Annotated in this window: 25 protein-coding genes and 2 tRNA genes (1 of these 27 cut by a window edge); 17 read left to right on the top strand and 10 right to left on the bottom strand. The window is 23.5% G+C overall.

The window, feature by feature from the left end:
- Nucleotides 1-53: 53 nt before the first annotated feature.
- Nucleotides 54-992: a bifunctional riboflavin kinase/FAD synthetase gene (ribF, locus tag K0T98_RS00500; protein ID WP_225639654.1), complete on the bottom strand. Its 939-nt coding sequence runs from the start codon at nucleotides 990-992 to the stop codon at nucleotides 54-56.
- 1,368 nt (nucleotides 993-2,360) lie between these two features.
- Between ribF and K0T98_RS00495 the strand changes: the two genes are divergently transcribed.
- Nucleotides 2,361-3,656 (top strand): adenylosuccinate synthase, encoded by a 1,296-nt coding sequence (locus K0T98_RS00495; RefSeq protein ID WP_225639467.1) that lies wholly within the window; start codon nucleotides 2,361-2,363, stop codon nucleotides 3,654-3,656.
- Between the two features lie 2,192 nt (nucleotides 3,657-5,848).
- Here K0T98_RS00495 and K0T98_RS00490 read toward each other — a convergent pair.
- The 3 genes from K0T98_RS00490 to lolB form a co-directional block, all read right to left on the bottom strand.
- A complete protein-coding gene (locus K0T98_RS00490) occupies nucleotides 5,849-6,796 on the bottom strand; it encodes a ribose-phosphate pyrophosphokinase (RefSeq protein WP_225639466.1) in 948 nt (315 codons plus the stop codon).
- 1,030 nt (nucleotides 6,797-7,826) lie between these two features.
- On the bottom strand, nucleotides 7,827-8,693 hold the full coding sequence (ispE, locus tag K0T98_RS00485; RefSeq protein ID WP_225639465.1) for a 4-(cytidine 5'-diphospho)-2-C-methyl-D-erythritol kinase: 867 nt from the start codon (nucleotides 8,691-8,693) through the stop codon (nucleotides 7,827-7,829).
- Nucleotides 8,694-8,696: 3 nt separating this feature from the next.
- Nucleotides 8,697-9,335 (bottom strand): lipoprotein insertase outer membrane protein LolB, encoded by a 639-nt coding sequence (lolB, locus tag K0T98_RS00480; protein WP_225639464.1) that lies wholly within the window; start codon nucleotides 9,333-9,335, stop codon nucleotides 8,697-8,699.
- A gap of 1,565 nt (nucleotides 9,336-10,900) precedes the next feature.
- On the opposite strand from lolB, the gene prfA reads away from it, so the two are divergent.
- The 15 genes from prfA (at nucleotide 10,901) to K0T98_RS00405 (ending at nucleotide 33,837) form a co-directional block, all read left to right on the top strand.
- A complete protein-coding gene (prfA, locus tag K0T98_RS00475; RefSeq protein ID WP_225639463.1) occupies nucleotides 10,901-11,992 on the top strand; it encodes a peptide chain release factor 1 in 1,092 nt (363 codons plus the stop codon).
- A complete protein-coding gene (gene prmC, locus K0T98_RS00470) occupies nucleotides 11,982-12,833 on the top strand; it encodes a peptide chain release factor N(5)-glutamine methyltransferase (protein WP_225639462.1) in 852 nt (283 codons plus the stop codon). Before prfA ends, prmC begins: the two co-directional genes overlap by 11 nt.
- Nucleotides 12,834-15,905: 3,072 nt before the next feature.
- Nucleotides 15,906-16,604 (top strand): envelope stress response regulator transcription factor CpxR, encoded by a 699-nt coding sequence (gene cpxR, locus K0T98_RS00465; RefSeq protein WP_225639461.1) that lies wholly within the window; start codon nucleotides 15,906-15,908, stop codon nucleotides 16,602-16,604.
- Complete coding sequence (gene cpxA, locus K0T98_RS00460) at nucleotides 16,604-17,974, top strand: envelope stress sensor histidine kinase CpxA (protein WP_225639460.1); 1,371 nt, start codon at nucleotides 16,604-16,606, stop codon at nucleotides 17,972-17,974. The genes cpxR and cpxA overlap by 1 nt, the downstream gene beginning before the upstream one ends.
- A 1,580-nt stretch (nucleotides 17,975-19,554) precedes the next feature.
- On the top strand, nucleotides 19,555-20,241 hold the full coding sequence (gene queC / locus K0T98_RS00455; protein WP_225639653.1) for a 7-cyano-7-deazaguanine synthase QueC: 687 nt from the start codon (nucleotides 19,555-19,557) through the stop codon (nucleotides 20,239-20,241).
- A 2,747-nt stretch (nucleotides 20,242-22,988) separates the two neighbouring features.
- Nucleotides 22,989-24,620: an NAD+ synthase gene (locus K0T98_RS00450; protein ID WP_225639459.1), complete on the top strand. Its 1,632-nt coding sequence runs from the start codon at nucleotides 22,989-22,991 to the stop codon at nucleotides 24,618-24,620.
- A 1,217-nt stretch (nucleotides 24,621-25,837) separates the two neighbouring features.
- A complete protein-coding gene (atpB, locus tag K0T98_RS00445) occupies nucleotides 25,838-26,617 on the top strand; it encodes a F0F1 ATP synthase subunit A (RefSeq protein WP_225639458.1) in 780 nt (259 codons plus the stop codon).
- A 48-nt stretch (nucleotides 26,618-26,665) separates the two neighbouring features.
- Nucleotides 26,666-26,905, top strand: coding sequence for a F0F1 ATP synthase subunit C (gene atpE / locus K0T98_RS00440; RefSeq protein WP_225639457.1), 240 nt, complete (start codon nucleotides 26,666-26,668; stop codon nucleotides 26,903-26,905).
- 65 nt (nucleotides 26,906-26,970) lie between these two features.
- Entirely contained in the window at nucleotides 26,971-27,441 is a 471-nt protein-coding gene (gene atpF / locus K0T98_RS00435) for a F0F1 ATP synthase subunit B (RefSeq protein WP_225639456.1), read from the top strand.
- Nucleotides 27,442-27,455: 14 nt separating this feature from the next.
- Nucleotides 27,456-27,989 (top strand): F0F1 ATP synthase subunit delta, encoded by a 534-nt coding sequence (locus K0T98_RS00430; RefSeq protein ID WP_225639455.1) that lies wholly within the window; start codon nucleotides 27,456-27,458, stop codon nucleotides 27,987-27,989.
- A 15-nt stretch (nucleotides 27,990-28,004) separates the two neighbouring features.
- Nucleotides 28,005-29,546 (top strand): F0F1 ATP synthase subunit alpha, encoded by a 1,542-nt coding sequence (gene atpA, locus K0T98_RS00425; RefSeq protein ID WP_225639454.1) that lies wholly within the window; start codon nucleotides 28,005-28,007, stop codon nucleotides 29,544-29,546.
- Between the two features lie 63 nt (nucleotides 29,547-29,609).
- Complete coding sequence (gene atpG / locus K0T98_RS00420) at nucleotides 29,610-30,473, top strand: F0F1 ATP synthase subunit gamma (RefSeq protein ID WP_225639453.1); 864 nt, start codon at nucleotides 29,610-29,612, stop codon at nucleotides 30,471-30,473.
- A gap of 35 nt (nucleotides 30,474-30,508) precedes the next feature.
- The gene (atpD, locus tag K0T98_RS00415; protein WP_225639452.1) at nucleotides 30,509-31,888 is read left to right on the top strand and encodes a F0F1 ATP synthase subunit beta; all 1,380 of its coding nucleotides are present in this window, start codon (nucleotides 30,509-30,511) and stop codon (nucleotides 31,886-31,888) included.
- Nucleotides 31,889-31,906: 18 nt separating this feature from the next.
- Nucleotides 31,907-32,326 carry a F0F1 ATP synthase subunit epsilon gene (locus K0T98_RS00410; protein ID WP_225639451.1) on the top strand — a complete coding sequence of 140 codons (420 nt, stop codon included), beginning with the start codon at nucleotides 31,907-31,909 and terminating at the stop codon, nucleotides 32,324-32,326.
- A gap of 1,422 nt (nucleotides 32,327-33,748) precedes the next feature.
- Nucleotides 33,749-33,837: transfer RNA gene (locus K0T98_RS00405), tRNA-Ser, on the top strand.
- Nucleotides 33,838-36,525: 2,688 nt separating this feature from the next.
- On the opposite strand, the gene pitA is transcribed toward K0T98_RS00405, so the two are convergent.
- Nucleotides 36,526-38,022 (bottom strand): inorganic phosphate transporter PitA, encoded by a 1,497-nt coding sequence (gene pitA / locus K0T98_RS00400; protein WP_225639450.1) that lies wholly within the window; start codon nucleotides 38,020-38,022, stop codon nucleotides 36,526-36,528.
- Between the two features lie 5,006 nt (nucleotides 38,023-43,028).
- On the opposite strand from pitA, the gene polA reads away from it, so the two are divergent.
- Nucleotides 43,029-45,824: a DNA polymerase I gene (gene polA / locus K0T98_RS00395; protein ID WP_225639449.1), complete on the top strand. Its 2,796-nt coding sequence runs from the start codon at nucleotides 43,029-43,031 to the stop codon at nucleotides 45,822-45,824.
- Between the two features lie 3,360 nt (nucleotides 45,825-49,184).
- On the opposite strand, the gene iscU is transcribed toward polA, so the two are convergent.
- The 5 genes from iscU to trkH form a co-directional block, all read right to left on the bottom strand.
- Nucleotides 49,185-49,580: a Fe-S cluster assembly scaffold IscU gene (iscU, locus tag K0T98_RS00390; RefSeq protein WP_225639448.1), complete on the bottom strand. Its 396-nt coding sequence runs from the start codon at nucleotides 49,578-49,580 to the stop codon at nucleotides 49,185-49,187.
- A gap of 31 nt (nucleotides 49,581-49,611) precedes the next feature.
- Nucleotides 49,612-50,826 carry an IscS subfamily cysteine desulfurase gene (locus K0T98_RS00385; protein WP_225639447.1) on the bottom strand — a complete coding sequence of 405 codons (1,215 nt, stop codon included), beginning with the start codon at nucleotides 50,824-50,826 and terminating at the stop codon, nucleotides 49,612-49,614.
- A gap of 2,815 nt (nucleotides 50,827-53,641) precedes the next feature.
- Nucleotides 53,642-54,691 (bottom strand): 16S rRNA (guanine(1207)-N(2))-methyltransferase RsmC, encoded by a 1,050-nt coding sequence (rsmC, locus tag K0T98_RS00380; protein ID WP_225639446.1) that lies wholly within the window; start codon nucleotides 54,689-54,691, stop codon nucleotides 53,642-53,644.
- A gap of 511 nt (nucleotides 54,692-55,202) precedes the next feature.
- Nucleotides 55,203-55,278: transfer RNA gene (locus tag K0T98_RS00375), tRNA-Glu, on the bottom strand.
- A gap of 2,218 nt (nucleotides 55,279-57,496) precedes the next feature.
- Nucleotides 57,497-57,671: the 3' portion of a Trk system potassium transporter TrkH gene (gene trkH / locus K0T98_RS00370; protein WP_225639445.1), read on the bottom strand. It continues 1,277 nt past the right edge of the window; 175 of the gene's 1,452 nt are visible here — the last part of the coding sequence; its start codon lies beyond the right edge, outside the window; it ends in the stop codon at nucleotides 57,497-57,499.

Below are 57,671 nucleotides of genomic sequence, written 5' to 3'. Positions count from 1 at the left end.
TTAACAAAGAGTAAACTAAAAATATTATTTTATTTTACTTGGGTATATAAATATTAAATAGGTATATCTAGTCTAAAAAATTCACGTGTCATTAAAAGATCATGAAATATCTGTTGCTTTAATTCGTCAAGAGAAGCAAAATACCGTTCATTACGCAACTTTGCGCGCAGAACAACATGGACGTGTCGTCCATAAAGATTCATTGTAGTATCTAATAAATGTACCTCTAATTGTTGGCGTATTCCAGCAAATGTTGGGCGAGTGCCAATATTTGCAACACCTGGTAATGGTCCTGAGGCTAATCCATAAACATCTACTACATAAACACCGTGTACTGGTGCTATAATACATCTTAATGGTAGATTAGCAGTTGGAAAACCAATTGTCCTTCCAATTTTATCACCATGTATAATACGTCCGGAAATGCTGTATGGATGCCCTAACATGCTTTCAGCTAGATCTAATCTATCTTCCCGTAACGCCTGTCTAATAGATGTACTACTAATACGTTTATTATCCTCACAAAAACTCTCAGAATTATTAACAGTAAAACCAAACTTAGATCCTGCCTGCTGTAGTAACTGATAATCACCCTGACGTCCTGCACCAAAACGAAAATCATCACCTATAATGAGGTATTTGACACTAATTTTTTCAACTAGTAAATACTTAAGAAAATATTCTGCTGAATAAGCTGCAAAATTAAGATTAAAGCGCACGCATAAAAGATAATCTACCCCTTCACTTGCAAGGTAATGGTATTTATCGCGCAACTGAGTCAGCCTGGCTGGCACTTGATTTACACCAAAAACTTCTAATGTTTGAGGTTCAAAACTCATAACCATAACTGGTAGTCCTAAAATTTTTCCCTGTTGTTTTAAACGACCCAGTAAAACCTGATGACCTCGATGTACTCCATCGAAATTACCAATAGTTAGAATACAGTTATGATGACGAGGTCTTAGATTATGAATGCCACGAATTAACTCCATATCACGCTCAAAATTTTTAATCATCTTCTTGATGACTTTTTTATCTATATATTGATATTTAACAGTAATATGACTACTTAAAAGTAATATAGTAAAAATTAAGTAAAATAGGTTTTATTTTTAATATAATATTGAAAGTATTTTACTGTTTTTTTTAAATTATCTCTATTCCTTTTAAAAATACTTACAATATAAATGATATTTAATGAATGATATTTATGATGTATTTGCTAAATAATAATTAAAGTCGCAATTACTATTTACTAGTATAAAATAAAAAAATAAATTACACTATAATCTCCTATAGGAGGATAAATACACTTGTAATAAAAACTATGAATTACTTTTATTAATATTTAGATGAAATCTATAATTTTATAAGTTTTTAGATAAATATACATACTAATCTTACATTTTATAATTTTCAAAAATTAAAATATAAATATTTATTTTAAATAAGTATATTTTTAAATAAATTTGAGATACTAAATATTAGTAAAATTTATATTTTTATAAAAAATCATATAATATTGTATGATGTTATATGATTTTTTATAAATCTAGCAGTTTTATAATATACTTGTCGTATATTACTAGCAATTAAAATTAATAGGTTTATTTTTTAATATGTTTTGATGTTATTTGAATAGTGCTAAGGTTAAGCTAACTCTATAAAATATTTAAATTTTAGATATTAAGATGAATAGGTGAAATTAAGAGATGAAAATAATGTGGCGATGATATTTATATAGCTAAAACTAATAAGTTACAAGTTAACTCAAGTCTAGATAAAGGTAGTACTAAATATAGAATAATATTTTTTTAATGAGATAGATATCAATATATTTAAGTTTATATGTATTTATTATCTTTATTTTAATTTATTACGATTCGATTACTTAATGTTCTATTTATCATAATCTTAATAACAAGAGGAAGTATAAATATTACTATATAAATATCAATAAACATATAGAAATGATTTTAATATCACAATAATATTTTAAAATAATATTAAGTTAATATATCCTAAAATATCATTAATTTTAAGATATATTAGAAATTATTTAAATATTTTAAGGATTATTTTTATTATTATTTATAATATATCTTTTTATTTTTTTAATTATATATTACTAGATATATTATCTTTCTATAAGAATAGTATAGGAGGATTTTATTAAAAATAAAAATATTACTCATCAATTTATATGTATGATTTTAAAAAATTATTAACTATATTTTTATCTTAAGTAAAATATGATGTAATTAAATAATTAAAATTTTTTTTTAAATTGTATACTAAAATAGTAAAGCCATAAAAATTAATATAGCAAAATGTGTTTTAAATAACTTAATGAGAATATAATGGGTAAGAATATCATTGTACTAGGAACCCAATGGGGTGATGAAGGTAAAGGAAAAATTGTAGACCTATTAACAGAAAAAGCTCAGTATGTTGTGAGATATCAGGGCGGTCATAACGCAGGCCATACACTAGTAATTAATGGTACAAAAACTATTCTTCATTTAATTCCATCAGGTATTTTACATGAAAATGTCATCAATATTATTGCAAGTGGTGTGGTATTATCACCTAATGCATTAATAAATGAACTTACCGAATTAGAAATGCACAATATTCCTGTACGCGAACGCCTATTAGTATCCGCAGCCTGTCCTTTAATACTGCCATATCATGTATCTTTAGATAAAGCGCGTGAAAAATCTCTTGGTAAAGCAGCCATAGGTACAACAGGTCTAGGTATTGGTCCTGCGTACGAGGATAAAATAGCACGTCGGGGTCTACGCGTTGGTGATCTTTTTAATAAAAAGATTTTTGCAAGTAAATTAAAAAAAAATATAGACTATTATAATTTTCAACTAGTGCATTATTATAAAGTTAACTCAATCATCTATAAAGATGTACTTAATGAAATTCTCTCTGTGACTGATATTATAACCGCGATGACAGTTGATGTTGCTGGCTTACTTTATAAAGCAAATAAACGAGGTGACTTCATTATATTTGAAGGTGCACAAGGTACTCTACTAGATATTGATCATGGTACTTACCCATATGTCACCTCTTCTAATACTATTGCAGGTGGTGTAGCTACAGGATGTGGAGTAGGACCACTCTCTATTAATTATATACTGGGTATTACTAAGGCGTATTCTACTCGTGTAGGTGCGGGTCCTTTTCCAACTGAACTATATGATGAAGTAGGGGAATTTTTATTTACTAAGGGTCATGAATTAGGTTCAACTACTGGTCGTCATCGTCGTACTGGATGGTTAGACACTGTTGCTCTTCGACGCGCTGTAAAACTAAACTCTTTATCTGGCCTGTGTATTACTAAATTAGATGTTTTAGATGATTTAGATGAAATAAAGATCTGTGTAGGATATCGTATGCCTGATAGTAGTGAAATTAATACCATTCCAATAGATCCTACAAGTTGGGATGATATTGAACCAATCTATAAAATAATGCCCGGATGGGTAGAACCTACCTTTGGTGTAAGAAAATATAACAAATTACCACTTGATGCGATAAAGTATATTAAATATATAGAAAAAATAGTAGGTATACCTGTTCATCTAATTTCTACTGGACCTGATCGTAAAGATACTATAATTTTATATGATCCATTTAACTAGTTAATGAGTTATTATGCTGTATCTTTTATAAGATAAGTTAAAATAACTAAAAATTATTATTATATAACTCTAAACCCATAGTAACATATCTGTTAAAGTTATGTTTATATAGTAATTAGAATTACACTTCTAAGTACAAAATTATAATACTCCATGTTATACTACGACTAAAAAAATAAAATAAAGAAAAAATGTTTATATATTATTAGTGGTTCATTTAACTATATTATAAGTATTTATCATCAAGTTGATTAATATTTTACTTATAAAGTATAATTACAGAATATCTATAAATAATAAACTAGGTTAGTAATATAAAGCATATCTTTATCTTATAATATATCTTCTACTCAACTTATAAAATAATTCCTTTAAATATTGATAGGTGAATACTACTTAATACACAATATTAATAGTTTTTTATAATAAAAGGTGCTGTATTATTTAAAGTTTATTATCTAGATCGTATCATATAATATGATAAAAATAAAAAAATAATATAAAGCCACTATAAATATTTTATGAATTATCAGTAATGTTTATAGCTTTTATGTTAGAAGTATAAAATAAATTTAAAAAATTTAATTACTTATTATATTCTTTACCTAACACATAAAAACAAAGTATTTTGATAAAATCACAATAATACAAATTATATGAAAGTATTTTAGTATATAAAAGATTAAAAATATATTTTAAAAATATAAAGCTTTATTATTATGATGATAAGTGCTTTTTAATAAAAAGGTAAAAATATAAGATATATAGTGTGTTAATTAATATTTATTAAATTTTATTTATCTATAGATAGCAATATTATTGAATGTAGTGTATTGCTATATAAAAAATTATACAGAGGTAAGTATATTTTAGATGAAATATTATAGCTTTATTTAAGTAATATTATATTTTGTATTTAAAATGTTATAATAAAATTTATAGGTATTCTCTCAGTAAAGTATAAAATAATAAATAAAAAAATTTTAATTAAATGAATATAAAATAAAATAGTATAAACACATGAAGTGACTAGATAGTTATAAAATAAAGTAATAATCAAAAAAATTACTCAATAGAGATTAAAATATATCTATATAATTAACTATTTTAATAATTGATTATATAGATATATACAAATAATTATTTGATATTAATATAGTAACAATTTACTCATTAAGTACAATTAAAATATAAAAAGTTTTTTTAGTATCTTAAGATATATAAAATTCTTTAATGTATAATAATAGTATTTTACATATTTATCTAAAAATACTCGATATGGTTCATCAGGGCTATATATGGTAATGTCTTAATACTTTATTAAAGTACATATATTATATAGTAATATTGTTACTTGATAAAGTAAAGTATTTATTTTATTGTATTTTACAAAAGTTTTTTTATCAAAAAAAATATATACTCTAAGAATGATCAGTACTATTGAGATAAAATTAACATATATTTTATAGAAGGTATTAAACGTCAAATAAAACAATCTATTTTAATTAGTATTGATACTTATTTGTAAGTGTGTTAAGCCAAGCGATTAATATTATTAGTTAGGGCTTTATATGAATAACAATAAACATCTTCAGATAATAATAAGATTATTATCTTATATAATATATTGGTAGTATTATTTTCCCCTAATAAAAAAATAATAGTTTTAATCAGTTGTAATTAAACATAAAAAAATTATACAAGATACTTCTATATTTAAAAATAAAATTGAATAAATTATTAAAATAATTATTTTAATAATAAATATCTCTTAGCAAAATAAGATAGATCAACCCATAAAAATTAATATAGGGTTATATATAAATATACTACTTAATATAATTTAATTGTATATATAGTTATTTTTATAATATAGTAAGAAATTTTAAAATCTTAAGGTTTTATATAGAAAATATTATATTTTAAATATATATAAAAAATATAAATAAAAAACTTTATTAAAAATAATTATATTATTTTATATTAAATAAATTTATTATAAAGTTTTTAACTCATTTCTGATGAAAATAAAGTTACAAGTCTTTATCACTATTAATTAATAATTATTACATTAATATTTATTAATAATTAGTTAAGCTGCTTAATATATTTATTTTTTATAAAATAATTAACAATGTAAATAAAATTTATTGATTATTTATCTAATCCTTACAGAGTTATTAATTTATTATTTAATGTTCAAACATTGCAGAAATAGATTCTTCATTGCTTATACGGCGTATTGCTTCAGCCAACATACCAGACAAGGTAAGAGTATGTACTTTATCTAGAGATTTCATTTCTTCAGATAAAGGAATGGTATCGCAGACAATAATTTTATCTATAACAGATTTTTTGATATTACTAATCGCATCACCAGAAAAAATTGGATGAGTTGCATAAGCGAGTACACTTTTGGCACCACTTGCTTTTAATGCCTCAGCGGCTTTACATAAAGTACCACCAGTATCTATCATATCATCAACAATCACACAGTCACGACCAGTTACATCACCGATAATATTCATAACCTGAGATATATTAGCTCTCGGTCTACGTTTATCAATTATAGCCATATCAGTATCGTTTAATAGTTTAGCTATGGCGCGAGCACGCACTACACCACCTATATCCGGAGAAACTACCATCGGGTTTTTGAGATTCTGTCGTAACATATCCTCCAGGAGAATAGGACTACCGAATACATTATCTACCGGTACATCAAAAAAACCTTGAATCTGTTCCGCATGCAAATCTACGGTAAGTACGCGATCAACACCTACATTTGATAAAAAATCAGCTACAATTTTAGCAGTAATTGGTACACGAGCAGAACGTACACGACGATCTTGACGAGCATAACCAAAATAAGGAATTACTGCAGTAATACGTCCTGCAGAAGCACGGCGTAATGCATCAACCATAACTACTAGCTCAATTAGATTGTCATTGGTTGGCGCACATGTAGATTGGATAATAAAAATATCGCCACCACGTACATTCTCGTTAACTTGTACACTAACTTCTCCATCACTAAATCTCCCAACAGCAACATCACCTAGATTTGTATATAAACGATTAGCAATACGTCGTGCTAATGCAGGGGTAGCATTACCAGTAAAAAGCTTTATATTAGGCATAATAATACTTCTAGGTTTATATATAAAAAATAGTAGATACCCCTTTTATTAAAGATTAAGAGGGTAATAAATCATAATTCTATCTAATTAGTAGAAGTTTATAATTCAAATAATTATATCAATTATATAAGAAATAAATTTTATATCTTTAAGTAATATATTATAGTGAAAATTTATAAAATATAGTTATTAGATATTTATAACAAATTTTATAAAATTAAGACCCTATATACTATTATATTATTTTTTTACCACTTTAAAAATAAATAAGATTTCAAAATATTTAAGGGAAGTTTACTATATAAAACAAAATACTACATCTATCAAATTCATACAATAATCATATATTATATTTTAAAATTAATAATTTTTATATATATTATTAATAAATATTCATAAATTTATTCTTATTTTAATTAAGTAATATATATATTTTTAATGATAAATATAATGATATTTGCGCATTATCATAGTTTTAATTAACCAAAATATAAGTCACATACACACTATATAGTGATCATTAAAAATATTTTTTAAATTTTATAAAATTTTATTAAATAAGATAAATTGATGTATTATAGACAAATAAGTATAGAGGTAGATAAATATATCTTATAGATTTTATCTATATACTTGGAGTTTTAATAAAATTACATTTTATATTTTATCTATATATATTTAGTAAATTTAATTTTTTCATAATAATCTATTTGATAAAAATATTTTTTTTATCTTAGATATCTTATATTACTAATAATATTATAGTTAATATAATATTTTCTTATATACTACAAAAATAATATTTATTAGTATAGGAAATTATTTCATTCTTATAAAGCGTTACTTTTACACAAACAGTTTAATTTACTTGCGATCTTAATGAACATCAAAATAGTACTAATAAATTAGTATGGTTATAATATAAAAATTAAATCATATAAGACTGCTTTGTAGATAATTTGATTAACTTAAAAAGAGAAATACCTTCAAATGATATTTTGTAACTCTTATTTTATAAGAAACAATATTGTTATTTATAAAAATATTTTTGAGAAAAAATTTGTAACGGTGATACATTAATACCCCGCGCAACAAAAGCTTTAATCCCAATAGGTGCTTGTTTAAGTACCTGTTGGGCCGATTTTTTTGTATCAAATTCAGCAAAAACACACGCACCTGTACCGGTTAAACGTGATGTTGCGTATTGTGATAACCATAAAATGACTTTATCAACTTTACGAAACAATCTCCTTACAGTAATTTCACAATCATTTGAATACGGTATACGCAAAAGTTCCCGTAAAGAACGTACCGGAGAGTCTCTTTTTAAATCTGGATCTCTAAAAATTAAAGCGGTAGAGATATTAATATTTGGATTTACAATAAGATACCATCGTTCTACAGGATATACAGGATACTTTAATCTTCCCACTCCTTCTGAAAAATATGCATGACCATTAATAAAAAAGGGTACATCTGCACCTAACAGTGCACCTAACTTAATTAATACATCATGACTCAAATTAGCTTGCCATAATTTATTTAGAGCAACAAGTATGGTAGCTGCATCTGAAGAACCTCCACCTAGACCTGAACCAATTGGAATATTTTTTTTAAGTAAAAGATCTGCACCATGGTAGGAAAAATAATTAGGTAATTGATCACGCAGTAATTTAGCAGCACGAATAATTAAGTTCTCATTATTAGGTATACCTATGATAGGTGTTAGTAAATTTATTTGACCATCAATACGTGGAGTAATCATCAGTTGATCGCCGTATTCTAAAAACTGGAATATAGTTTGTAGATTATGATAACCATTAGTACGACGGCTATTTATATAAAGAAAAAGATTTATCTTAGCCGGTGCAGGCCAAATACTACTGGTAAAAATCATTTTTTATAAGATCCAATTATTTATTTTCAGTTTAAAAATTTGCTCTCCTTCTTTAATTTCTAACTGTACTGGTAAGGATGGATGAGCATGTGTACCATATCTAAGATAATTTACTCTCCAAGTGATACCGTCTTGGTTATAAATACAGTGCTGCAATCGATATTGATCATCAAGTATGCAATTAGTGGCATCACCTGAAAGTCCTAGCATCCATAAACGTAATTTTTTTAGTGGTATTTTTATACCTGTTAGTTTTTGTATATTTTTATCTATGTTATTTTTGATATAATATTTTTTTTGATTATTAGTAATTTGCATTCTACCAGAAGAAAAATTTAGTTCAATTGTATTACTGCATAATTGATTAATAAAAATTAAATAATAATTATCTGGTTTAATCTGTTCCCAAAAAAAATTACTATATACTACTTGCTTACCAGCTACTAGGTAAGTAAAGGTACCACGTATTTGATACTTAGTTATTTTTAATAATTGTGCTTCATGGTTTTTCCACTGCTGTATTTTCTTAGAATTACCAGTAAGATTGGTTTGTTGTAAAGCACTACAAGATATTAGTAATAAATAACTTAATATTAAGGGGGTTAAAAAAAATATTTTTTTGTATTGATGTCTAATGTTCATATTTAAAATAACGAGAATACTCATGATGAGTTACAGGAGAAATCCTATCTACCACTATTGATTGATCATGTATACTCATTCTAAAATAGTGAGTATATTCTTGTATAAGATATTATTATGTCTTATCTATTATATTTTCTTTATTCAAATTATATTTCATAGTAAAAATACATAAATCATTACAATATATACTCACAATTATAAATAATATTTATATATATTTCCTAGAAAAAGCAATGATAATATATATCAACATATAAATAATAATTTTCTATAACACTAATATTTTTTTATACATCAAATATATTATTTTAGATAAATTATTATTTTGTTATCTTGCTTGTACTTAAAATATACTAAAATATTACTTAAGTAACTCTTAATTAAAAGGATTATATGTTTTCTATTAAAATCTGAATGTAAATGTTACTTAGAATGTATGTTACTTATTATTAATACAAGAGATTATTTTATGTTATTTAACTGTGAGTATATTTTTATATTTTAAAATATAAAAAATTAATATATAAAATTAACTAGTTATGTATGACTTAGTGATTATATATTTTAATGAAAATTAAAATCTTCTAAATAAAATAAATGTTAGTAGATTTACTATAGTCATATAAAATATTTTATAAAAATATACTATAAAGATCAGTATAAATGGCACATATTATCTAGTTATTAATTTAATTAAAACCTTTTCTAAAAGAATATTTTAAATATACCTTGTAACTAATAATCTATACACTAAGTAGTAATTTACTAAATATACACTAACTAAATCAATATCATGAGATTTATAATGTTAAATAAGTAATAAACAGTTAAAATATATCATAATAATGACTCGTTGTATGAATATGTATAAATTATAATATATAAGATAAATAACTTATTCTATACTGACTTAAACAAACTAAAATATGAAAAGATATGTTTAATAATTAAGTATTATAAATATACTAAATTACTTATCTAGTAATAGAAATAAGTTAAATTATTTATGCACTCTGTAGACGAGTATATCACTAAAATAAGTAATCATAATAATATTTCAAAAGTAAGAATTTACCCTGTAAAGGTATACAATAATTTTTCTTGCTTTTTTATATATAGCGCTAAAATAGGCAAATCATAAATTATTTATCTAATATTTCTATTGATATTTCATAAGAAAATTTCATAAAATAATTTGCAAATCTTGACAAGAATCCATACTCGAGCTAATATTTTATTAAAGATATTTAATGATATAAAAATATTTATTTCTATAATATTAATCTTAACAATATAACAATAGAAATTGTATTTGAATAAATAATTTTTAGCATACTAAGTTATAACGTTTATATTTTTTAGGGCACTAAAATAACATACATATTTAACCATTCACTACTTAAATAATTAAAATATAACTAATGCATTCATCAATATTTCTAATAAAATTAATAAGTTATAATAGTATTTATAATAAATATAAGTATACAAGAATTTCTTAAAATAATCAAATTCACTCACTATAAATTATTTAATATAAGTTAAGGTTAGTATACTCATACATGAAGCCCGTTATAATTGCAAAACTTGAAAGTTTACAGGAACGTTATACTGAAGTAAAGGTATACTTAGAAGATTCTAATATTATTAATAACCAGAGCTATTTTCGCAAGCTATCTTGCGAATATGCATATTTAAACCAAATTATAAATTTTTTTCAAATTTGGAAACAAATAAAAAAAGATATTTATGCTGCAGAAATAATGCTTAATGAGCCTGACATTAAAGAAATGGCACAGGAAGAGATTATCAAAGGAAAAAAATATATTCTAGAATTAGAACAGCAAATACATAGTTTACTTTTACCTAATGATCCTAATGATAAACGAAACTGCTATTTAGAGATCCGCGCTGGAACAGGAGGTGATGAAGCAGCATTATTTGCAGGTAATATGTTTCGCATGTATAGCCGTTACGCAGAATCTCATAACTGGACAATAGAAGTGCTTAATACAATTCCAGGTGATCATGGAGGCTTTAAAGAGATTATTACTAAAGTAATTGGTAATAATGTTTATGGATATTTAAAGTTTGAATCAGGCGGGCACCGTGTACAACGTATACCTGCAACTGAAACTCAGGGAAGAATTCATACCTCAACCTGTACGGTTGCTGTAATGCCTGAAATTCCGATAACAGAATTGCCAGATATTAATCCAGAGGATTTACGTATTGATACTTTTCGTTCATCAGGAGCAGGTGGACAACATGTGAATACAACAGACTCAGCAATTCGTATTACCCATATACCGACCCGTATTGTAGTTGAATGTCAAGATGAACGTTCACAACATAAAAATAAAGCAAAAGCCTTATCTATATTAGGTGCACGTATACGTAAAGCAGAAATAACAAGACTAGAACAAGAAAAAGCATCAACACGTCGTAATCTATTAGGTAGTGGAGAACGTTCAGATCGTAATCGTACTTATAATTTTCAGCAGGGGCGCATAACAGACCATCGTATAAACTTAACAATTTATTGTCTAGATGAAGTAATGGAAGGTAAATTAGACATACTAATTGAATCTATTCTTAAAGAACATAAAAATGATCAATTAATTTCAATTTACGAAAATACTAATGCAATTTAATCAGTGGTTAAAACAGGCTATCGCAAGACTTAAAATGAGTAAAAATCCAAGACGAGATGCTTATATCCTACTATGTTTTATTACTGGTAAAAGCTATAGTTACGTTTTAGCATTTAGTGAAATAGTACTAACGTTAAAACAAGAATATCAGCTAGAACAGCTTTTAATAAGACGTATAAATAATGAACCAATAGCTTATCTAATCGGTGAGTGTGAATTCTGGTCTTTGTTACTCAAGATTTCTCCAGTAACGATAATACCGCGCATTGATACTGAATGCCTAGTAGAGAGAGCTTTGGAGTTACTACCAATAAGTGCATGTAGAGTACTTGATTTAGGCACCGGTACTGGAGCTATTGCTTTAGCACTTGCTAGCGAACGTCCTGATTGCTATTTTTTTGGTATAGATTGTTCTGCAGATGCTATATTTTTAGCATTAAGTAACGCTGTAAATTTGCATATCTCTAATGTATCATTTTTAACTGGAAGTTGGTTTAAACCGGTATTAAGACAAAAATTTAATTTGATTGTAAGTAACCCCCCTTATATTGATCAATCCGATCCTCATCTATTACAAAGTGATATTATGTATGAACCTTATAGAGCGCTAGTTGCACCAGAACATGGAATTGCATATTTACGCCATATAATAAAATTTGCTCCCTATTATCTTATTAATAATAGTTGGTTAGTTATAGAACATGGTTGGCAACAAGGAAAAAGGGTTCGTCAATTGATGTGTGAGCGAGGATTTACTCAAGTTTCTACAAAAAAAGATTATAGCAATCATGAACGCATAACATCAGGAAGGTTTGTTTTATTTTTAGCTAAAATATCTTAAAATATACTTTTAACCTAAAATTGTATTATTAATTTTATTAAGAAATATATGAAAGTTATAAAAGAAAAAATAATTTACAATATGAATGTGATAATATTATTATATTATTGATAAATTTTTAAAATACAAAAATTATTTTATTAGATTATACATTGGTTTTATTAAATTACTAATATATGGTACAATATATATTTAATAATATCTTATACTATATTATAGTTCTACTACTTATTACCACGATGTTATAATTTATCCATATTTAATACTTGCATACATCTTCTAATTTATAAGATAAAAATAAAATATATTTCATAAATAAAAGAATAATAAAGGTAACTTAAATATATTATATTTAATAATATTAATTATTGAATACTTTTGTGCTATAAGATTTTTCCTATAGGGGAGATATATGAATTATTATATACTCAATAAAAATATTTTATCTTAAGATAAAATATATATAAAATAATATAATAACTAATTCATAATAACTTAAAATCATGAATTAAGTAACAATGTTTATTATGATCTGAATCATAATAAATATTCCCGTATATATTAAAAATATACATATATAATTAAACTTAAAAAAATAGATATAATACTATTGGTATATAAGTAAAACTAATGCATTATATTATATAATAAACATTAATAATTAATAACTAACAAAATAATAAATACTTATTATTACTAATAAACCCTTAAAAGGGATATATTATAGTAAATATACTTTTTATTATATTTTTATATATACAATACAATAATACCTATTATAGGATATACTAGATAAATAAAATTTAGTCTATTTAATAAATACAATTGCCAAATCAGTCTAATAATTTATAATTATTCAGTATATAGATTATTTATACTAGCTATATTGAATTTTTTGCAACATTCTAATAAGTTAATTATTATTTTTACTACCTAATAACTATATAATGAAAAGTACACTAACATAGTTACGCAATTAAAATTTTTTATAATTTTATAATAAAATATAACTTATAATTATATATTATATTTTATAGTTCTACTCTTTCATGTAATTATAGTCTTATTTATAATCTTAACTATTACTAGTAATTTAATGATATTAATATTACTAAAATATAAATATAGATGCTATCATATAAAATGATAAATAATCATGGTATATAATATCCGAGAAATATATAATTGTTTGATTACAATGATAATATTTTATCTTACTCTCTTAATAAGATTAAATAAGTTATTTTATTATCTATTTTAGATATCTTGTTAATTAACTAAATGAATAAAATATGTATTAATATATATTATAATAATATTATTATTAATAATTTTATTATTGATACTTAACAGCTTTTTATTATAAATAATATTATATTATTAGAACGGATGTATATTTCTAATATTAGATATTAATCAGTGATTCTTACTACTAATTTATTAAGTAAAGTATTTTAATAATCACAAAATAATAAAATATAAAACAGTATTTAAATTATATACTACCTTCACTTTTTATTAGTAATTTATATAAATTATATAATATTAAAATAAAATAAAAAATTTAGTAAAATACATATACCTTATAATATATTCATTATCAATAAATATCTTAATGCTATAATTTTAATTATTATTGTTATTAATATAAATTAGTATACCATATAGTAATTCAAAAATATTACACCATAAAGACAAGATAAAAAATAGTATTTGCATAAACCATAATATATATATATTTAAAATAAGTTACTATCTAATTATATTTATACAGAAGAGTTAAAATACTAATTAGTAGTACTGTACATAATAAAACACATGGATCTGTAATGTACATTACAAGTAACTAAGCAAGATTATTCTAAATTATTAGATAATTATATCTTCATAAGAATTACATAAAAACTATACATAATAATTTTGTGTTAACAAAATCATAAATAAACTAGAATAATGATTATTAAATTCATAATTATTACTTCATTAACCATCTTATTATTTTATATATCTATAAATTATTAGTATAATAATAAAAATCATCAATTATATAACTAGTTAAATTCTAGAAGATATTGTTAATATCTAACATTATAGCTTATAGCGTAGATTTATTCATAACTTTTCTATTATTAATTTTATTATTATATTATTTAGTTTGATTACTATTTATAGGTGGTATATTTAATACTACTCGTATATGTAATAAAAATATATTTTTAGAAAAACCAGCGTAAATATTGTTTAGTATATAGATAAATTCGCGTATCTATGTATACTTTCAATATATGTAAGTAAATTAAAATAATACATGAAGTTATTAGTTATTAAATAATATAATAAGGTTAATAACCTATTTTATATAATACTTTACAAATTTATATAGCAGTATCCCCAATAAGAAATACATAAATTATAAAATAGTAAAAAATATGCCAAAATTACCACAATTATGGTAATAAAAACTATTTTTACTAAGAAATAACCTGCAGTAAAAATAAAATTTATTGACATATATATATTTCTAACAATCTTAGAGGTTGTAATACAAGATTAATAATCTTATTAAAGATATATAAAATAATTTAAATAATATTTAATAATTAATATTTAGTACAAAACAATTTATTTACTACTATCACTAATAAGAAATTATCTAATATTAAGAGAAATTAAAAAACAAATACAATATTAAAAATAATACATAACCTTTATTCATATATATCAAATTTATGCATCAAATACAGATCATATAATATCTACTTATAGAATATTCAATAATATATTTCTGTATAACTATTTGGTAAGCTATTAAATAAATATTATAAAACACAAAAACATTATATATTTTAAGATATTTGTAAGTAGGATGATTAGCTTATTATGTTATTTTTAACATCAGACTAGAATTATAATATACTAAATCAATTTAATATTAAAATCCTAGTAAAACTATATTTAGTTTAATAAGAATATTCTAAGTACTTAAAATAATAATTTTAAATTTTTAAATAAAATAAGCCTAAGGAATAATCTGATTTGTTATGATATTTGATACTAGGAGATCAATAATATATGAAAAAAATTTTACTAATTGATGATGATCACGAACTTATAGAGCTATTAAAAGAAATACTACACTTAGAAGGTTTTAATGTAGTTATTGCGTATGATGGTGACCAGGCTATAAAGATTTTAGATCCTAGTATAGATTTATTATTATTAGATATAATGATGCCAAAAAAAAACGGCATAGATACATTAAAAGCAATACGTCAGCATTATCAAACCCCAATAATAATGCTAACTATACGTAGTGATGAACTAGATCGCATTCTAGGACTAGAACTTGGAGCTGATGATTATTTACCTAAACCTTTTAATGATCGTGAGCTTCTTGCACGTATTCATGCAATCTTACGCCGTGCAAATTGGAAAGAATCTAAACAAAATAGTAAAAGCAACTTACAAACATTAGAAATAGGTTATCTATTTATGAATCCAGGAAAACAAGAAGCTTGTTTTGCTGGAAAAATATTAGAATTAACAGGAACTGAGTTCACCTTACTTTATCTACTAGCTCAGCATATAGGGCATGTTGTTTCACGAGCATATCTAAGTGAAAAAGTATTAGGTAAACGTCTTACTCCATTTGATCGTGCAATAGATATGCACATCTCTAATTTACGTCATAAACTCCCTGAACGTAAGGATGGTCAACCTTGGTTTAAAACTCTACGCGGCCGTGGCTATCAAATGGTTTCTATTTTCTAATGAATAACCTTAAAGTGCGTATTTTTACTATTTTCTGGTTAATGTTAATATTAGTACTCATGGTAATATTATTACTATTAAAATTAGATGAAAATCAGTTAAATGATTTAATAGATAGTCAAATAAAGCAAGAAGTAATAATAGAAAAAAAAATAAAAAATAGACTGACAATAGATATAACAAATGATTTGGTTTGGTGGAAAATCTTACTACACAATATTGATCAATGGTTATTTTCTAATCCAGCAATTATACTAGTAACAAAAGAGGGGTATATTATTAAAAATCAACGTATATTAATACAAAACATGCGTACCTTCATTAACACATCTGATAACAGAGATATATTAAAAAAAAATAAATATAGCCCACTTGAAAAATTAGGTCCTCTTTTTCCTAAAAATAACCAAGATCAATATCAGTTTTATTTAGTACGCCAGGATAACAACTCTCAAGATACATTTATTAATTTAATATTTAACCGACCCATTTTTTTATTACTAATCACTATATTTAGTAGTACACCTTTATTGATTTTCATAACATATAATCTTGTTAGACGTGCACTTAAACCTAAAAATACTATTGATAACATTAAAATTGATAGTCTTAATCAGCAACCAGAATTAGAATTTAGGCTGCAAGAATTTTTAGCTACAGATAATAGTTTAAATCAAATAGTAATTACACTGCAAAAGATAGTCAACACACAACAAATCTTAATATCTAATATCTCTCATGAGTTAAGATCTCCTCTGACACGTTTACAGCTTACTATTGCACTTATGCGTCGTCGTTATAAAGAATATAATGAATTATCACGTATCGAAATGGAAATAGATCGTATAGATAACATGATTAATGACTTAATATTACTTTCGCATAATGTATATCAAACTACATTAGAGAAAAAATACTTGAAAGCTAATGAACTTTGGTACAAAGTATTAAAAAACGCTAAATTTGAAGCTAGTGAGGTAGGTAAAATACTAGAAATTATAAATCCTCTTGGTCCTTGGCCAATTTTGGGTAACTATAATGCACTTAATAGTGCACTTGAAAATAGCATACGTAATGCTATATACTACTCATATAATAAAATCATAATCACTTTTAATTGTGATAGCCGGGGTATTATAATTAAAATAGACGATGACGGCTTTGGTGTAACTCAAGAAGAACATGAGCAGATTTTTCACCCATTCTATCGAACTAATGAGGCACGTAACAGTCATATTAATGGTACTGGTTTAGGATTAGCTATAGTCCGCATGGTTGTAGAACAACATCATGGTTGGGTTAAGGTTAAAAATAGCATCCTACTAGGTGGTCTATGTCTTAAAATTTGGTTACCACTTTATATAAAGTAAATTTTAAAAGATAATTTTTATTATCTATAATGTTAGTATAGGTAAATTCACCTTCTTAATATTGGTCATTAGTTAATAGAAATATTAATAGAAGTTGTACTAGAAAATTTCCAGATATTATATCTGCATAAAATTATGAATTTTCAATACATATAAACTTGCAAAAATATTTATAAAAAATTTCTATAATTTTATATGTCCTTATATAATATAGTATAATTTTAAATTTACTCAGTTAAATATCTAATAATAAAAATTATAGGAAGTAATGTGACTATATAAATAAATGTATGCATCAATCTTAAAATATTAAAAATATAAAAGATACTTTTTTAAAATGTTAGTTACCTAAGTTAGTATACCAATATATGATTGTTTATATAAGACATATAATAAAAAAAATACATGTAACTGTTTATTATAAAAACACTCTAGGTATTTATTAAATATAATTAAGATATATTTTAATGTTTACTCAATATCAATCTATAATATAAATTCCATTAAATAGTAGGGTAGTAAATATAAATTAAATATACAGGTAGATGATACTATTATGTATTTCTCAATACTAACTGTAAATTTATTTTTAAATAACATAGTCTTTACATAACTCTTTGATCTATATACTTAATATACATTATGTAATTTTTTATTTTACATCTATCAGTATATAAAAGCTATAGCACATAAAATTGTACATATTACACTAATTTTCTATAACTCAAATATAATAATTTATTAAATTTTTATATTTATATAACATATAAAATATACTTATAAAATAAAGAACTATACTAAAAATATAAACTATAGTTTACTACTAGTTTTAAATAAATTTAGTAATATACTATAAACAAGAAAACTTAACTAACAATGCTTAATAAATAAATGTAAAATACATTACTACTCAGGGCAAATAAATAAGACATAAATAAATAGCTATAAATATATTAACTTTATTATCTATATAAAATATTAGGAAATAAAATGATAATTTTTAAGATAAGGATAAGATCTAATCTTCTTAAGTAAAATAGTAAGTTGAAACATACATATCTTAAGATGCTATATTTATATTTATTTATTAATGAAATAAGATAGCCGACCTTAAGATAATTAATAATATAGAATAGTGGTAATTAGATTAACTATAATATCTAAAACAAAATTATACTATAATATATTGTATTGCATTTAATATGCAATACTGTAATTGCTAAAAAGCAAAGAGCATTTATTTGTCATCTAAATAATAAAATTTAATTAATAATAATTATATGATACATTATCCATTTTAATAGTTTGTTATACTAACACTACATTAGTATAGTTATTATATATAAATGTAATGATTCATTATATTTAAAAGAAATATATACTCTATATTATTTATAATAATACAATACAGTATTTTTACTTATTAAGCTTACTACCTTATAGTAAGAGACATATTATCTATGTCTAATTCATTAGATATTAAACTAATCACATGTTAATATAAAAATATAATAAATAGAAGTTTAATGGTAGACAAACATTCGTCTGCCTCTATATTCAATTATAGTATAGGTCAGACTATGAAGCGCGCGATAGTATTATTTAGTGGCGGTCAAGATTCAACAACCTGCCTAGTTCACGCATTAAATCAATATAATGAAATACACTGCATAACATTTAATTATAACCAACGTCATAGTACTGAAATAAACATTGCCCGTAATTTAGCCCTTAAGTTAGGAGTTTATATACATACAGTATTAGAGATACCATTACTTAATGAGTTAGCTGTCAGTAGCTTAACTCGCCCTAATATTTCTGTACCAACTGAAAAAATAGATACTATTCCCAATACTTTTGTTCCAGGTCGAAATATTATATTTCTAACTATAGCTGCTATTTACGCTTATCAAGTGCAGGCTAATATTGTTATTAGTGGTATATGTGAAACTGATTTTTCCGGCTATCCAGACTGTCGTAATGAATTTGTGCAGGCTCTTAATAGAGCAGTAATCATAGGTATAGGACAAAATATACATTTTAAAACTCCATTAATGTGGCTAAATAAAGCTGAAATTTGGGCTTTGGCGGACTATTATCATAAATTAGAGCTTATAAATCAAGAAACCATGACATGTTATAATGGTATTAAAGGAGTAGGGTGTGGTAATTGTCAATCCTGTTATTTACGTTCTCATGGGTTAAATAATTATCTAACTAATCGCACATTAGTTAGAACTAACATGAAAGAAAAAATAGGCTTATAAAAGCTCATTTATAATTTATAAAGTATCTACTCTCTTTCTCGTTATTGAGTTATTTCTAATATCTTCACAATTAATTGTGATAAAAAATAATTATATTAGGAGAGAAATTGATACCTTAACATTAATATATATTTTATATGTATAAGTTTATTAATCTTTAAAAAAGTGGATACACTCTAATAATTTATAAAAATATTATTACAATATAATAAATTATATTATTATCTGAAAATAACGATGTTTTTAGATTTAAAATATATTATGTACACTATAAAGATAATATTTTTAATACTAAATATACTTACTAATATATAGAATAATAAATAATAAAATAAATTCAATAAAAATAATAAAGATCACCTAAAAACTTAATAATTATTAAAAGATACCTTTTCTATATAAATATATATTATAGTATTTTCTAGTAAAAAAGTTAAAAATAGAGATTTTAATTATTTAAAGAAGATATATAAAATAGTAGTGAGAGAGAAATAAAACCTTAAATTTATGACGTATATAAAATAATAAATTAATTATTTCATTTATCATAGTCTTGGAAACTATAAAGTTTATATTACAAAATAGTTAGATATTTGATCTAATATACTATTATAAATTATTTAATATATAAATATTAATTACTATTATATAGTATAATACTCATAAAAAATTTATTTCTAATATTTAATTCAAATATTATTTTATGGGAGGTAGATATAATGATATTATCTATATAAGAACATTAATATAAATTAAACTTTATATACATGACACTTAATTAATCATACAAAATATCCTTAATATAAGCAATTAGTAAGACTTATAGTAACCCACTATAAGATAGTATATCTTGACAATATATTAGAAAGATACTATGTTAATTGAACATTAATTAGTATATATACAAGAAAAAAGTAATTTATTACTTAAGTAGGTTACTCTCTATAAGCCGGTGAAAAAAAATTTTATGTATACTTTTAATATAATATCGATAATATACCTTGTATATTAGTTAGTTGTTTTTCCTAAAAACAAATGAAAATAGATATAATATTATTAAAAAATAAATTGAGATATCCTACTATAGGATAGTATCCAATCCTTATTTTTATAAATAATAAAATTACACACTGTAGTTTTTATCCACAACTAAAATATTTATATAAATACACATTGATAGGTAATATTATTACATAATCTATCTAATATTTATTAAATAAATTATAAAAAGTTTTTTTAAAAAAATATCTTCTATCTACTTAAATATTTTAATTATTAAAAAATAATAATTATACACTTTTACTATACTTAGAATATTATACCGCTAGTGAAAACTATCTATTAGAATTTTATAATAAATAATATAAAATATTTTAGATGATTTATCTATCTTATGATATGCTACTTTAGCAGGTAAAACTAATAATTAATTCTGATAAGGTAAATTCATAACCTTTGAATAAATAATAAGCACAATATTAAATGGTTATTAATAAACAACATATGAGGGAATGCTAATATATTAAGATACTATAGAGAGTATAAATTTAATAATAAAACATTTTTTATTATTAAATATTTTCTAAAATAATATTTTTATTTCTTATAAATAAAATCAAAATAATGTTATAAACTACTCAAGCTAAGAACTTGACCATCAATACACTTTCTATCGTAAAATAATTTATAGATATATAAAAGTAATACAGTATCTTATTAAAGATAAAATATATTATAATTAAATATTATTTATTATAAAGTGCTTTTATAGAATAATATTAATTTCCCAGAATAATTTATAATTACACAAAAATATAATTTATGTATCTAGTAATGATTTTAATATAATTTTATATTATTATTTAATGTTCTATTTATAAGTATTTTGTAATAAAAACTATTAAAATAGTTACTAGTATTAGATGGGTTTTATCATTGAATTAATAGGATATATTTATAATCTTTAGATTACTGATATCTAAAATACTTATATATTATAATTGCATAAGAACAGCTAATTTTATAAGTATCACCATTTACTACTAAATTTATTTAAAATATTACCATTATATACTATATAACCATTATACTTGTTATATATCTAATAAAATTTATATCCTTATAATTTTTTATCCGAGTGCGTCAATTGATTAGTAGGTTGTACAATTAGATGATAACATCTACATGTATTAACGGCTTCATTTTAGCAAAAAGAATTTATTTAGTAGAGATTATCAATATTAACCAGATATTCTGATATATATTTAATGTAATAATACTATTTAAGATAAGTTAAATACATTACTTATAATATATTAACAAATATAATAAATATATTAATATAGTTAATTCAATGCAAATTTATATAAATATAAGACATTTTATCTTTTATACATAAATACACCAAAATAATACATGATATAATTTAAAAAATCAGTTAATTAAGGATTCTCCATACTTATGTTATTTAGCAATTTATTTTATTCAACAGATACTTTAATATAAATTTATAAAATCATTATATATACTTATATAAATATAGATTTAAAAATATAAAATATATTTATGACTTATAAGTCATAATAATTTTAATAACTTATTATTTATTATTGATAACAATTAATAAATAATAATGATATTATATAGTAATTTATATAAATTAATTTATTTTTATATAAACTCTAGTAGTTTATATAAAAATATTTTTATTAAAAAATTATATTTATAACTAAAAGTCACTGAAAATTATGGATAGATCTCTTTCTATTGCACTTGCGCAGCTTAATTGGCTGGTGGGTGATATCGAAGGTAATACTAAACGTATGATAACTACTTTGCAAGAACAGCGCAATATAGGTGCTGATTTAGTCATGTTTTCTGAGCTGGCTCTTTCAGGTTATCCACCTGAAGATTTACTCTATCGTAAAGATTTTTATCTACGCTGTTATCAACAACTAAATTATTTACAACAGGCATCAATTGGTATAGCTATTATAGTTGGTCACCCGTGGCGTCAAGATAACGTTTTGTATAATGCTTTATCCATGTTTTCTGAAGGTAAGGTGATTGCACGTTACTTTAAGCAGAAATTACCAAACTATGGCGTATTTGATGAAAAACGTTATTTTTCAGTAGGAAAGGATACCTGTATCGTTAAGTTTAAAGATTATTATTTAGGTTTGCTTATTTGTGAGGATTTATGGTTTTATGATCCAGTTAATAATGCGGCTACTGCTGGAGCTGAAATATTACTTTCAATTCATGCCTCACCTTATCACAGAAAAAAACCTTACATTCGTAGGGAATTATTAATAAATCAATGCAAATGTACTGGATTACCCTTAGTATATCTAAACCAAGTGGGTGGTCAAGATGAACTTATTTTTGATGGTGGGTCGAAAGGGTTAGATGCCTCGGGTAATGTAACACATAGTTTAGCAAGTTTTACTGAACATACAGTATTATTTAATCTGCACAATATGCAAGTAAAACCCATGATTACACCTATATCTTACCAGTCAGAGATAGCACAAATCTATGAAGCTCTAGTTTTAGCAGTACGTGATTATGTTATAAAAAATGGTTTTGAAGGTGTACTTCTTGGACTATCTGGAGGTATTGATTCTGCATTAACTCTAGCTATTGCTGTTGATGCACTGGGTAGGGATAAAGTACTAGCAATAATGATGCCATTTCTCTATACTACTAGTATAAGTATTGCTTATGCTAAAGAAGAAGCTAAAATTTTGGGTGTTGACTTTAAAATAGTATCTATTCAGCCTATATTCGAGGCTTGTATGTCGCAAGTAATGCCTATATTTAACGGTAACAAAAAAAATAATACTGAAGAAAATTTACAAGCACGCTGTCGTGGCTTATTACTTATGGCTATATCTAATAATTTACATCGTATAGTTTTGACAACTAATAATAAGAGTGAGATGGCAGTGGGATATACTACACTCTACGGAGATATGGTAGGTGGTTTTGCTGTTTTAAAAGATGTGACTAAAACTCTTGTATTCCAGCTATCTAAATATCGCAATACAATATCATATGTCATTCCAATAGGAGTAATAGAACGTTCACCATCAGCAGAGCTAGCACCTAATCAGATAGATCAGGATAGCTTACCTCCATACAATATACTAGATGCAATTCTAGAAGGTTATATTGAGCAAGATCAATCCATAGAGGATCTTATCACTGCTGGTTTTACAGAAGAGGTCGTACGTAAAATTATTAGATTAGTAGATATTAATGAATATAAACGCCGTCAATCTGCTATTGGGCCACGTATAACAACCCGTAACTTTGGCAAAGATAGAAGATATCCTATTACGTCATTTTTTAATCATAAAAATTTACAAAAAAATTAGTAGTTATCTGGTAAATAATAAATTTTATATCTAAAATTTCACTAATTATTTCATTAATACTTGATATTCAGTAATATTTCTGCAAATATATCTAATTAAATAAAAATTAATTTATCTTCATATAATATTATATTATATAAGCTTTTATAACAAAATTATTATTAGTAATTAATATAGAAGTAATGAATCATCTAATACTAGAATATGTCTTTAAGTGATTACTTTATTTTTGTAGTAATTTATATTATTAGTGTTAATGTAATATTTTTAATATAAAAATATTTAACTTCTTATATAGTGTAATAATACATATTCACTAAATTAAAATTATGTTAAGTTATTATTTAAATAGTTAATGATAACACCACAAGGAAAAAAGAATTTATAGGAGGTCTTCTTATTTATATCTTTATCTGAAAGTTATTAATATAAAAATACTTATATATTTTGACTGTATGTATCCACGGCCATACTAGTAAATAGTAAATAGTAAATACTAAAAAAAATAAACAACTAAAATATTAAAAATATTAATAAGTAGTCTTCTAAATAAAAGAAAAAATTTAGACAAAACCAGTAATAGATATTTTTAAATATTTAAGAAATTAAACTATGCGTAATATATAATATTTTTAAGAAAAATAAATAAAAATATTATAAATAATATAACCTAGGCGATATTTAGGAAATAAAAAATATTTTGAGATATTAGATAACATTAATCTCTCAAACTATAATCAGCTTAAATAAGCTATCTAATTAATATAAATTTTATTAACAAAGTATTGTTAATTACTTAATTTTTTAGTAAAACTACATGATAATATAAAACGCATCATATTAAATATTTAATATTCTACTCTAATATATTAAGGATAACCTTTATTTTGTTAAATAACTAGCCATTAAAAGTGATACGAAAAATATTTTTTTATATCGATAATTACAATTGATAGTTAGTAAGATTTGCAATAATCAGTAATATCTAAATATATTTCTATATTCTAATAAAATAATTTTCATTAAAAAATGTAGAATATTTAGTAATCTATCAATTTTCCTAAAATAAATTAATTTTACATAGTTATTGCTATCTATGCAATAAATATGTGCTATATAGGTTATCGAATTATTTATATCAATCCTTATAAATAAAGATTGATAAACTATACTAGTAAAATAATGATCTACTTAACCACCTAAAGGTAATAAGTATCATGTCTTTAGTAACAAGATTTAATGTAAAAGACTATATTAGTCATCATCTAACACATTTTCATATAGGTACGGGGTTTTGGTCAATTAATATTGACTCAATATTTTTCTCTGTTATATTAGGAATAACATTCTTAGTTATTTTCCATAGAGTAGCTAAAAATGCAACTAATGGTATCCCGGATAAGTTACAAACTGCCATTGAACTTATTATTATCTTCGTTGATAATAGTGTACGCGATATGTATTATGGTCAAAGTAAAATTATTTCCCCACTTGCTCTTACTGTATTTATTTGGGTTTTTCTTATGAATCTCATGGATCTATTACCCATTGATTTTTTACCTTATATAGGTGAACACGTGTTTCATTTACCAGCACTACGAATAGTTCCTACTGCTGATGTAAATATTACATTATCTATGGCACTTGGCGTATTCCTCTTAATTCTATTCTACAGTATCAAGATAAAAGGTTTATATGGTTTTATAAAATCGCTTACAGTAGAACCATTTAAACATCCTATATTTATTCCTATTAATTTTATTTTGGAAAGCGTTAGCTTATTATCTAAACCAATTTCATTAAGCTTAAGACTGTTTGGTAATATTTATGCCGGAGAATTAATTTTTATTCTTATTGCCGGTCTATTACCATGGTGGTCCCAATGGATACTAAATATTCCATGGGCTATATTCCATATACTTATTATTACTCTACAGGCATTTATTTTTATGATTTTGACTATTATTTATCTATCTATGGCATCTGAAAAACACTAATTTTATTAACATTCTAATATATTTAAATACAACAAATTGGAGAATATCATGGAAAATCCGAGCATTAATCTACTATACATGGCTGCTGCTGTAATGATGGGTTTGTCGGCAATCGGTGCTGCAATCGGTATTGGTATTTTGGGTGGTAAATTCTTAGAAGGAGCTGCAAGACAACCTGATTTAATTCCTCTTCTGCGTACACAGTTTTTTATTGTAATGGGTTTAGTTGATGCAATCCCCATGATTGCTGTTGGCTTGGGTCTGTACGTTATGTTTGCTATCGCGTAGAATAATCTTTGTTTACTTCACTATAAACAAATACACTAAATTTAATTATTAAAAGGCTTTATGCTGTGAATCTGAACGCAACAATACTTGGTCAAACTACTGCGTTTATTTTATTTGTATGGTTCTGTATGAAATACATCTGGCCTCCTATTATAGAAGTTATTGAAAGACGTCAAAAAGAAATTTCTGATAATCTGTCTAAAGTAGAACAAGCAAAAAAAGATTTATACTTAGCACAAGTAAATGCAACTGAGCAACTACAACAAGCTAAAGCTAATGCTCAAATAATTATTGAGCAAGCAACTAAACGTAAAGCTCAAATTATTAACGCAGCAAAACAAGAAGCTAATATTGAGCGCAATAAAATAGTGGCACAAGCGCAAACTGAAATAGATACACAATACAAACGTGCTTATGAAGATCTACGTAAGCAAATAGCTAAATTAGCTATTGCTGGTGCCGAAAAGATTCTTGAACATACTATAGATGACAATGTTAATAGTAAAATTATTGATAAAATAGTTACTAAACTATAAGGATAGAGATACTAATGTCTATATGTATAACGTTAGCTCGACCTTACGCCAAGGCAGCTTTTGAATATTCTGTTGAACATCATAGTATAAATCATTGGCAACAGATGTTAACATTCTGTAATGAAATAGTATGCAACAAGAGATTAGCTAAAATTTTTTCTGGAAATTTAACACTAGAAAATACAACAGATATATTTATTAAATTATGTGGAGACCAGATCGATGAATATGGTCTTAATTTTATTAGAATTATAGCTAAAAATAAACGTTTATTATTTTTTCCTGAAATATTGCGGCAATTTAATATCATGCGTGATATACAAAATGCACAAATTAATGTTGAAATTACTTTAGCAACAACTTTACCAATAGAAGATTTAAAACACATTGGAGACGCCCTAGAGACGCGTCTATCACGTAAAGTAAAAATGCATTGTAAAATTGATAAGTCTATTATAGCTGGTGTGGTTATTCGAGCGGGAGATTTAGTAATAGACGGTAGTATTCGTAATCGCCTAAAACTCCTAGCAGAATCTTTAGAGACATAAAAGGAGCTCGAAAACATGCAACTTAATTCTAACGAAATTAGCACACTAATTAAACAACGTATTGAACAATTTCATATTGTAAGTGAAGCTTATAACGAAGGTACTATTGTATCTGTTAGTGATGGTATTATCCGTATTCATGGTCTAACTAATGCTATGCAAGGAGAAATGATTTCACTAATAGGAAAAAACAGGTATGCTATTGCACTGAATCTAGAGAGAGATTCAGTGGGAGCTGTAGTAATGGGTCCATACACTGATTTAACCGAAGGGATGAAAGTAAAATGTACTGGACGTATTCTAGAAATTCCTGTTGGCCCTGGTTTGCTAAGTCGTGTGCTTAATACCTTAGGTGAACCAATTGATGGTAAAGGACCCGTAGAAAATGATGGTTTCTCTGCTGTTGAATCTGTCGCTCCTAGCGTCATAGAAAGACAATCAGTTAACCAACCTATACAAACTGGTTATAAATCTATTGATGCTATGATTCCTATTGGTCGGGGGCAGCGTGAATTAATAATAGGAGACCGTCAAACAGGAAAAACTGCTCTAGCCGTGGATACAATCATTAACCAACGTAATTCTGGTATTAAATGTATTTATGTAGCTATTGGTCAAAAAGCATCTACGACTGCAAACGTAGTACATAAATTAGAAGAATACAACGCACTAGAGCATACGATTATTGTTGTTGCATCTGCTTCCGAATCTGCAGTATTGCAATATCTGGCACCATATGCTGGTTGTGCAATAGGTGAATACTTTCGTAATCGTGGTGAAGACTCACTTATTGTTTATGATGATTTATCTAAACAAGCTGTAGCTTACCGTCAAATATCTCTTCTACTCCGTCGTCCACCAGGACGGGAGGCATTCCCTGGTGATATTTTTTATCTGCATTCTCGTTTATTGGAACGTGCTGCGCGTGTGAGTAAAGAATATGTAGAATCTTTTACCAATGGAGCAGTTAAGGGAACTACCGGTTCATTGACAGCAATACCTATTATTGAAACTCAGGCAGGTGACGTATCTGCTTTTGTTCCAACTAATGTTATTTCTATTACAGATGGTCAGATATTTCTAGAGTCTAGTTTATTTAACTCAGGTATTCGTCCTGCAGTAAACCCTGGTATATCTGTATCACGTGTTGGTAGTGCCGCTCATACTAATATTATGAAAAAACTATCCAGTGGTATTCGTACCTCTTTAGCACAGTATCGTGAACTAGCTGCATTTGCTCAGTTCTCCTCTGATCTTGATGCTATTACTCAAAAACAATTAATTTATGGTCAGAAAGTTATTGAGTTATTAAAACAAAAACAATATGCACCAATGTCTATTGCTGAGCAATCTCTTATTTTATTTGCAGCTGAATATGGCTATTTAGAAGCAGTAGAAATAACTAAAATTAGCATTTTTGAAGCTAATTTGATATCTTATGTAGAACGCAACCATATTAACCTAATGACATATATTAATAAGTATTGTGTATATAATGATGAAATAGAGCGTAAACTAATAGAAATACTAGAATTATTTAAAACAACTCAGTTTTAGTAACATCGGTAGTAAATAAATAGAATTAAAAGTTTACCCTTAAGGTTTTGAGGAAATAAATTAATGACCAGTGCAAAGGAAATACGCTATAAGATATCCAGTGTTCAAAATATACAAAAAATAACTAGAGCAATGGAAATGGTTGCAGCCTCTAAAATGCGTAAAGCGAAAGAACGCATTGCAACTAGCCGTCCTTATGCTGAAAATATGCGTAAAGTAATTAATCATCTTACCCTTGGTCATTTAGATTATAGACATCCATACTTAGAAAAACGTAAAGTTAAGCAAGTTGGTTATCTAGTCGTTTCAACGGATCGTGGTCTATGTGGTAATTTAAATACTAACCTATTTAAAAAACTGATAGAAGAAATTAAAATATGGGACAAAAGAGAAGTGAAAGTTTTACTAACACTTATTGGTTCTAAAGCAATATCTTTTTTTAGCTCTATAAAAAGCAATGTAATTGCGCAAGTAACTGGTATAAGTGATAACTTTTCTTTATCTACATTAATTGATCTTATAAAAGCGATACTTATATCTTATGATATAGGACATTTAGATCAGCTGTATATAATAAGTAATAAGTTTATTAATACCGTGTATTATGAGCCTAAAGTATTTTTATTATTACCTCTACTACCACCTACTGATATTGAATTAAAAAAGAAATCATGGGATTATCTTTACGAACCAGATCCTAAGGATCTACTAGATACCTTGCTACGTCGTTATGTAGAATCTCAGATTTATCAAAGTGTCGTAGAAAATATAGCCAGTGAACAAGCCGCTCGTATGATTGCAATGAAAGCTGCAACAGATAACGGTCAAGGCATAATTAAGGAGTTACAATACGTATATAATAAAGCCCGTCAAACTAGTATTACACAAGAGCTTACTGAAATAGTAGGCGGAGCTTCCGCAATTTAAGCGATATTTTTTACGAAGTATGTAGAGGATACAATATGGCTACTGGAAAAATTATCCAGATTATAGGAGCTGTTGTAGACGTAGAATTCCCCCAAGAAGCAGTACCTAAAGTATACCATGCACTTGAAGTGCAAGGAATTACTACTAAATTAATACTAGAAGTACAACAACTACTAGGAGGAATTGTACGTTGTATTGCAATGGGTACTTCTAATGGTTTACGTCGCGGTCTGGATGTTATAGACTTAGGTCACCCTATTAAAGTACCAGTAGGTCAAGCAACATTAGGTCGTATTATGAACGTATTAGGTGATCCCATTGATATGAAAGGTGATATAGGTGAAGAAGAACGTTGGGCCATTCATCGTGCAGCACCACATTATCAGGAGTTATCTAGTTCACAGGAACTTTTAGAAACTGGCATTAAAGTAATGGATTTAATTTGCCCTATATCTAAAGGTGGTAAAGTCGGTCTATTTGGAGGTGCGGGTGTTGGTAAAACAGTAAATATGATGGAACTCATTCGTAATATTGCAATGGAGCATTCAGGTTATTCTGTGTTTACTGGTGTGGGTGAACGTACTCGTGAGGGTAATGATTTTTACCATGAAATGATTGACTCAAATGTCTTAAATAAAGTATCTTTAGTTTATGGTCAGATGAATGAACCTCCAGGCAACCGTTTACGAGTTGCATTTACTGGATTAACTATAGCTGAAAAATTCCGTGAGGAAGGTCGTGATGTATTACTGTTTATAGATAATATCTACCGTTATACATTAGCTGGCACTGAAGTATCGGCACTACTAGGTAGAATGCCTTCTGCAGTAGGATATCAGCCTACATTAGCGGAAGAAATGGGTGTTTTACAAGAACGTATAACTTCTACTAAAACAGGTTCAATTACATCTGTACAAGCAGTTTATGTACCTGCAGACGACTTAACAGACCCCTCTCCAGCAACTATTTTTGCTCATCTAGATGCAACAGTAGTACTAAACCGTCAGATAGCTTCTTTAGGTATCTACCCCGCCGTTGACCCGTTAGATTCTACAAGTCGTCAATTAGATCCATTAATTGTAGGGCAAAATCATTATGACGTAACACGGGGAGTACAGTCTATTTTACAACGTTATCAGGAGCTAAAAGATATTATTGCTATATTAGGAATGGACGAGCTATCCGAAAGCGATAAATTAGTCGTTGCTCGTGCACGTAAAATTCAACGTTTTCTATCACAACCATTCTTCGTGGCTGAAGTTTTTACTGGTTTTCCGGGTAAGTTTGTCTCTCTTAAAGATACTATACATGGTTTTCAAAGTATTATCAATGGTGACTGTGATCACCTACCAGAACAGGCGTTTTATATGGTAGGTACCATAGAGGAAGCAGTGGAAAAAGCCAAGACATTATAACTTCTTAGGATATTTAATATGTCTCTAACTTACTATCTAGATGTTGTTAGCCCAGAAAAAAAAATTTTTTCTGGATTGACACAAAAAATTCAAGTTACAGGAAGTGAGGGTGAACTAGGAGTGCTACCTGGTCATACACCATTACTTACCACTATAAAGCCTGGCATGGTACGCATTATAAAACAACAAGGTGAAGAAGAATTTATTTATCTTTCTGGGGGTATTCTCGAGGTACAACCAAGGTCAGTAACTGTATTAGCAGATACAGCTATTCGTGGTAAAGATCTAGATGAAGAAAGAGCAAGAGAATCTAAATGGGAAGCGGAAAAAAATATAAGTAATGCACACAACAATATTAAATATATTCAGGCATCAGCCGAATTATCTAAAGCTATTGCGAAGTTACGAGTTATAGAATTAACTAAGAAATCAATATAGATAGAACTATAAAGTAAAATATTTTTGTTATCTTAGATATTCCATGTTTAAATAAACATTGTTTAAAAAACAAATTTCTATTTAGAATTTTATTCTAAACATTTTAAATATACTTTTAATAAATCTTACTTATTTATAATATTATTATAAAATACTTAAAAATTTTGTATAATCAATTGTTATTAATTTATAATACAGAAGAAATATAATTCATTGTATTACAATTCAAATATATAGTAATATACACTTTACTATTTTATTAAAAAAATATATTATACTCATTCAAGTTTCAGGGTACCTAAATTATATTCATAATATTGTATTATCTTCTTAAATAGAAATAATTAATGATATTTTCAGATTAATTTGAAATTAGTATTTCTTAATTGTTAAAAACATAATATAACTTTTAAGTTATTATTTATTATTAGACACATCTACTTAGTAAGTAATTATATACTATATATATCTTTTAATATCATAAAATGATATATAATAAATAGTATTTAATTAGTAATTTTAATACTTTTAAAGTTATATATAGACTTTGTATTAATAATTTAAATTTATTTTATTGATATATAATTTAGAATAATCTAGAAATAACGTAATGCACACTTTTAATATTACACAATAGACATATTGTGTAATATTAAAAGATAAAATAAATATCAAGTTACTGAATTAAGATATAAATATCATATAATATTAAAGATATATTGTTTATATTATATTATATTTAAATATGACAATATACATGAGTAACTCAATAAGTTTATAAAACTTACATTATAATACCGTAAATTAAAACTTTCATATAATCTAGTTATTATAATAATTAAATATTATAGCGTAAGAAATTACAATGTATTTAATTATTTTATTATTAAAGATAGCACAGAGATTTTTAATGTTTTTAATAAAAAAATATTATTATATTATTGTATTTACTGTATAAATTAAATAAAATAGTAATTATATAAAATTTTTTTATATAATTAAAAAAAATAACTTAACAACTCATTTCTTTGAAAGATACTGATATAGTGATAATACTTTAAACTTATTAAGTGTTGTAATATATTAGAGAAAATGACTAAAACTATTAAATTAATAGTATTGCCAAAATAGTTTTCTAATTTTATTAAGCTTAAAGTATTAATAAAGATAAATATGCAAACTTTAACAATATAAAATTTTAAATAAATCTTTTATATATAATTTATTTAGCATTACACTTCCCTTTATATTATTTAATACAATTTTCTATTTACTAAATAAGTTCTATGTTAATATACTGACATTTCGATATATTTTGCTTAGTATAATTATTTTTAAAAGATTATTATAACTTGTATAAGTTAATTTAGTTTTTTACAAAACTAGATAACTAATAAGTAGGATATTAAAATTAACCATTTTGGAAGGATGGCTGAGTGGTTTAAGGCAGCGGTCTTGAAAACCGTCGAGCTATAATAGCTCCTAGAGTTCGAATCTCTATCCTTCCGCCAAATTTTTTATTATATTTAAATGGGGTGACCCTATATAATATATAATATATAAATTGTTGTATGATCTATATATTATATAAGTTATTAATAAAAAACTCTTTAATATGATTTCCATCAAATATTTTATGCATGATGAGTTATATATAGTATAATTAAATATTATCTATATCAGCGAAAACACAAGTATTAACTATTAAGAGTAGATGATTCATAATTTTAATTTACAATATTCTATTATATAGAATAATATAATTATAATTATAGTAAAAATAAGTCTGTTAGTTATAGTTATTTAATAACTAATAAAATATTTTAAAATTAAATACTTTTATATAAGACATATAAGTTTATATTGTTTAGGTGAACATATAAATAATACAATAAAACATTAATAGAATATCCTTATGAAGTATCTGGTTATTTACTAAAATGTAATGATTATTAGTAAATAACCAGATACTTCATAAGGATATTACGTAAAGATTTATTTCATTTATTATCAAAAACATAATTAGTAATTTTATGCTCAAAATAATTTTTTTATTATAACTTTATATACATCGTATTCCATACAAAAGATTAATTTCAAAATAAAATACATAAGTTAATTATAGTACTTAATATTCTAGCTTTAAATGTAAATTATCTATTTCTTCGTTAAAGTATATTTTTTTTAAAATATATACTTAACATATAAACATAATAAAATATTAAATTTATATAAAAATATAGGGAATATTATATAATCTAAAATTAATTTTTTAAAAAAATCTCAAGAGTTTTTTAAAGATAAATAATATTTTCTTAAAATGTATACTATTTTTAGATATTAATCTACTTAAATTATACTAAAATTTAATAATTTAATATTTACATAATATCTAGAATGGCACAAATATATTTAATTATATATTATTAAAAATAAAATTGTTTATTTATAACATTATATAATAAATACTAAAGATGAATATATAAGAGATATTTATATGGACTATATATTTCATACCTATATATTAATTTATAAAATAAACATATAAGTCAAATATTTATTATAATAAAATATATTTAAAAACTTAAAAGAAATTAGAAGAGAATATTTCTAATATATTTTAGTATCTACTAAAATTAGTACTACAGTATACTTTTGTTATTATATATAATATATAATAACACTTAAAAAGTATATAGTTATTAACACTTTATCTGACTTTAGGTAAGTAATTTCTTGTTATTATAATATATTTTATAATAACAAGAATTAAGTAAACTACTAATTCTAATCATAGAATAGAATATTTTTAAGATTTTACAAAATATTATCTATATATCAATAGATACTTATAATATGTATAATTATAAAAATTATGAGAGTACTACTCTTTTAATATAGAAAAGATTAGTAACTAAAAACTCTTAAAATATAACAGTTTTAATTAAAATACTATATATTTATACATATAATAAAATTGATATTTACGTTAAGAAACATAAAATACGTTTACTAAAAATAATTAATAAAAGATGTATATTTAGTATAGAAAAAATAGAACTTAATAAATTGTATCTTATGTAAGGTAAATACTTAACATAAATAATATATTATCTTTAAAGATAAGTATATTTTTATTATATAGACACACAAAATCTTGGATTATAAAATATTTTACTAGAGTAAAAATAATAGGAAAATCGTTCTATTATTTGACTTATACTCTTGAAATAATATTTTTAGTTTTAATTAATTTGAAGAGCATAAATAGAAAACAATTTTATTTTGAACAAATGAATAAAATTTTAATAAAAATTTTATATAAGTAGTTTTTTGTATGTTCCTAACTATTACCAATAATATCTTATTTAATTATTAAAAAATTAGGATATTAAGAAGTATGAATAATCGTTTTTACCACAATTAATTATATGAAATTAATTTACATTATTTTTATGCTTGTTTATGATTGATTATACTATGTTTAGTATATAGATTAAAAACCTATATAAATAACGTCCCATAACTAAAATAATATTTTTAATAAGTACGAAATATTAATAAAAAAACCCACAATCTTTATTATTAAAATTTTAGTTCCATCTAAAAAATATTCTAACTGATAACATTACTAATGTTATCTAATTTACTGAGAATAAAGATTCTTATTTAGAAAATTAATTATGATTGTAGATGTCAGTTAGAATAACTTATTTCATATTACCCGGTTATAAATAAGGTTATTAATTTTTACTGGTAAATAATCCATATTTATATTAAAACTTAAAATATAGATATATATCTATATTTTAATAATTTTATCTTTTTAATTATTTATAGTAAGTAAAATACTAGCATATTATAACTGTACATTACTTAATGATTCAAGATATTAAGTAATAGTTTAAATATATCACATATCTATCAGTATATTTACTACTAATTAGTACCTCTATAAATAATTATTACTTTAACAATACAAAAGATAAAAAATATACATTTATAGCAATACTATACTTTCTTTACTACTAAATAATTTATTTAGAAATCAAACATAACGGTTTATATTAGTTCTTTATTTTACTAAAAATATTAATAATAAAAGTATACCTCTTACTCTAAGGACTTGATTAATATATCAGACTCTTAAAAAGCATGAATACACATTCATTAAATATTTTTATATTCTGCAGAATTATTTAAATAATAAAGATAAAAGCAAACCAATACAAGATACTAGAAAGTATCATAGCTGTAGGAAGACTTATTAACCATACCAACAGAATACTTTTAATTGTTTTTTTCTGTACACCACTACCATCTGCAATCATAGTACCAGCTATGGCTGAAGAAAGCACTAAGGTAGTAGAAACTGGCATACCAGTATAACTTGCTACACCTATAGAAATTGCAGTTGTAATCTGAGCAGAAATACCTTGAGCATAAGTCATATCTTTTTTACCGATTTTTTTGCAAATAGTATTAGCTACACGACGCCAGCCTATTATAGTGCCAAAAGAGAGCGATAGAGCAACCATAACTATAATTGATATAGGTGTGTATTCTACGGTCTTCAATAAATCTTTATATAAATTATTTAATAAATATTTATCTTGAATATCATTTTCAGCAAGATTGCCTGCTTTACTAGCAGTATCCGCAAAACAAATTAATAAACGACGCATTTTATTACGTTCATCAAGGTTTAAACTGTTATAACTTTGTAAGTTATGTAGCATTATTTTAGCATGATTTATAGCAATTAATATACTAGAATCATCACAATAAATATTATGATGACCAGTGGTAGTTGTATTTATAGTATTAGATGAATTAACTCTAATAATATTAGACATGTATTTTTGATGCATGTGATAATATTGTTCTAAATGTATTATTGCATCGCGAGTACGCGATATATCATAGCTAGTTGCATCCATATTCACTACAAATCTGGCCGGAGCTAAGCCAATTAATACCAACATTAACAAACCGATACCTTTCTGACCATCATTTGCACCATGAGAAAAACTAACTCCTATCGCTGATAAACTAAGAGCAATACGTATCCAAAAAGGAGGTTTACGTTTTCCATCTATTCTTGTACGTTCAGCAGGTGTCATATGGATGCGACGACGTTTTTTTGTGTTATTCCAATAACGACGAAGTATAAATACCATTAGACTAGCTAACACTAAACCAATCAGGGGTGATAAAATCAACGAGAACAAAATTTCAATAATCTTAGCAATATTTAAATCATCTAATATAGATGTGTGTGTTATTATAGAGTTAGTTAATACTACTCCAAGAATAGCTCCAATTATTGTATGAGAACTAGATGCAGGTAGAGCGAAATACCAAGTACCAAGATTCCAAATAATAGCCGATAAAAGCAAAGAAAACATCATAGTTAAAACATGATTTGTACCTACATTTAAAAGTAAATCTATTGGTAAGAGATGCACAATTGCATAAGCGACACTTAAACCTCCCAATATTACACCTAAAAAATTAAAAATACCTGACATTATGACTGCAATCTGGGATCGAAGTGCACGAGTATAAATTACTATGGCTACTGCATTTGCAGTATCATGAAAACCATTAATAGCTTCATAAAATAAAACAAATATTAATGCACATATTAACATTAAACTAGTTAAAAAATTTAGTCCTATAAATAAATCTAACATAATAATTAAGCCATTTAGTAATGCAAATATAGTACTTAATCTTACTTAAGAGTAAGACTCAGAATAGCATAATTAGATATTTTACTATATGAATAATATTCATTTGTGATATATATCAGATAATTTTATTATTTTTGTATATGTTGAAAATTAAATTATATTTTACTTATTATTTTTACTAATTTTTTTATAATCTTTTATACTATTATGTTCTTACTTATATCTATAAATCTTTATTTATCTTTATATATATTAATATATCTATTGTTTAATTAAATATATATTAAAATTTATAATTATATTAATCAATGCTAACTAATAACTTTTATGATAAAAATTTAGTGTATTTATTAAAAGATAAAAAATATTAGGTAACTATCATATATTTTATATATACATAGGATGTAGATACTTAAAACTCTTTTATAAATATTTAATAATATTATTTGTGCTTAAATATATTTTATTAAGGTTTGATTATCTAAATTATAAATTACGAAAACTATATTAATAAGTTAATTATTTATTATTACTAAAATATTTAATAATATTTTTTATTAATCACCTTAAAATATTATTAGCATTTTGCTATTTTTATGAAAAATTACTATTTTTCTATGAAAATTACTAATATTCTAAAATATTTTTTCTATAAATTTTTTAGATTATTCAATAATGTATCTTAAATAATATTATTTATCTTCTAAATTAATTATTTAAATAGCAACGAAATATTTTGATATTTATCTAAATAAATAGTACTTAGTTTAATTATTAAATTAATTACTAAATGTTTTTTAACAAAAAATGTCTTATTTACATAGACCTTTAGTAATCATTATAAAAATATTTTTATCTTTAAATTCTCTAGATTATTTATAATTGATTTATATACTTAAAGATTAATTAATTAATCACTCTTCTAATGTAATATATTAAATTACTAGTAATAATAAGCTCTCTTTTACAAATACAAAATATTTTTATTAGTATACCATACTACTGTTCTATACTTTCTTTAAAAGAAGAATTTAATAAAATGTTAAAGCATACGAATCAAGTAATGATTTTATAACTAAGTTTCACTAAATAATAGAATATTAATATCTAAAAAAATTATAATTAGATTAGTATTTTTTAGAACACATAACTACAGTTTAAAATAAATGAAATAATATTTATTACAAGGAATAAATATTAGCAAAAATATAATTTTAATTATTAAGATAATTTTATATCAATAAAGATTTTTTAAATTAAAAAAATTATTTATTATGAAATAGTTATGAATAATTTTATTAATTAAATATTATTTCAATGATTTACTATATTCACCATCAACTATTTAGTTTATTAATTAGAATAAATCAAGAATATAATATTAATAAATAGTAAATTTTACTATATAGATATAAACAAATAAATAATATAAATTATTATAATTTTATATATTAAAGTATTATACTACTCATTAATACATTAAAAATTAAACTCATTTTATCCTTTATAAAACTTATATTAATAACTTTTTGAGAAATAAATGGAACAATATTATTTATAGTAATGTACTACAATACAGATATCAGTTTATGTATTTTATATCTATTAGTTGATATTGTAAAAAATTTTTACTTATATTAATAGCATCTCAATAAAAATAACTATTGATATGTATTGTATCTTAGAGCGTAATAAAATATTTATGTATAAATAAATTTTATTGAGGTACATAATACTTAAATACAAACATTACTGCTGTCTAGTAATTTTATAAAAATATAAACTAAGGCATAAAATTATAAGAATCTTTAACTAATTGCTATCAAAGAAATTAACTATATTATATAGTATAAATTTAAATAAAAAAACATAATATTATAAAACTAAATAGTAGTTTAAATGTATTAGAACATTTTCTAAAATTAGATTTAATTATTTAAATTATTTTAAATATATGTATTATTATAAATATATAGTAAATTATCAAAATAATGTTATTAATTTAAATGTACTTTTAATAATATACTAAAATATTTTAATATTATTAAGATAATAATAATATTCAACAACTTCTTTAAAGTACTTTATTGTTTTAACATTTAGCTCTATAGTAGGAAAGTTTATTATGTAATATTATATATTTTAGATATACCTATAAGGTATTAATAAACTACATATAATGTATACCACCTTCAATAACAACCTTAAAGTGCCTGTAATTTTAGCTCTTTGACCAGTAACTAAAATTATTACATCTTCTGTATCAAGAAGAGTTTCTATACTCATAGTTAATGTATATTTTAGTACTAAATTTTTATTACTATTAAAAAAACAGGAATTAGCCGTACGGAGTGTCTGTGGTTAAGATTTTAAATCCTCGTGCAAGGTAACAGGAAAGATCCCTGTTCATTAAACACAACATGAACATCCTTTACCTATATACTACCTACAAATATATTTATTGTATTATAGTATTTTTTCTTTTGAAAATAACAACATTTAACGTTTAAGTTATAAACTATACCATTTAGCAAATTGCTATTCTTACTTTGTATACTTAAATAATTAAAAAATTATTATATATAAAACTATAATAACTTTATGGATGTTATTTCTATAACTTAATGTATTCATTAATGGTAAGTACTATAATATTTTAAGAACTAATTTTACCAACCTAGTATAATGCAATTAAATATTTTATAAGTTTATACTTATAAGGTACTGCTACTATTATAAGTAAGCTAAGCACAAATGAAAGTTCTACGGTTATCTTAAACATATTAAAGAAATTAATAATATAAAGAATAGACCACATAAACTTACTTCTTTAGAATGACTTGATAAAATTAATCTTATAGAAAGTATACCTTAATTATTAGTGATATAAATTTATACTAAAATAGTACTAATGTTATAATTTTTTAAAAAATAAAAGTATAGCGTCATGCTATATACTAATGATTATAAGAATTATAGAAAAACTGCATTAATAGTAATTAAATTTATTGTACATATAAAAGTATATCTTATAAAAGGATGTATCATTAAAATTACATTTAATCTAAGTTATCCCTAATGTTAATCAACAGGAAAATATAAAAACTACTTAGTATTAATTATTATATATAAAAGAAATATTATCATTAAAAATAAACCGTTTATATATTATATATTTTCATTAAAAATTATTTTTAATGAAAATATTTTACTATTTTATAAAATATTTAGATCATTATCATAACATAATTATTAATAGCATGGAGATAAATGATAACTCATATTAAGAAAAAATATGTTAAATAAGTATTATTTATTATACGGGGAATTAATATATAAATATTAGAGTGAATTAAAATATTTATTATATTAAAAAATAATTATTTATATTATAAGTAATTATAAGCTATTTAATATCATACCTAAAGTATTTTAATAGTTTTTGGAAACTTTAGAATTCATTACAGTCAAATTAAATAAATAAATTTTTACCAAAATATAATTTTTATATTATAAAATTAAGCATTTTAAATTATTAAATTTTTATTTATAAATTATAACATTGACAGTAAAATATATCACAGCGTGATATATTTTATAAACATTAATTACAGCTAATAATATACAATAAGCAAATATAAAAGTATAAAAATTATAAATATAATTAATAACCATTAATATAATATTTTATATATTCTTAGTAAAATACTTTTAATCAGTAAATAAATAAAATTTTTATATCAAAAAAACATAAAAAATACATATTAATTTACATAAACTAATGTTCTTTACTTAGTTTCTATTAAAAACTGATATAAGAAATATTTCTTTAAATATATATGTATATATATTTGTATGAAAAATAAAAATTATTCATTCATTTTGGTTATCATTTATTTAATTTTTTATTAAAATATACTTATTTAACATAAAGACTTATTTAATCTACTAATAGAATATTATATTTTCTAAATTTATACATGATAAATTAATCATAAAATTATACAATTTAAGGAATATTTCTTGTTAAGATAATAATTTTTTATATTTATTACAGTATAAAAAGTTTTTTTATTAAATTATAATGAATTATAACGATACCTATATTAAAATTAATGATAAATATAAATACTATATTTTATATTTAGTATTAAAATATACCTCATATTACTGATATATTATTTATACTGATATTTTTATACTATTAAGAAATAAAAATAATATTATATAATTTATAAGGTAAATGATATCCAATAAACTATATATCTTACGCTATACTCATATTTATTTTATTATTTTATAATATAATTCATTAATTAATACTAGTTAACATTAAAAGAGTAATTACTCTCTAACATAAAATTTATATTTTATTAAATAAATTACTTTATAAAATAAGTAATTCTAAATAATTTTAATTAAATTATAATATAATTAATTAGTATTATACTAAAATAGTATTTTATGGGTGCTTTCTTTTATAATATTCAAATATTATATAATTTTATATTCAAAAATTATATATAAATTATACAAGCGGAGTATTGATTCTAAATATATATACAAACTAGTTATATAAACTATTTTTAATAAAAAATTTTTATTCCCCTAAATTTTCTTTCAGTGAGTATTAATAAAGATTTTTTATTTTTATAGAAAAAATATATTTTATATTAATAAAATACAATTATTTTAGGATCTGAGAAATTAATTGCATTTAAAAGAGTGTAGTGATTTTTTTAAAAAAATAAATATACATAAAAGTTAACAATATTTAACATATAATTACTAATCAATATTTTATATATATTAGATTACTTATGCATTGTTAGTTATTAAAATAATTAGGCAATAATTTTGTTATTAATCATTTTTTATAAAAGTAATTATCATTTTAAGTACACTTAAAATTCTAGACTAATCTTAATTCTTTAGATAAAATTAGTTAATTACTTCAATAATAATATTCCACTGCACAAAAAGAAATAGTAAGTTAAAAATATATTATGGCTAAAATACCTGTAAATCCTCTTATTCTAGTTGATGGATCTTCATATCTTTATCGCGCACACTACGCTTACCCTCCGCTTGCTAACTCTACAGGTAAGCCTACAAGCGCAATATACGGCGTATTAAATATGCTGCGCAATTTGATACTACAGTATCACCCAAGTCACTTAGCAGTAATATTTGACGCTAAAGGTAAAACTTTTCGTGATCAATTATTTATAGAGTATAAATCTCATCGTCAACCTATGCCTGAAAAATTATATAAACAAATAGAACCACTACACAAAATTCTAAAGGCTCTTGGTTTGCCATTACTTACTGTCTTAGGGGTGGAAGCAGATGATGTCATTGGAACGTTAGCAAAATCTGCCGAGAAGTATGGTCGTCATGTACTCATTAGTACCAATGATAAAGATATGGCTCAATTAGTTACACCGAATATTACATTGTTAAATACTAATAATACGATTCTAGGACCAAAAGAAGTTTTTGATAAATACGGAGTACCTCCAGAATTAATTATTGATCTTCTCTCATTAATGGGTGACTCCTCAGATAACATCCCTGGTGTACCAACAATAGGAAAAAAAATAGCTCAAACTCTATTACTAGAGATAGGCAATCTAAAAGAAATCTATAATAATTTAGATAAAATTGCTAATTTAAGATTTAGAGGATCTAAAAATATTAGTACTCAATTAAAATTATATAAGTATCAAGCAGAACTATCATATTTATTAGCAACCATTAAAACTAATGTCACTTTAGAAATCGATTATCATGATCTCCATCGTAAACAAATAAACACTACAGAATTACACAAGTTATTCAGTTTATATGAATTTAAACTTTCACTAGAATATACCAAAAAAGGTTTATGGTTAAACAATAAAAATTTTTTATTAAAAAATAAATTATCAATAGTAGATATTAAAAAAATACCCCCAATTTTAAAAGAAACTAAACCTTTATTATCACAGGATCAATATATTATAATTCTTAATTATGTTGAACTTAATGACTTAGTAATAAATCTAAAAGCAGCAAAAATTTTTTCCTGTAACACCCAAACTGACTCCCTAGATATACTAACTGCTAATCTAGTTAGCTTGTCATTTGCTACTGAATTTGGTATGACTGCATACATTCCATTGAACTATAATGATCTTAAAATCACTGTAAAACTAAATCGTGAAAGTGTATTAGCTAAGTTAAAACCATTATTAGAAGACAGCAGCCTACTTAAGGTAGGTCACAATCTTAAACATGATCACAGTGTATTAGCACGCTATGGTATTGAGATGAGGGGTATGGCTTTTGATACTATGCTAGAATCTTATAATTTAGACAGTAGTTCTGGTCAACATGATATATATCACTTAACTAAAATATATCTTAAACATAACATAATAACCTTAAAAAATTTTCTTGAAAAAGAAAATAATCATTATAACATAAACAAAATACTTTCAAAAAATATTAGTTCTTATAAAATTAAAGATCCCAATATAACCTTACAATTACATCTTACACTCTGGCCACAATTAAAAAAAGAACAAAGCATAAAACAAGTTTTTACTGATATAGATATACCTCTTATTCCCGTACTTTCACGTATGGAACGTATAGGCGTGCTAATTAATAGCCACATCTTATACAACCACTCGCAAGAATTAACTGTACGTTTATATAATTTAGAAGAGAAAGCTTATCAAGCCGCAGGAAAGGTATTCAATCTTTCTTCTCCAAAACAACTGCAAGAAATTCTATTTAAAAAACAAGAACTTTCTATTATAAAAAAAAATATAAAAGGTATTTCTTCAACTAATAAAGAGGTATTAACTAAACTAGCTCAACAAGGACTAAAGCTCCCCATAATTATCTTGGAATATCGAAGTTTAGCTAAATTAAAGAGCACTTATACTGATAAACTCCTTAATATGGTTAATCCGATTACTCAAAGAGTACATACATCTTATCATCAAGCAGTAACTATAACTGGCAGACTATCTTCCAGTAATCCTAGTTTACAAAATATTCCTATACATAATTATGAGGGACGCAGAATCCGTCAAGCATTTATTGCTCCACAGAACTATAAAATTGTTTCTGCTGACTATTCGCAAATTGAATTACGCATCATGGCTCATTTATCTGGTGATAAAAGTTTACTAAATGCTTTTGCGACAGGAAAAGATATTCATAGTGCAACAGCAGCCGATGTGTTTGGACTAAAATTAGAGGAGGTAACCAGTGCACAGCGCCAGAGTGCAAAAACTATAAATTTTGGCTTAATTTATGGTATGAGTGCATTTGGTTTAGCTCGTCAACTAAATATTGCACGAGTTGAAGCTCAACGTTATATAAATTATTATTTCAATAGATATCCTAAAGTTCTTAAGTATATGGAAAATATACGTCAACAAGCATCTAATCGAGGTTATGTTGAAACTTTAGATGGTCGTCGATTATATTTACCAAATATACATTCTCCTAATATTATGTATCGTAAAGGAGCAGAACGTACGGCAATTAACGCACCAATACAAGGAACTGCTGCTGATCTTATTAAAAAAGCTATGATTACTATAGATTCTTGGCTGATACAACAAAAAAAACCATTAGTTCATATGATTATGCAGATACATGATGAACTTGTATTTGAAGTACATGAATCCGTAATTGATCATACGATAGAAAAAATACAAGAACTAATGGAACAGACTATAGAACTAACAATTCCGCTTAAAGTAAAAATAGGTATTGGAGAAAATTGGGAACAAGCTCACTAAAAATTAAGGTAATCATTATAATACGAATATAAATCAAGTATCTTATTAAGATTAATTAATATATTAACAAACAATCAGCCAGCCAATCTTAATGCAAAAAACCCAAACTAACTATTATCCCAGAATATCAGATGTGATAGAATTTGATTCTATTTAATTTATTTTGATATCCTCATCTTAAGAATTATTTCATTATATTATAAAATTAACTCACTAAATAAAAAATTTGTTTTTAAATATTATAGATTGAGCTAATAAAATAGCTAAATAAGATTGTTATCTTTAATCATGGTAGATCTTTTTTATTAAACTAGTATTTTTTATAACTATACATACAGTTTATCATTCATATGATTATAAATAAAGTTAGTTTTAATTTTAACTTAATTATTATCCACTCTCTTTATGTAGTTCTTACATAAAACTATGTTTTAATATAAACAGTATTATAATTAATATATCTAAATAATTTTATTATAGGGATATAAACTATTGTTTTCTATACAATACAAAAATTTTTCTCTTAATATTAAGAATAGTATAATTATAATTAATCTTACCGTTTAAATAAATATAAATTCAATACAAATACTTTAAGTGTTTTTACTTCATAAGTAATGCTTTTATTATTACTTTCTAAAATCAAGCAAGATGCAATATATAAGTTATATATATTTATTATATTATATGATAATTCAAAGGAATGTATATAAATAATTAATTATATATTATTAGTTATTATCTAATAACAGATAATATGGTCACTAGAAAAAATAATCTAAAACTACTCTTTCTATAATAAAATATTAAAATACATTCTTTTAAATGTTATTTTGATTTACAAAATACCTTTAGATTTTAAAATAACTATAATTTAAGGTAAATGATAAAATTTACATAGTAAAACACTATATTTTAATAGGAGTAAATTTTAAAATTACTTTAATACTTATGGAAGTATATACAACTATTTAGAGTAATGAGTCATAACAGTCTTTAGACTACCTAACACATTTTATATATAATTACTCGATTAGATCGTAGTTTCTGCCTATTATTATGTCTAGACCGGTTAATAGGTAAATTAAAATAAAGAATATTTACCGATATTTTAGATAAAAAATAAGCAGGAAATTTAACTTATTTTTCAATAATACACATGTTATTCCAGTACAGTTTTTTTGACTATAAAATCCAGTGGAGATAAGATTGAAGTATTAGTAGAGCGTGTCTGTTAGACAATACTAGGTATTAGCTTATTTACAATAAACATCTAATATTTCTAATCTTGGCTCAAAACTAATACTAGGTTATAATAAAGATAATATCTTTGTCATGATAGCTAAACTACATCAAACACTATTTAAATTTAAATTTGAAGATAATAGTAATATTACTAATATTCTAAATATAATTTGTTATATACCTTTACTACCGTATACAAGCTTTCCTAATGAAACATTATACTATTAATTTTATTAAACCGTATATAAACTCACATCCTAATATAATTGCCGTAACTACCGCAGGACTGCATTTTGACAAATTATTGTTAACAAAACTAAAAAGGTAAAAAAAAATATTTTTTAATACTTAAAGTAGGATTTAGTACTTTCCAGTTATTACGAGTAAAAAAATATAAAAAATTATAAAATGCATTCTGAATATACTGAGGTTACGCAAGAATTAATAAATGCAATATCAGAGTAATCAAAAGCATGTGGTGATCTTATTATCGCTATAGAAACTACCTCTATTCGTTCACTTAAAGTGAAGTTAATAAGCTATTATTAATCAATTGATAATCCCCCATATTTTTGTTAGGGGATACACAAATTTTTATTTATGCTATTGCTATTGCTAGTAGATAGTTAATGCTATGATAATAAATTTGTATTTTCTATCATCTATAATGATAATGCTTGTTGCTGTATTTGCGGGGGGGGTGTAAAAATATTATACATGCATACGATGAAGCTGTAATAAAACAGTTTTTTTTAGTTATGGGGATACAATATTGATTACCCTTCATAGGTAATGTAATTTAACGGATTAAACTATGATATACATTTATGTAATATTATACTTATTATAATGAAATATATAAAATAAAAATTATATTTTATTATTAAATGTTTACAATATATATTCCTACTCTGATATTATTAATATATAAATTTTATAAAAAGTAATATATTAAAGTGGGTATCACTTAAAATATATTAATCATGATATAAGATATCATTCTATATATCTAACAAAGAGAAAACTACCTAAAAAAATTTTTATCTATCTTAACTATAAGTATAGATATTAAATTTTAAAAGTAATAATTACAACAAGATATCAATATTATTCTTACTAAACATATCTAGGGATATCAGTACTATTTTATCTAATAAAACTCCAAATTCTTCTCTTAAATAATAATTTTATTTTTGTAGTTAACGGGTTCTATATACCTAAATATATATGTTTTTCTAATAAATATTTTTATATTTATAGTTTGAATATAAAATATTTTTTCTTGATCATAGGTAATTTTAATTATTATCTATCTCTTTAATACGATTTATATAATTGCAAATATCATAACTTATCTATTATTATACTAATTACATCAATATTTTAATATTTTATTGCTAATAATAGTATTTAGAGGTTTTTATCAAACAAAATATGATGGAATTAAAACTTTATAATTAAGTATCATATAAAAAATAATTTTATTACCCATACGATTAACATATAACTTCAAATTATTTTAATAAAAAATATATATAATTAATATTAGTGAAGACAATCGCAAAATAAAGTTATTTTAGTAAATGTATATAGTTTATAGGTGTTATATAAATAATATTTATAAGTCTTATAACAAAATTAATATAATAAATATTAGATTATAATATAAAATATATTAAGTATTATATATGGAACTATAAATAATAGTTATACTAATACTTTCTGAAGTTTATTATCCTTTTAGGTTTCTTATATAATATTGTTTTTAACAAAAATATTATAACTATAAATAATATCTTTGATACACTTTTTATCCTGAAGAGTATTTCTTCCAAAAATGTTAAATATATACAATAACTTTACAAAAGTTATATATTTTTATAATTCTCGTAAAGTTATTGTATATGCATAAATTTTTTTAGTATCTAAATCTTTTATTATCTATTTAATACTTATAAGAATAAAAATATAGTATTATAAATACTAATATTTTATCGTATATTAAATTCTTTTCTTAATAGATTTTACTATGTTAATTAAAATAATAAAATTATATGATTTATAATCATAAAATAGTACTAATAAATTAGCAATAAATATAAGATTACTTAACCACTAGATATCACAATCCATAGAATGTTTTGATTTATAATCAGCAATAGCAGCCTTAATGGCATCTTCCGCTAAAATAGAACAGTGAATTTTTACTGGTGGTAAAGCCAACTCTACAGCGATATCATTATTTTTTATATCTTGAGCCTGCTTTAAATATTTACCTTTAATCCATTCTGTCACCAATGAACTTGATGCTATTGCTGAACCACAGCCATAAGTTTTAAATCGAGCATCTTCAATAATACCCTGATTATTTACTTTGATCTGCAACTTCATTACATCACCACATGCAGGTGCTCCAACCATACCACTACCAATAGTATTATCTTCATTCTCGAAAGACCCTACATTGCGTGGGTTTTCATAATGATCAATCACTTTATCACTATAAGACATAATATTTTCTCCTTAACTTTATATACCAATATTAATGAATAGACCATTCTATCTTACTAATATCGATACCCTGCTTAAACATATCCCATAATGGAGATATACTACGTAATCGATCAATAGATTTGCGAACTAAGGTAATTACATAATCAATTTCTTCTTCAGTAGTAAAACGACCTAGTGAAAACCTAATAGAGCTATGTGCTAGTTCATCATTTATTCCTAGTGCACGTAGTACATATGATGGTTCTAAACTTGCAGAAGTACAAGCTGAACCAGAGGAAATAGCTAGATCTTTTAACGCCATAATTAATGATTCTCCTTCTATATAATTAAAGCTTATATTTAGTATATTAGATACACCTTGCTCTAAAGAACCATTTAAATAAACTTCTTCAAGATCTTGTAAACCATTCCATAAACGATTACGTAGTAATAAGAGACTACGCGCTTCAGTAGCCATTATTTCTTTAGCAATACGATAAGCTTCTCCCATACCTACAATTTGATGAACTGGTAAAGTACCAGAACGCATACCTCTTTCATGACCACCACCATGTATCTGTGCTGATATACGCACTCTTGGTTTGCGACGAACATATAATGCACCTATTCCTTTAGGACCATAAATTTTGTGACTAGAAAAAGACATTAAATCAACTTTTAATTTACTTAAATCTATTGGTAATTTACCTACACTTTGTGTAGCATCTACGTGGTATATTATACCACGGCTTCGGCATAATTTGCCAATAGATTCTATATCTTGAATAATACCTATCTCATTATTTACGTGCATAATAGAAACTAAAATAGTATTAATAGTCATTGCTGAGCTAATATCTTCAAGATTAATAATACCGTTACGTTGTGGTACTAAATAAGTAATTTGAAACCCTTCCCGCTCTAATTGTCGGCAAGTGTCTAGAACAGCTTTATGCTCGGTTTTACTAGTAATGATATGTTTACCTTTTTTTTGGTAAAAATTCGCAGCTCCTTTGATCGCTAAGTTATTCGCTTCAGTAGCACCGGAGGTAAATACAATTTCACGAGGGTCACTTACTATTAACTCAGCAATGTTATTACGTGCAATATCTACTGCTTCTTCCGCTTGCCATCCAAAACGGTGAGAACGTGAGGCTGGGTTACCAAAAATTCCATCTAGGGTTAGAAATTTCATCATCTTTTTAGCTACACGAGGATCTACTGGAGTAGTTGCTGAGTAGTCTAAATAAATAGGTAATTTCATTACTTTACTCCGTATGTAATCTCAAAGAGATTTAATTTAATATAAATATATTCAAGAGATAGTATTATAATCAAAATAGATATTTTTTACATAAGAATAATAATATTATTAACTTGAATATTAATACTTATTGAGTACTAGTATATGATACATGTATAGTATATATTCTTAAGTTATAATATCTAATAATTTTATTATTTTAATATCTTCACTAAGAAAATTACTTTTATTATTAATAACTAACTGAAATAATACTTTTATTACGTTATAACATGTTTTATTAAATTATAATTACTACTATCAAAAAAATTTATATATTATTAACTTTTTACATTGAAATAATGTGATTTGTAGAATAATTGTAGTTATATCTAAAAAGTCTTTAACGATAAGGTGATTACTTATTAGTTACGCCAATACTTTTTTCTACAATAGAAATATATAATTAACCATTATTATACTTTTAGATATATCAGATAACATATTTTATTAATCTAGAAATTTATCTCTATAATATTTGACTTTAATATTTAACAAAATTTTTTAAAAACATCAGGAAGTTTATTAATTTTATAAATTCATATTCTTATATAAAAATATATAAACTATTAAATCTAATACTTACTGAATTATTTATAAATTAATATACAATTTATTATAAAGTATATTGAATAATTGTTATTTTTAATAGCTAAAATAATGTAACTAGTTATTAATTTTTTAATTACCTTTAGTAGGGTTGACTTAAATTATATACATATAAAATGATTTTATCCCAATACTTTTACTAAAGTACTTAATTTATTAAGTATAACAACCTAATTGCTATTTTAAATATATATTTGAGATTATTAGATTTAAATCTAAATCATAAAAAAATTTTATCTATTGCAAAATTATGTTTTAACATAAACTTAAAATTTAAGTAATATTTATTGTATATAAATAACACTAAATATATAAAAATTTATCTTAATTAAGAATATAATTAAAAATTATCAATAAAATAATATTTTAAGAAAGATTTTTTCTTGCTTATTAAGACTATTTAAATAAGTAATTTAAATTAAAAATAAATAAATATAAATTTTATATCTTTATAATGTAGCATTTTTAATGCTACTATTTTATAAAACAAAATAATAATATCTTTATTAAGATATTATATAAATAAGTACATTGATTTCTTTATATTTTTACTTATAATAAGGTATTAAATAATTTTTATTAGATATCAGACAAAATAGTAAAATTATGCCTATAGAATTGCCATAGTACTTAATAGAAGAAGTACTATGGCAACTAATATAATAATATAAAAGATATTTATTACTCAGATAAAATTAATAAGCCTAATTCAATAGAATGTATTAAATTAATAATTAATAATTAATAATCTTTACTGAATTATATCAATAGAGTTGATTGCATTTAACTTAATTATATTAAATAAAAACATAAATATAATCAAAAAACACTACTTTATTATAAAAGTAAGAATATATTATTTAAGATAAAATATTTATTTAAACTAATAATTAGAATATTATATTCTATATAATATATATTTTGTAAAAAATAGAATAAATTTCTATTAAATTATTCATCTACTATAATAAATTATTGAAATAATAATATATAATCAATATAAGAATATAATCTTTTAAGTAATTTAGATTATATGCTATTGATTTTTTAGTTATCAGATTGTTCTATAAAAACAAAAAATACTATTAACACTCTATTGATAGTTCCCTGCATACTATATAGTCTTATAAAGTAAACTAATGTAAATAAAAAATTAATAACCTTACTATAAAATAAATATCAATTATTAATATATAATTAACTCTACCTAATAAGATCCATTATACTAAATTTTTAATCTTTAGTATATATATATATAAAATTAAGACCTTTACTGGTAAATTAAGAGTAAAAAATAATTTGTATATATTATAATGAAAGAGCTTAACTATTACATATTTTGTGTACATCTTATTAAGTATTATAATTTTTACTACCCCCTAAAGAGAAGATAGTAAAAGTTATATAAAATATATATATTATTATTCTTATAAATATAATACATAATATAATTAATTTATATATTATGTATAATGAGCAAATTATAAATTAAATAAAAAATAATTATTAGAGAATTATAATTGCATAATAAAAAATTAAATTTAAATAATAATATATAAGACTGAGACATGTATTATAATAATAACTTATATAACTTTAATTATTAAAATAGACTATTTTATTAGATTTAGAGACGTACATATTTATTGTATTTTACTACTTTTGTTACAAAATATATTAAAATTATCAATAATATTAATATACAATAATACTTTTATTAGCGTACATAATATCATTTTCTTAATAAATATATAATTGAACTAAGATACCCCCCCTTTTTTTCTTACTAAATCTTATCAAGATTAAAGTTAGTGAAGTACTTATTTTTATTTACTAAAATTATCTATATTTTACTATAAAATTAGTATTGAATTTATATTGTACTAGTGGTGTATTAGTACATAAAAAATTAAAAAATTCTTTATATAATAAATATTTAAAAAATAAGATGTATAAGCTATTAATTTTAATATAACCTAATATATAAAAGACATAGATAGTATTTTTATTCACTCTTATAATGTTGCCTTATTATAACTTGTCTAATACTTTCTCTTTCTGAAAAATATTTTTTCTTACCCATAATTATAGAGATATATATGCGTATATTAATACTAATATCATTGAGTAATGTAAATAGTAAAAATAAATTTATTCAATTTAATTTTTAATTAAAAAAAATAGTATTTCTATTACTATATATCCCATTTAAATAAGATACATAAACTTTGAAATGTCTAGTTTTAACTAAAACTTGATGTGCTCCGAATACATTATCAAGCATTTGAGCATACGGCAAAAAAGAGTTAGCTACGATACATAGCTTACCTCCTCTTCGCAGATGACTTGGTGCACCATAAATTATTTTTTTAGCATTAGTTAAACTAATTTGTGTGCTGTTATGAAAGGGAGGATTAGATATAATTATATCAAAACATCCTTTTACATTAGAGTAAATATCGCTTGGAATAACTTTGCCTTGTATACTATTTATAGTAAGTGTCATCTGACTAGCTGCTAATGCAGGTGCACTCACATCTATAAGTGTTAGGTTCACTCTTGGAGATATCTTTCCTATTACAGCAGACAATACACCCGCACCGCATCCTACATCTAGGATCTTACCTTTTATATCAGATTGAAATATAGAGAGTAATATCTTACTACCAATATCTAATTTATTAAAACTAAAAACACCTGGTAGTGTTGCTATACTAAGACTACCTATTTGATAATTACTCCACCAATCTGCAAGATTAAAATTAGACTGTTTTTTTAAAAAACCATGATACAAAGCACAATGAAAAGCGCTATCTATTTTTTTTAGTGATCCATAATGTTCAATCATGCCTTCCGCGCTACGTACTCCAGAATGATTTTCTCCTACTATAAACAGTTCTGTACCTATAGGAAGAAAAGAGAAGAGATTATATAAGTTAAATTTTGCTTCCTGTTTACTTTTAGGCCAGTAATATATCATAGCATTAGATTTAACTGTAATTGTATTATTCGCACTTAGACTAAAAAAGCAATTTTTACTCATCAAACTACTAAGTTTCTTCCAATAATTATATTGATTAGCATGAACACTAACATTTACTGCTGTAAATTTTGCTGGTAATATATCCTGCAGATCACCTGCAAAAAGTACTAAGCGTGATTTTAATCTATTACTATGACGCAAAATTAATTTACTAGCAGGAAGTAGTGATAACATTTAACTCTTTCCTTAGATTATTAATATTTTATATAGGAATGAAAGAGATAAAAAATATTTTAAGATTTTACATTTATGATATCTTATATGATATAAATAATCAGCATATTATAAGCTAAAAAATTTTAAACAAGTTTTGAAAATATTACTATTTAGAAATATCTTAATAATATTAAATGCCTTAGAGATAGAATTAGTTATACTGATAATTCTTATACATATCATAATAAATAAATTATAAAAATATTAAATTACTCTTTATCAAATATAAATATCTACAATTAATAATAGATAAAAATAATTTTATAAAAACTTAATTTTATTAAAATTAAGTGGCTTATACTAAGAGATAAAAATTTATATCTAATTACATATTATATCATTAGGTAATCCAGATATAATACTTATAAATATTATATATAAAATTATTTCAAGCTACCTATCACTATAGTTGATACTACATTAATCATAAGTGTTCTTGTGATTACTTTAGCTATAATAATAATGATTTTGGTGTCCCCAAGGGGGTTTGAACCCCTGTTACTGCCGTGAAAGGGCAGTGTCCTAGGCCTCTAGACGATGGGGACATAAAATACTATCTTATAAAGATTAAGTTTGGTTACCTAAAATAGGTATAATTTTTTTGATCATTCTAAATTAGCTATAACTTTATTGTATTTACTAATACTTGTTTATATAACAATAAATTATATTTTATGGTATATATAACTTTATTAACTATAATTGGTTTTATATTTAACTTATACATATAAAATAATACAATAAAATTGCTATTATAAAAAGATTTAATTCATATCTTAAAAAGATAAATAAATTATTAACCCTACATAATACTATTAAAAATATATATTTTTATAAGATTTGATCTATATTTTATATTTATATACTAAAATAAAAAAAAACATTATTTTTATTTTATTAAAAGTTCTATAAAAATTATATTTTATTTTCCTGATTTTTTAGCTAATATTTTTATAATTTACCTAAAATGATACATATATACTTAATTAAGTATTAAGTATTAAGTATTAAGTATTAAGTATCTTAAATGGTATACCCTATTTTAGGGTAGATTAAATCTATTAAGTAATATACCATTTATAAAATATAGTATTATACCTTATTTTTATGTGATAATTATAATTTATTTATAAAAAATTACAAGTTATAATTATAACTATATAAATACTTTTATAGTAAGTATTATTTTTATAATATACTAATAATATTAGTATATTATAATCTATCTACTTATTGATACCTTTCAATTAAGTTTATGTTTTACTAAAAATACTTAATACAAGTACAGTTATACAACAATTATCTAATATAGTAATATTACTATATTGTACTAATTAAAATTTTATATAGTACTTTTAGTAAAAAAATATTATACATAAAATATGTAATATTTGCATTTATTATTTCATTTTATAAGTATTTATATAATAATTTTGAATTATTACTATTTTAGATTATAAATATAATTAATAATTATTTCATGGTAGCCAATATAATAATTTTATAAAGATTAATCTTAGTTTTATTTTTATATACTTTTAAAAAAAAATATAAAACACAATAAATTAATCGTTACTCTTAATATTTAGAGTAATTTAAAATACTAATAAATAAGCGGTACTTATTATCTTAAACATAAGCACTTCTTACTAACGCTAGCTTTGAATATACATATATTACTCCTCTAAATAACAATCTGCAAGATTCACTATTATTAAAATATTTTAATGTATTTATTTTTGTAAATAGAAGTATCTATACATTAAGAAATTTATATAACTAATCATATAATAATTAATGTTATTTCAGAAGTAAATCTTACAATAAAATACTTAAAATAACTTTATCTTACTCATTAGATTATCAATCATATTATTTTAATAAATAATTATATAAAGATTAACTATTAATTCTGTTACTTATATAGAGTTAGTCGTTATTACTACAAAAGTAAATAACTCTTAATAATATTAATAATATAGATTAATCAAATAAAAATATATTTATATAATTTATTGAATTAATTATGTAGTAAATTACGAACCTCATTAACTAACTAATAAATCTATGTTTACAATTAAAACTCTCTATAACAAATAATAGCTAACTTTCTAAAAATTGTTAATATTTATAACTTAACTAGACAGCGGATAAAAATTTTTATTTATTTACATTATAATACTATATTATAGTAATATCCTTTTTTATAATACATTTGTCAGTAGGTTAAGTATGAACTCTTATTTTAAGAGCTTAGAATATTATAATATAGTAAGACTACTAAATTATATACTTAGTGATTGGATAATTAACCTAATTATACTGATTTAGCTAAACCATAATCTGGGTAACTCATTGTGAAGGTAAAAATAACACAATGCTTCAGTTGACAAAGAGTAAATAAAAAATGTAAGAAATTATAAAAATTATTTGTAATTTTTTAACATTATAACTTATTAAGTTGACTATAAATAATTCGCTCAATATGTAATTAAATTTACTTAATATACAATTTTATAAATATATATAAAATACTAAAAATATTTATAAATAACCGGAAGTAATATTATTACTGCATTATATTGAGATAGCTTGAATATATGTATATAAAATAGTATGGTTATATCAAAGTAAGTTGTTTTTTGATACCATACAAAATACAAAGATATTATACACTTAGTTTATTTATCATATTTAGTAAAATGACTAAATCTTGTATGTTATTTATATTACTTATAATACAGCTAATTCATTTTTAACCACTTAATTACGCCAAAAAGTTGAAGTAAATAGAACAAGTACAGTAAAAACTTCTAATCGGCCAAATAACATAGTTACAATTAGAACCCATTTAGCTGTATCATTTATAGCTGTGAAATTCTCTGCAACCACTCCTAACCCTGGACCAAGATTATTCAATGTGGCAACTACTGTAGTA

Origin of the sequence: Candidatus Profftia sp. (ex Adelges kitamiensis), from assembly GCF_020342455.1 — a bacterium.
Lineage (GTDB): Bacteria > Pseudomonadota > Gammaproteobacteria > Enterobacterales > Enterobacteriaceae > Profftia.
This window is presented reverse-complemented; position numbering and strand designations above follow the sequence as displayed.

Coding starts and splice junctions, on each gene's coding strand:
- ribF (WP_225639654.1), bottom strand. CDS start 992: ATGGAGTTAATTCGTGGCATTCATAATCTAAGACCTCGTCATCATAAC.
- atpE (WP_225639457.1), top strand. CDS start 26,666: ATGGAAAATCCGAGCATTAATCTACTATACATGGCTGCTGCTGTAATG.
- polA (WP_225639449.1), top strand. CDS start 43,029: ATGGCTAAAATACCTGTAAATCCTCTTATTCTAGTTGATGGATCTTCA.
- cpxA (WP_225639460.1), top strand. CDS start 16,604: ATGAATAACCTTAAAGTGCGTATTTTTACTATTTTCTGGTTAATGTTA.
- prmC (WP_225639462.1), top strand. CDS start 11,982: ATGCAATTTAATCAGTGGTTAAAACAGGCTATCGCAAGACTTAAAATG.
- K0T98_RS00430 (WP_225639455.1), top strand. CDS start 27,456: ATGTCTATATGTATAACGTTAGCTCGACCTTACGCCAAGGCAGCTTTT.
- cpxR (WP_225639461.1), top strand. CDS start 15,906: ATGAAAAAAATTTTACTAATTGATGATGATCACGAACTTATAGAGCTA.
- ispE (WP_225639465.1), bottom strand. CDS start 8,693: ATGATTTTTACCAGTAGTATTTGGCCTGCACCGGCTAAGATAAATCTT.
- atpG (WP_225639453.1), top strand. CDS start 29,610: ATGACCAGTGCAAAGGAAATACGCTATAAGATATCCAGTGTTCAAAAT.
- queC (WP_225639653.1), top strand. CDS start 19,555: ATGAAGCGCGCGATAGTATTATTTAGTGGCGGTCAAGATTCAACAACC.
- K0T98_RS00495 (WP_225639467.1), top strand. CDS start 2,361: ATGGGTAAGAATATCATTGTACTAGGAACCCAATGGGGTGATGAAGGT.
- atpD (WP_225639452.1), top strand. CDS start 30,509: ATGGCTACTGGAAAAATTATCCAGATTATAGGAGCTGTTGTAGACGTA.
- K0T98_RS00385 (WP_225639447.1), bottom strand. CDS start 50,826: ATGAAATTACCTATTTATTTAGACTACTCAGCAACTACTCCAGTAGAT.
- K0T98_RS00450 (WP_225639459.1), top strand. CDS start 22,989: ATGGATAGATCTCTTTCTATTGCACTTGCGCAGCTTAATTGGCTGGTG.
- lolB (WP_225639464.1), bottom strand. CDS start 9,335: ATGAACATTAGACATCAATACAAAAAAATATTTTTTTTAACCCCCTTA.
- prfA (WP_225639463.1), top strand. CDS start 10,901: ATGAAGCCCGTTATAATTGCAAAACTTGAAAGTTTACAGGAACGTTAT.
- iscU (WP_225639448.1), bottom strand. CDS start 49,580: ATGTCTTATAGTGATAAAGTGATTGATCATTATGAAAACCCACGCAAT.
- atpB (WP_225639458.1), top strand. CDS start 25,838: ATGTCTTTAGTAACAAGATTTAATGTAAAAGACTATATTAGTCATCAT.
- rsmC (WP_225639446.1), bottom strand. CDS start 54,691: ATGTTATCACTACTTCCTGCTAGTAAATTAATTTTGCGTCATAGTAAT.
- K0T98_RS00490 (WP_225639466.1), bottom strand. CDS start 6,796: ATGCCTAATATAAAGCTTTTTACTGGTAATGCTACCCCTGCATTAGCA.
- atpA (WP_225639454.1), top strand. CDS start 28,005: ATGCAACTTAATTCTAACGAAATTAGCACACTAATTAAACAACGTATT.
- pitA (WP_225639450.1), bottom strand. CDS start 38,022: ATGTTAGATTTATTTATAGGACTAAATTTTTTAACTAGTTTAATGTTA.
- K0T98_RS00410 (WP_225639451.1), top strand. CDS start 31,907: ATGTCTCTAACTTACTATCTAGATGTTGTTAGCCCAGAAAAAAAAATT.